50 protein-coding genes are annotated in these 51,131 nt (G+C 51.3%); 16 read left to right on the top strand and 34 right to left on the bottom strand.

Features of this window, described 5'->3' with window-relative positions:
- Positions 1-89: 89 nt before the first annotated feature.
- Complete coding sequence (locus tag ACN4EK_RS23345; RefSeq protein WP_431660715.1) at positions 90-422, bottom strand: arsenosugar biosynthesis-associated peroxidase-like protein; 333 nt, start codon at positions 420-422, stop codon at positions 90-92.
- Positions 423-544: 122 nt separating this feature from the next.
- On the opposite strand from ACN4EK_RS23345, the gene ACN4EK_RS23340 reads away from it, so the two are divergent.
- Together ACN4EK_RS23340 and ACN4EK_RS23335 are read left to right on the top strand one after the other, a co-directional pair.
- Positions 545-1,882: a glutamate-5-semialdehyde dehydrogenase gene (locus ACN4EK_RS23340; protein WP_431660714.1), complete on the top strand. Its 1,338-nt coding sequence runs from the start codon at positions 545-547 to the stop codon at positions 1,880-1,882.
- Between the two features lie 325 nt (positions 1,883-2,207).
- Positions 2,208-4,316 carry a PAS domain-containing sensor histidine kinase gene (locus ACN4EK_RS23335; RefSeq protein WP_431660713.1) on the top strand — a complete coding sequence of 703 codons (2,109 nt, stop codon included), beginning with the start codon at positions 2,208-2,210 and terminating at the stop codon, positions 4,314-4,316.
- A gap of 9 nt (positions 4,317-4,325) precedes the next feature.
- Here the strand turns inward: ACN4EK_RS23335 and ACN4EK_RS23330 are convergent, their stop codons facing one another.
- Together ACN4EK_RS23330 and ACN4EK_RS23325 are read right to left on the bottom strand one after the other, a co-directional pair.
- The gene (locus ACN4EK_RS23330; protein WP_431660712.1) at positions 4,326-5,132 is read right to left on the bottom strand and encodes a Uma2 family endonuclease; all 807 of its coding nucleotides are present in this window, start codon (positions 5,130-5,132) and stop codon (positions 4,326-4,328) included.
- A 38-nt stretch (positions 5,133-5,170) separates the two neighbouring features.
- Positions 5,171-6,457 (bottom strand): metallophosphoesterase family protein, encoded by a 1,287-nt coding sequence (locus ACN4EK_RS23325; protein ID WP_431660711.1) that lies wholly within the window; start codon positions 6,455-6,457, stop codon positions 5,171-5,173.
- Positions 6,458-6,528: 71 nt separating this feature from the next.
- Here ACN4EK_RS23325 and ACN4EK_RS23320 point away from each other — a divergent pair, with 71 nt between their 5' ends.
- Positions 6,529-6,828 (top strand): small RNA NsiR4-regulated ssr1528 family protein, encoded by a 300-nt coding sequence (locus tag ACN4EK_RS23320; RefSeq protein WP_431660710.1) that lies wholly within the window; start codon positions 6,529-6,531, stop codon positions 6,826-6,828.
- Here ACN4EK_RS23320 and ACN4EK_RS23315 read toward each other — a convergent pair whose 3' ends face one another.
- The 3 genes from ACN4EK_RS23315 to ACN4EK_RS23305 all read right to left on the bottom strand — a co-directional run bounded on the left by ACN4EK_RS23315 (position 6,829) and on the right by ACN4EK_RS23305 (position 10,543).
- Positions 6,829-8,436, bottom strand: a complete 1,608-nt coding sequence (locus tag ACN4EK_RS23315) for a DICT sensory domain-containing protein (protein ID WP_431660709.1) — start codon at positions 8,434-8,436, stop codon at positions 6,829-6,831.
- A gap of 168 nt (positions 8,437-8,604) precedes the next feature.
- Positions 8,605-10,107 (bottom strand): UDP-N-acetylmuramoyl-L-alanyl-D-glutamate--2,6-diaminopimelate ligase, encoded by a 1,503-nt coding sequence (locus ACN4EK_RS23310; protein WP_431660707.1) that lies wholly within the window; start codon positions 10,105-10,107, stop codon positions 8,605-8,607.
- A 25-nt stretch (positions 10,108-10,132) separates the two neighbouring features.
- Entirely contained in the window at positions 10,133-10,543 is a 411-nt protein-coding gene (locus ACN4EK_RS23305; protein ID WP_431660706.1) for a glutaredoxin family protein, read from the bottom strand.
- Here ACN4EK_RS23305 and cysH point away from each other — a divergent pair.
- Positions 10,542-11,273 (top strand): phosphoadenosine phosphosulfate reductase, encoded by a 732-nt coding sequence (gene cysH, locus ACN4EK_RS23300; RefSeq protein WP_431660705.1) that lies wholly within the window; start codon positions 10,542-10,544, stop codon positions 11,271-11,273. The two genes, ACN4EK_RS23305 and cysH, sit on opposite strands and share 2 nt — an antisense overlap.
- A 10-nt stretch (positions 11,274-11,283) precedes the next feature.
- The gene (gene sbcD, locus ACN4EK_RS23295; protein WP_431660704.1) at positions 11,284-12,585 is read left to right on the top strand and encodes an exonuclease subunit SbcD; all 1,302 of its coding nucleotides are present in this window, start codon (positions 11,284-11,286) and stop codon (positions 12,583-12,585) included.
- A gap of 4 nt (positions 12,586-12,589) precedes the next feature.
- On the opposite strand, the gene ACN4EK_RS23290 is transcribed toward sbcD, so the two are convergent.
- From ACN4EK_RS23290 to ACN4EK_RS23255, 8 genes are all read right to left on the bottom strand, one after another.
- Positions 12,590-12,793 carry a hypothetical protein gene (locus tag ACN4EK_RS23290; protein WP_431660703.1) on the bottom strand — a complete coding sequence of 68 codons (204 nt, stop codon included), beginning with the start codon at positions 12,791-12,793 and terminating at the stop codon, positions 12,590-12,592.
- A 184-nt stretch (positions 12,794-12,977) separates the two neighbouring features.
- A complete protein-coding gene (locus ACN4EK_RS23285; RefSeq protein WP_431660702.1) occupies positions 12,978-13,112 on the bottom strand; it encodes a DUF5615 family PIN-like protein in 135 nt (44 codons plus the stop codon).
- A 91-nt stretch (positions 13,113-13,203) separates the two neighbouring features.
- Positions 13,204-13,425: a DUF433 domain-containing protein gene (locus ACN4EK_RS23280; RefSeq protein ID WP_431660701.1), complete on the bottom strand. Its 222-nt coding sequence runs from the start codon at positions 13,423-13,425 to the stop codon at positions 13,204-13,206.
- Positions 13,426-13,556: 131 nt separating this feature from the next.
- The gene (locus tag ACN4EK_RS23275; protein ID WP_431660700.1) at positions 13,557-14,306 is read right to left on the bottom strand and encodes a phosphoadenylyl-sulfate reductase; all 750 of its coding nucleotides are present in this window, start codon (positions 14,304-14,306) and stop codon (positions 13,557-13,559) included.
- A gap of 126 nt (positions 14,307-14,432) precedes the next feature.
- Positions 14,433-15,155 carry an ABC transporter ATP-binding protein gene (locus tag ACN4EK_RS23270; protein ID WP_431660699.1) on the bottom strand — a complete coding sequence of 241 codons (723 nt, stop codon included), beginning with the start codon at positions 15,153-15,155 and terminating at the stop codon, positions 14,433-14,435.
- 29 nt (positions 15,156-15,184) lie between these two features.
- On the bottom strand, positions 15,185-16,402 hold the full coding sequence (locus tag ACN4EK_RS23265; RefSeq protein ID WP_431660698.1) for an ABC transporter permease: 1,218 nt from the start codon (positions 16,400-16,402) through the stop codon (positions 15,185-15,187).
- A gap of 49 nt (positions 16,403-16,451) precedes the next feature.
- Entirely contained in the window at positions 16,452-17,807 is a 1,356-nt protein-coding gene (locus ACN4EK_RS23260; protein ID WP_431660697.1) for an efflux RND transporter periplasmic adaptor subunit, read from the bottom strand.
- A 107-nt stretch (positions 17,808-17,914) separates the two neighbouring features.
- Positions 17,915-18,433, bottom strand: coding sequence for a GbsR/MarR family transcriptional regulator (locus ACN4EK_RS23255; protein ID WP_431660696.1), 519 nt, complete (start codon positions 18,431-18,433; stop codon positions 17,915-17,917).
- Positions 18,434-18,939: 506 nt separating this feature from the next.
- Between ACN4EK_RS23255 and ACN4EK_RS23250 the strand changes: the two genes are divergently transcribed.
- The gene (locus ACN4EK_RS23250; protein ID WP_431660695.1) at positions 18,940-20,133 is read left to right on the top strand and encodes a hypothetical protein; all 1,194 of its coding nucleotides are present in this window, start codon (positions 18,940-18,942) and stop codon (positions 20,131-20,133) included.
- Positions 20,134-20,214: 81 nt separating this feature from the next.
- Here ACN4EK_RS23250 and ACN4EK_RS23245 read toward each other — a convergent pair whose 3' ends face one another.
- Entirely contained in the window at positions 20,215-21,399 is a 1,185-nt protein-coding gene (locus ACN4EK_RS23245; RefSeq protein ID WP_431660694.1) for a homocysteine biosynthesis protein, read from the bottom strand.
- A 2-nt stretch (positions 21,400-21,401) separates the two neighbouring features.
- The gene (locus ACN4EK_RS23240; RefSeq protein WP_431660693.1) at positions 21,402-22,703 is read right to left on the bottom strand and encodes an FAD-dependent hydroxylase; all 1,302 of its coding nucleotides are present in this window, start codon (positions 22,701-22,703) and stop codon (positions 21,402-21,404) included.
- A 92-nt stretch (positions 22,704-22,795) separates the two neighbouring features.
- Here ACN4EK_RS23240 and pheT point away from each other — a divergent pair, with 92 nt between their 5' ends.
- Both pheT and ACN4EK_RS23230 read left to right on the top strand, forming a co-directional pair.
- Positions 22,796-25,243 (top strand): phenylalanine--tRNA ligase subunit beta, encoded by a 2,448-nt coding sequence (pheT, locus tag ACN4EK_RS23235; RefSeq protein ID WP_431660692.1) that lies wholly within the window; start codon positions 22,796-22,798, stop codon positions 25,241-25,243.
- 90 nt (positions 25,244-25,333) lie between these two features.
- Positions 25,334-25,603 carry a YciI family protein gene (locus ACN4EK_RS23230; protein ID WP_431660691.1) on the top strand — a complete coding sequence of 90 codons (270 nt, stop codon included), beginning with the start codon at positions 25,334-25,336 and terminating at the stop codon, positions 25,601-25,603.
- Between the two features lie 7 nt (positions 25,604-25,610).
- Here ACN4EK_RS23230 and ACN4EK_RS23225 read toward each other — a convergent pair whose 3' ends face one another.
- From ACN4EK_RS23225 to ACN4EK_RS23205, 5 genes are all read right to left on the bottom strand, one after another.
- Complete coding sequence (locus ACN4EK_RS23225) at positions 25,611-26,369, bottom strand: metallophosphoesterase family protein (protein ID WP_431660690.1); 759 nt, start codon at positions 26,367-26,369, stop codon at positions 25,611-25,613.
- Positions 26,370-26,600: 231 nt separating this feature from the next.
- Entirely contained in the window at positions 26,601-27,326 is a 726-nt protein-coding gene (locus ACN4EK_RS23220; protein ID WP_431660689.1) for a DUF1995 family protein, read from the bottom strand.
- A gap of 11 nt (positions 27,327-27,337) precedes the next feature.
- A complete protein-coding gene (locus tag ACN4EK_RS23215; protein ID WP_431660688.1) occupies positions 27,338-28,621 on the bottom strand; it encodes a dihydrolipoamide acetyltransferase family protein in 1,284 nt (427 codons plus the stop codon).
- A gap of 312 nt (positions 28,622-28,933) precedes the next feature.
- The gene (locus ACN4EK_RS23210; RefSeq protein WP_431660687.1) at positions 28,934-29,413 is read right to left on the bottom strand and encodes a YlqD family protein; all 480 of its coding nucleotides are present in this window, start codon (positions 29,411-29,413) and stop codon (positions 28,934-28,936) included.
- A 188-nt stretch (positions 29,414-29,601) separates the two neighbouring features.
- Positions 29,602-31,533 carry an AMP-dependent synthetase/ligase gene (locus tag ACN4EK_RS23205; RefSeq protein ID WP_431660686.1) on the bottom strand — a complete coding sequence of 644 codons (1,932 nt, stop codon included), beginning with the start codon at positions 31,531-31,533 and terminating at the stop codon, positions 29,602-29,604.
- Between the two features lie 514 nt (positions 31,534-32,047).
- On the opposite strand from ACN4EK_RS23205, the gene ACN4EK_RS23200 reads away from it, so the two are divergent.
- Complete coding sequence (locus ACN4EK_RS23200; protein WP_431660685.1) at positions 32,048-32,332, top strand: DUF427 domain-containing protein; 285 nt, start codon at positions 32,048-32,050, stop codon at positions 32,330-32,332.
- 58 nt (positions 32,333-32,390) lie between these two features.
- On the opposite strand, the gene cimA is transcribed toward ACN4EK_RS23200, so the two are convergent.
- Positions 32,391-34,088, bottom strand: a complete 1,698-nt coding sequence (cimA, locus tag ACN4EK_RS23195; protein WP_431660684.1) for a citramalate synthase — start codon at positions 34,086-34,088, stop codon at positions 32,391-32,393.
- A 120-nt stretch (positions 34,089-34,208) separates the two neighbouring features.
- Here cimA and ACN4EK_RS23190 point away from each other — a divergent pair, with 120 nt between their 5' ends.
- The 4 genes from ACN4EK_RS23190 (at position 34,209) to ACN4EK_RS23175 (ending at position 37,001) form a co-directional block, all read left to right on the top strand.
- Positions 34,209-34,535 carry a 2Fe-2S iron-sulfur cluster-binding protein gene (locus tag ACN4EK_RS23190; RefSeq protein ID WP_431660683.1) on the top strand — a complete coding sequence of 109 codons (327 nt, stop codon included), beginning with the start codon at positions 34,209-34,211 and terminating at the stop codon, positions 34,533-34,535.
- 107 nt (positions 34,536-34,642) lie between these two features.
- On the top strand, positions 34,643-34,927 hold the full coding sequence (locus ACN4EK_RS23185; protein ID WP_431660682.1) for a hypothetical protein: 285 nt from the start codon (positions 34,643-34,645) through the stop codon (positions 34,925-34,927).
- Positions 34,928-34,942: 15 nt separating this feature from the next.
- Positions 34,943-36,067 carry a glycine oxidase ThiO gene (gene thiO, locus ACN4EK_RS23180; protein WP_431660681.1) on the top strand — a complete coding sequence of 375 codons (1,125 nt, stop codon included), beginning with the start codon at positions 34,943-34,945 and terminating at the stop codon, positions 36,065-36,067.
- Between the two features lie 388 nt (positions 36,068-36,455).
- Positions 36,456-37,001 (top strand): FHA domain-containing protein, encoded by a 546-nt coding sequence (locus ACN4EK_RS23175; protein WP_431660680.1) that lies wholly within the window; start codon positions 36,456-36,458, stop codon positions 36,999-37,001.
- Positions 37,002-37,150: 149 nt separating this feature from the next.
- Here ACN4EK_RS23175 and ACN4EK_RS23170 read toward each other — a convergent pair whose 3' ends face one another.
- The 7 genes from ACN4EK_RS23170 to ACN4EK_RS23140 all read right to left on the bottom strand — a co-directional run bounded on the left by ACN4EK_RS23170 (position 37,151) and on the right by ACN4EK_RS23140 (position 42,813).
- Complete coding sequence (locus ACN4EK_RS23170) at positions 37,151-37,489, bottom strand: thioredoxin family protein (RefSeq protein WP_431660679.1); 339 nt, start codon at positions 37,487-37,489, stop codon at positions 37,151-37,153.
- A 113-nt stretch (positions 37,490-37,602) separates the two neighbouring features.
- Positions 37,603-38,313 (bottom strand): NnrU family protein, encoded by a 711-nt coding sequence (locus ACN4EK_RS23165; protein WP_431660678.1) that lies wholly within the window; start codon positions 38,311-38,313, stop codon positions 37,603-37,605.
- 24 nt (positions 38,314-38,337) lie between these two features.
- Positions 38,338-40,341, bottom strand: a complete 2,004-nt coding sequence (locus ACN4EK_RS23160; RefSeq protein ID WP_431660677.1) for a serine/threonine-protein kinase — start codon at positions 40,339-40,341, stop codon at positions 38,338-38,340.
- A 191-nt stretch (positions 40,342-40,532) separates the two neighbouring features.
- Positions 40,533-41,189, bottom strand: coding sequence for a V4R domain-containing protein (locus ACN4EK_RS23155; RefSeq protein WP_431660676.1), 657 nt, complete (start codon positions 41,187-41,189; stop codon positions 40,533-40,535).
- 38 nt (positions 41,190-41,227) lie between these two features.
- On the bottom strand, positions 41,228-41,713 hold the full coding sequence (locus tag ACN4EK_RS23150) for a globin family protein (protein WP_431660675.1): 486 nt from the start codon (positions 41,711-41,713) through the stop codon (positions 41,228-41,230).
- 108 nt (positions 41,714-41,821) lie between these two features.
- Positions 41,822-42,133: a hypothetical protein gene (locus ACN4EK_RS23145; RefSeq protein WP_431660674.1), complete on the bottom strand. Its 312-nt coding sequence runs from the start codon at positions 42,131-42,133 to the stop codon at positions 41,822-41,824.
- Entirely contained in the window at positions 42,130-42,813 is a 684-nt protein-coding gene (locus ACN4EK_RS23140; protein WP_431660673.1) for a V4R domain-containing protein, read from the bottom strand. Before ACN4EK_RS23140 ends, ACN4EK_RS23145 begins: the two co-directional genes overlap by 4 nt.
- 298 nt (positions 42,814-43,111) lie before the next feature.
- On the opposite strand from ACN4EK_RS23140, the gene ACN4EK_RS23135 reads away from it, so the two are divergent.
- The 3 genes from ACN4EK_RS23135 (at position 43,112) to ACN4EK_RS23125 (ending at position 44,660) form a co-directional block, all read left to right on the top strand.
- Positions 43,112-43,504, top strand: a complete 393-nt coding sequence (locus tag ACN4EK_RS23135) for a calcium-binding protein (protein WP_431660672.1) — start codon at positions 43,112-43,114, stop codon at positions 43,502-43,504.
- A gap of 27 nt (positions 43,505-43,531) precedes the next feature.
- The gene (gene sixA / locus ACN4EK_RS23130; protein ID WP_431660671.1) at positions 43,532-44,035 is read left to right on the top strand and encodes a phosphohistidine phosphatase SixA; all 504 of its coding nucleotides are present in this window, start codon (positions 43,532-43,534) and stop codon (positions 44,033-44,035) included.
- Between the two features lie 157 nt (positions 44,036-44,192).
- Complete coding sequence (locus ACN4EK_RS23125) at positions 44,193-44,660, top strand: MarR family winged helix-turn-helix transcriptional regulator (RefSeq protein WP_431660670.1); 468 nt, start codon at positions 44,193-44,195, stop codon at positions 44,658-44,660.
- A gap of 180 nt (positions 44,661-44,840) precedes the next feature.
- Here the strand turns inward: ACN4EK_RS23125 and bchM are convergent, their stop codons facing one another.
- From bchM to ACN4EK_RS23100, 5 genes are all read right to left on the bottom strand, one after another.
- Positions 44,841-45,524 (bottom strand): magnesium protoporphyrin IX methyltransferase, encoded by a 684-nt coding sequence (gene bchM / locus ACN4EK_RS23120; protein ID WP_431660669.1) that lies wholly within the window; start codon positions 45,522-45,524, stop codon positions 44,841-44,843.
- 142 nt (positions 45,525-45,666) lie between these two features.
- On the bottom strand, positions 45,667-46,116 hold the full coding sequence (gene ndk, locus ACN4EK_RS23115) for a nucleoside-diphosphate kinase (RefSeq protein WP_431660668.1): 450 nt from the start codon (positions 46,114-46,116) through the stop codon (positions 45,667-45,669).
- 93 nt (positions 46,117-46,209) lie between these two features.
- Positions 46,210-47,217 carry a GDP-L-fucose synthase family protein gene (locus ACN4EK_RS23110; protein ID WP_431660667.1) on the bottom strand — a complete coding sequence of 336 codons (1,008 nt, stop codon included), beginning with the start codon at positions 47,215-47,217 and terminating at the stop codon, positions 46,210-46,212.
- Between the two features lie 202 nt (positions 47,218-47,419).
- Complete coding sequence (locus ACN4EK_RS23105) at positions 47,420-49,798, bottom strand: DUF7800 domain-containing protein (protein ID WP_431660666.1); 2,379 nt, start codon at positions 49,796-49,798, stop codon at positions 47,420-47,422.
- Between the two features lie 87 nt (positions 49,799-49,885).
- Positions 49,886-51,131, bottom strand: a 1,246-nt coding sequence (locus tag ACN4EK_RS23100) for an FAD-linked oxidase C-terminal domain-containing protein (RefSeq protein ID WP_431660665.1), incomplete at its 5' end; no start/stop codon positions are given.

Below are 51,131 nucleotides of genomic sequence, written 5' to 3'. Positions count from 1 at the left end.
AGATGTGTATAAGAGACAGGGGAGATGGGGCAGGTAGGGGATTGGGTCTGATCTGGACATTGCTGCTCCGGTTGGCTCCCCACGATTGCTTACATGGTGACTTGCTTGACGTGATCGAGCATTTGTAATCCGTGAATCAGGGAGGAACCACCCCGAATCGCGGTCGCCACATGAACGGCTTCGGTCATTTGTTCCAGGTCGGAGCCTTGTTGTAAACATTCCTTGCTATAGGCATCAATGCAGTAAGGACATTGCACAGTATGGGCAACCGCTAAGGCAATCAGAGCCTTTTCCCGGCTGGATAAAGCTCCTTCGGCAAATACAGCGCCATAATAAGCAAAGAATTTCTCAGCAAGTTCGGCATTCCCTTCCGCAATCTGCCCAAAATGCGGTAAGTGTTCAGGTTTGTAATAGGGTTCCATTGGAAAAAGCTCAACAGATGACTTTGTTATCTTCTATTCTTTATCGTTTCTCTTGCATCCTGGGTTCAATGCCTCCACTACACTAGGATTAGTGTCGCTATGATTTACGGCTATCACCTCCCATGACTGTTTCACCCATTGCGGCGACCGATCGCGCGGCTCATGTATCGCTAGTGGACATTGCCCAGCAAACTCGCATCCAGGCTCGGCATCTAGCCAGTCTACCGACTACGGCTAGAAATCAGGCGCTAGAAGCGATCGCTCAAGCGTTAGAAGCGGCGGCTCCAGAAATTTTGGCAGCCAATGCGGCAGATTGTCAGGCAGCGCAGGCAGATGGAATTTCGAGTGCGCTCTATGCTCGCCTGAAACTAGATGACAGCAAGCTAAAAGGGGCGATCGCGGGGGTGCGGGACGTAGCAAAATTAGCTGATCCAGTTGGTACGGTACAGATCGATCGGGAGCTAGATCAAGGCTTAGAGCTGAAGCGAATTACCTGTCCGCTGGGAGTATTAGGGGTAATCTTTGAAGCGCGACCGGATGCGGTGGTACAAATTTCCAGTCTGGCGATCAAGTCTGGCAATGGTGTGATCCTTAAGGGCGGCAAGGAAGCCATCCGTTCCTGTGAGGCATTGGTGCAAGCGATTCGGCAGGGCTTGGCGCAGGCAGGCATTGCTCCAGCCGTCGTGCAGCTATTAACCACCCGTGAGGAAACCCTGGAACTCTTGAAACTGGATCAATATGTGGATTTAATTATTCCGCGTGGGTCTAATGCCTTCGTCCGATTTGTGCAGGACAACACCCGGATTCCGGTCTTAGGTCATGCCGATGGCATTTGTCATCTGTATATTGACCGGGCTGCCCAGATGGAAACCGCCGTGACGATCGCCGTGGATGCCAAAACGCAGTATGCGGCGGCGTGTAATGCGATCGAAACCCTACTCGTGCATCAGGCGATCGCAGCAGACATCCTTCCTGCCATTGCTACGGCACTCCAGGCTGAGGGGGTAGAACTGCGGGGAGATGCCGCCACCCAAGCCATGCTCAATTCCCAGCAAATCAGCATTAATGAGGCAACCGAAGCGGACTGGTCAACGGAGTATAGCGATCTGGTTTTGGCGATCAAAATCGTTGATTCCCTAGAAGCGGCGATCGCCCATATCAATACCTACGGTTCTCGTCATACGGAAGCGATCGTCACGGAAGATCCCCAAACGGCGGCGATCTTTTTCGCTCAAGTGGATGCGGCGGGTGTATACCAGAATTGCTCTACCCGGTTCGCAGATGGCTTCCGGTATGGATTTGGGGCTGAAGTTGGCATTAGTACCCAAAAGATGTCACCCCGTGGGCCTGTGGGACTAGAAGGCTTAGTCACCTATAAATACCAACTCATTGGCAACGGTCATATTGCGGCAACCTATGCGGGTGACCATGCCAAACCCTTTACGCATCGCGATCGTTAAGCCATAAGCATGATCTTACAGCCGTTCTCAAATGAATGCACCACACTTGTCAATTCGGTCAGCCCCCTTTTCTAGTATGCCCGTAGGGCTTAAAGCCCTCAATTCTGGGGGACTTTGGCTTCTGTCCCCCCCAGAATTGGGGGGCTAGGGGGGCGAAAATTGCTGTAAACAAATGATTTTTGGAGTGGGGTAGATTGTCAGCCCCCACTGAACACCTCATTTCTCAATGTCATTTCTAAACGTCATTTAAGACCACTATCCCAGGCAGAACTAATTGTGGGAACTCTGGATGATATTAGTCACTCAATTTTCGGTCTGAGGCAACATGAGTTCCGAATCTATCGATGCTTCTCTACCGCCTGCGGCTTCTCCTCCACCTTGTCCCAGCGCCATTACAGCAGCATCCCAGCAACAGCAAGAACGCTTACGGTTACTAGAGTCAGTTGTCGTACATGCGAATGATTCGGTGATCATTACGGAAGCAGAGCCGATCAATAGCCCGGGCCCGCGGATTCTCTATGTCAACGATGCGTTTACCCGGGTGACCGGCTACCGAGCCGAAGAAGTGTTAGGCAAAACACCTCGGATGCTACATGGGCCCAAAACCGATCGCACGACACTCGCCAAAATTCGTTTTGCCCTGCAAAACTGGCAACCGATTCTTGTAGAACTGATTAACTACCGCAAAGACCGATCGGAGTTTTGGGTCGAACTCAGTATTGTGCCTGTAGCCGATAGCACTGGGTGGTATACTCACTGGGTAGCGATTCAACGAGATATTACTGAACGTAAACGAGCGGAAGCAGAATCCCATCGCCAATATCTGCGTCGTCAGGTGTTTGCCGATATTACGCTGAAAATTCGCCAATCGTTACAGCTAGAAGATATTCTGCAAACCACGGTTGACGAGATTCGGCAACTACTGAATGCCGATCGCGTGTTAATCCATAGCCTCCAACCCGACCATACTACCTGGATTATCACCGAATCCTTACAACCCGGCATTCCCAGTTTACTTGGGCAAAGCTTACCTCTGGAACTGTTTCCCTCGGAACAGCGATTGTTCTTCAACCAGGGACAAGTGCGGGTTGTTCCCGATCTGGCGACGGATGAAGCCCCCTCGCAGTTAAAAGAATTTTTGCAACAATTTCAAGTCAAGGCGCGGTTAGTTGTACCCATTCTGCAACGCGATCGGCTGTGGGGCTTACTGGCTGTACATCAATGTAGTCAGACGCATCAGTGGCTCCAAGCAGACATTGAATTATTACAGCAATTAGCTGACCAGGTGAGCATTGCCCTATCCCAAAGTCAGCTTTTAGCGGCTGCCCGCGAGAGTGAGCGACGGTTTCGGGTGATGGCTAATAGCGCTCCGGTGTTGCTGTGGATGGCAGATATTGACAGAGAATTAATTTTCTTTAACCAATCCTGGCTGAACTTCACGGGCAGAACCCTAGAGCAGGAAATGGGGCAAGGCTGGGCAGAGGGCGTTCATGCCGATGATTACCAATATTTCATTGACACTTATTTATCAGCATTCCAGGTAAGACATAGTTTTCAGATCGAATATCGATTACGGCGGGCGGATGGTAAGTATCGCTGGGTTCTCAACACTGGAACGCCTCGCTTTCATCCCGATGGCAGTTTTGCGGGCTACATTGGTTCTTGCGTAGATATCAGCGATCGCAAACAGGCAGAACTGAAGTTAATCCGGGCTTTTGAGCAGGAAAAGGAATTAAATGAGTTAAAGTCGCGGTTCATTTCCATGACTTCCCATGAATTTCGGACTCCCTTAAGCACAATCCTGGCATCTTCAGAATTACTGGAATATTACAGCCACTTGTGGTCAGACGCAGAAAAACAAGAGCATCTTAAAACCATCCAAACCGCTGTGCAGCACATGATCAAAATGCTAGATGAGGTGTTGATGCTGGGCAGCGCCGAGGCAGGGAAATTATCCTATCGTCCGACCTGGTTTGATCTGGAAGCCTTCTGTCACAGCCTAGTGACCCAGATGCAGTTCAGCACAACCAATCATCTGGTGAATCTGGCGTTCTACTGCCCAACCACCAAAGTGTATATGGATGAAAAGTTGTTACGGCATGTGCTGAATAATTTGCTCTCAAATGCAATCAAATACTCCCCTGTAGGAGGAGTAATTTTGATGGATGTGACCTGTGACGAGCAACAGATGATCTTTAGTGTTAAGGATCAAGGAATTGGCATTCCTCCGACCGATCAATGTCGCTTATTTGAAACCTTTCATCGGGCGGCGAATGTCGGGACGATTCCAGGTACGGGGCTGGGGTTAGCGATCGTTAAACAGTGCGTGGACGTGATGGGCGGACGGATCACTGTGGCTAGCGAGGTTAACGTAGGCACAGAGTTCCGGGTTACCTTACCCCTGATCAGCGGCAACTCATTCCACGGGATCTAAACACCCTGATCATAGAAGCCAGTGCTGGATCTGCTCTGGTGACACTTGGGTGAGTTGGGCAATTTGGGCGATCGGCATACCAGTTTGGTAGAGATTCCGTACAGTCTGCTGAAGTTGGGATTCCGCTTGCTCCGCTCGTTGGCGTTCTTGTTCAGCTCGTTGGCATTCCTGTTCGGCTCGTTGATGCTCTTGTAGCGCGATTTCTTCAGCCGTTAGTAGCAGTTCACCATTAAGAGTTGCCCACCGTAACCATGTGGTTTCAATTCCTTTATAAGCGCCCTGCCAGCGTACTAAGGCTAATTCCAGCGAGTGGGATACGAGTTGATTATGATCATTAACCGCGATCGGTTGGTAATTGCCCTGTTGCAGCGAGAATCCTGCCCAGTCATCGGGATTAAAGGGGTCAAACCAGAAATATTCTGGCACCCGCATCTGATTTTGGTAAACTTGTTTTTTCTCCTGCTTGTCTGCCTCAGCCGTACTTTCAGACAGCAGTTCAATCACGACATCCGGCGCTTTTCCTTCTTCCCAGACCACCCAACTGAGGCGTTCGCCCTTGGGGACATCCAGAACCACAAACACATCCGATCCCCGGAAATCCTGAGTTTTGACTTGCGCCAAACTGAAGTAGACAAACATATTGCCACCCACATAGCCCTGGGATCGCTCTGCCAGCCAGGAGGACAGTCCATCAATCAGCAGTTCCATTTGGGTTTTGTGGCGTTGGGTTTCTATGGGAAGACCATCATCACAGGGGAGATCTGCCTGGGTAGGCGGCAGTGCCACGCTAAATTGGGACGAAGATATGGGTGGCATGATCCAAGAAGGGCTAGGTGAACAGGAATTAGTTACCTCTATTGTGCTGGCTGAGTCAGTGACTCTGGCTCCTGGGTCAATAGAGTTTGCACAAATTCATACAGTTCCACCTCCGATCGTCCCTGGAGTTGCATGTCCTTCAAATCAATCAAACTGTGAGCCAAGCGATCGGCGTGTTTTTTGTAGGTATTATGAGCCGCGAGTAAATCCGTAAACACTTCCTGTTCAATCTGATGTTGGCTCGCCTCTTCGGCTAACGGCGAAGCAAACTCGACTGACCCCGCTTCAAACTTGAGCAAAAAAATCAAGGCATGGCTGAGATCCTTAAGCTGGTACTGAAGTTTGCGGACATCTAACTCGGAACGATCGAAGCCGACCTGACCTTCAATCCGCAGTTCCACCATGGGCGATGATTCGGGATCAAGTTTGCCCGATCGCATTGCCTGTTCTACTAGCTGCCGACAGCTTTGCTCCACGTCTTCCACACTTTCCTGACCTCGTGCCGTCAATCGCAATTGCACGAGCGATCGTTGGTAATAATCCCGCTTCAACTCGGCATGAATCCCCGCCTGATTCAACTCCACCAGGTACACCCCCCGCTCATAGCGGCTTTCTTCCATGCTGTTCGCTTCCACGGAACCAGGATTAAAGATCCAGCCTTCCACCGTGTAGTTTTTGTGGATATGTCCCAGCGCCAGATAATCAATGCCAGCATCCTTCAAAGGCAGCAGATCACTATAGCGTAAGGCTCCCTGATAACGGGCAATTTGACCTTCCAGACCATGATGAAACAACATGACGGAATGACCAGGCGCAGGAGGCAATTGTTGAATGGCAGCCGCAAGCTGACCGATCGCTCTGGGAGCCGATGATCCATACCAGTACGATCCCACAACCCGCACACCACAGTCTAAATCAATGTAACCGCCTCGTTTTTCCTCCGCATTCCAGGGAGTATATAACGCCTCTCCAGTAGCCGGATCACCAGGTTCTAACAAAATCAGCAAATCCCAACTTGCCAGGTAACTAAGCCAACTGGTTTTAGTGCCATAAGGACGGTTATCATGGTTGCCCTCGATCGCAATCACCGGAATGCCTGCCCGCTTTAAATCTTCCAAACAAAGTTGTGCCTGGTTCAAGACATTGGGCTGAATGGTGCGGTGTTCAAATAAGTCACCAACGATGATGACAAAATCGACTTGCTCCGCGATCGCATACCGCTCGATCGCATCGTGAAACGCCCGATAAAAATCTTTGGTGCGTTCTTTGCTGTCGTAGCGATCGAAGCCCAAGTGAATATCCGCTAAATGAAGAAACCGAGGCACAGTGATGTCTCCTACTTGGAATGGTTGCCTTCCTGATACAATGCCCTGTTGTTACCCGTTTGGTACTTGTAATGTCTGCTGAACCCAATTCTTCCAGTTCTTTAGGGGCTGATGCCGTTGATGACGCGATCGCCCGTGGGATTGATTTCGATGGTACACCGATACCACCCGCCAAACTAGATCTCTACACTCAAGTTATGGGGCTAGAAGCCGGACGGCAACGGAGTGGGGTGTCTAACACGATGCGTTCCCGAATTGTCCGAATTGGAGCCAAACATATTCCCCAGGCAGAATTGGATCAAATGCTGATAGCGGCAGATTTCGCCCCTTTAAAAGAGAAAGAAATCGCCTTCTACTATGGCGGTAAATAACTAAGGTAAAGTCATCGATTCGGATGGGGTTTTGTGAATTGGCAATAGCACATTAAACACAGACCCCTCCCCGATCCGGCTTTTGACGGAAATCGAGCCGCCGCAATGCAGCAAGAGTTGTTGCACGATCGTCAGACCCAATCCTGCCCCGCTACTGTCATCACCGGACTGGCGAACGCGATAGAAGCGATCGAAGATCTTGGGAATCTCGCTGGGAGAAATGCCAATCCCCGTATCCCGAAACTCAAGCTGGATATAGTCGCCCTGCTGCTTGGCGCGAACCCATACCTGCCCACCTCGGGGCGTGAATTTAATACTGTTGTGCAGTAGATTAATCACGATTTGCCGCAGCCAGTTATTCACACAGGAAACGGTTGGCAAATCCTCTGGCACTGTATAAGCCAGCATCACCCCTTTCTCTTCAGCCAGGGGTTGATAGGTACTGACCACCCCCGGCACCACATCGGCAATTTTCAAAGGTGGCAACGTGGTTTGATCCACCACCTGTTCGAGTTGGACTAAGTTCAGCAAACTGGTGATTAACGAACTTTGGCGATCGCATTCCTTAGCAATCAAATCCATATAACGCTGACGCTGGTTCGGCTTCAGGTTCGGCGAGTTCAGCAAACTCAATGCCGTTTTAATGGTAGTCAGGGGAGTGCGTAACTCCTGCCCCACATTGTTGAGAAACTCATCCTTTAAGCGTAGGGAATCCAGCAATTCTTCGTTTTGAATCCGCAGGGTTTCTGCCAGTTCGGCCTGTTTACGGTAGACGGTTCCCCGTTGCCAATTTTCTTCCTGATGCTGGAGTTGTTTACCAAACAGCCGCCCCAACCAGTCCAAATCAGCAGTGGTCGTCACCGGCATTTCGGTCAAAAGTTGTTGCCACTGCTCCACCAATCTGCTGCCATCCAAAGACTCAGCATTAGCAGGGGAAATCATTTCCTCTAAGGCTTGGGAAGCGGCGATCGCCTGCTCTAAGCCGCCTAGCATCTGGTTAACTAACCGTTGTTCAAAGGAACACACTGTTAATAACAGTTGCTTCCGCTCCGGTGCATCGTCCGCACTGGACACATGTCCTAGTTGTCCAGCCATTGCCACACTGTCGAGCAGGGCGATGGGAATTGTTTTGCTGGCCTGCATCGATCGCGGACGATGGGCTAGTAACACCCCCCGAAATTGTGCCGCCCAAATAATTAGAAAGTATTCTCGCCGCACCTGACTTTCGGGAGACAGTGGCACCGTCACGATCGTGGACTGGGTATGACCAAACATCATTGGTTTGTGCAGCCCCTCGTCACCACTCGCCGTCAGAGGTAAATTGACCGCCGCCGCCTCTTCTCCCTCCTCCCGTTGCGACTTGAACAGATAAATCGCTTTAGGCACACCCACTAAGGCAGCATAGCGATCTAACTCCAATTGCCAAACATCGCCTCGGGGCAGCTTTGCCCAAACGATCGCAGGCATTTCTTGCTCAATCAGCAATTGCAAGATCGAGTCAATAACAGACTTCAGCGTGGCAGGACTAACCTGAAGTACGGGGGGAGGAGGTTCCGTCGCTAAGGCTAGCTCATACAGTGAGACATCGGAGACTGACGGTGAATTCATGAACAGTGCAATGGGAAGGGCAACAAAAAGTGTCACCTGATGGCATGGCTACCAGACCAGGCGGGTTTTCCGGAGTTGGGGGTCAGTATGATTCAGTAGAATGCAATCCTCTATGCATCGTCATTTTACCAACTCTTTTTGATCTGGCAGTCGTTGATTCCACAGGTGTTAAGCCGACAATCGATCGCTTAAGGCGGCTCGTGCCTGTTCCCGGTCATCAAAGTGAATTTTTTCCGTTCCTAAAATTTGATAATCTTCATGACCTTTACCCGCAATTAATACCCCATCTCCCGGTTGTGCCTGCAAAATCGCAGTCCGAATCGCCACCGCCCGATCGCCGATCACGGTGGGATTTACCTCAACAGGGATGCCTGCCAAAATATCCTGCAAAATCCGCTCGGGGTCTTCCGTCCGAGGGTTATCTGAAGTCACAACAGCGACATCTGCCAGATCGGCGGCAATTCGACCCATTTGCGGACGCTTGGTACGATCGCGATCGCCGCCACAGCCAAACACACAAATCATTCGACCGGGAATAAACGGACGCACGGCTTTGAGTAAATTCTCCAAACTATCCGGAGTATGGGCATAATCCACAATCACGCTAATGTCTTGATGCGGACTGATCTGCACCTGCTCCATCCGCCCCGGTACACCACCGAATTGAGGTAAGGCAGCGGCGATCATTGGCAAATCTAATCCCAGATGCAGTGCTGCCCCCACGGCGGCTAACAGGTTAGCTAAATTAAACTGTCCAACCAGTGGTGAGTTGAAGGCAATTTCCCCGACTGGTGTATGTAATGTGCCGCTAACGCTAGTTGCTCCATAGGTTAAATCACTGGTCCACAGATCCGCCGTAGAGTCGGAGGTGCTGTAACTCCAAACTCGGGAGCGATCGAGCTGCGAGATTAACCGTTGTCCATAAGGATCATCCTGGTTAATAATGGCCCGTCCGGTCAGATAGTTGTCAGTAAACAACAGCGCCTTTGCCGAAAAGTAATCTTCCATATCTTGATGGAAGTCCAGATGATCTTGAGTCAGGTTGGTGAATACAGCCACCTCAAACCCACAGCCCAAGACCCGCCCCTGGGCTAACGCATGGGAACTCACTTCCATCACGCCATACTCACACCCTGCCGCTACCGCTTCGGCTAACTGTCGCTGCAAGTCCACCGCGAACGGTGTCGTATGGCTGGCGGTTTGCTGGAAGCCCTGCCACCGGGTGTAAAGCGTTCCCATTAGTGCCGTGGGCTTCTGGGTTTGATGCAGCAGAAATTCTATTAAGTGAGTCGTAGTAGTTTTACCATTCGTCCCTGTCACTCCCACCAATTTCAGCTTTTGGGTAGGATACCCATAAAATGCCGTTGCCAGTCGCGCACAGGCTGCCGACATATCCGTTGCCGAAATAATACAAGGATCATGGGCTTCGGGTTTACTCAGTGCCTTCGCTGCCGCTTGGGGAGACACCACTGCCGCGATCGCTCCTGCCGCGATCGCCCCCGACCAGAAATCTCCCCCATCTACACGGGTTCCCGGCATCCCAATAAATAAATCACCAGGTTCGCAAGCCAGGGAATTAGTGGATAGTCCCTTAACTTCTGTCTCTAAGGCTGGATGCTCCGTAGGGATATGAGCATCGGCAAGCACCGCTAACAACTCACGCAATTTCATGTCAGCAACTCCTCACAAATTGCTTCTATTGTGTAGGATGATTCTGCCAATATTTCTGTAACATCTGCTCCAACTGCTTCACGTTAGCACGCGGAGACGGGCGCGGAATTGGGTAGACAGTAGTTTCCCCACCGGAGGGTGCCGTTGCTTCCAGTAGCAACACCGGAATCTCAAATTGATAGGCTTGAAACCAATCGTCACGGCTGGTAATATCCCGCACTTCCAGGGTAAAATCCAGTCCTTGAATCTGCTCCAATTTTTCCTGCAACCCCTCACATAAATGGCATCCCGGCTTACTGTAAAGAATTAGTCGATGCGTCATCGTCCCAGCCCCCTCATCTCCCCTATCCTCCTCAACCCCCTCAGCTTTACCTTCCCTGAGCGTACCGTATTTGGGTATCGTAGAAAGGACGATCGGCAGCCGACAGCGCAACATGACTCAATCGACCAAACCTCTGATCCAACCTGTCAAACTTGACCTGAAGAAGCTAAACCAGAGGTTTGAGAAGGCGAATCCCAACGCCATTCTTGCCTGGTGTCTTGAGAACTTTCCAACGGGGTTAGTCCAGACCAGTGCCTTTAACGTCGATGACATGTTGATCACGGATTTGCTTTACCGAGAATTAAGACCTGCCGCCCCAGTTCCCGTCTTATTTCTCGATACCCTGCACCACTTTCCTGAAACGCTAGAACTGGTAGCGAGAGCGCAAGGATTGTACAACCTGAATTTACAAATTTACCGGATTCAGACTGTGAATTCCCGGGAAGCCTTCGCTAAAAAATATGGCAAAGCCTTATGGGAAAAGGATCTCAATAAGTTTCATCAGATCACCAAAGTAGAACCACTAGAGCGAGGATTGACAGAACTCAACACGATCGCCTGGATCACTGGCGATCGGCGTGATCAGTCAGATGCCCATGCCAATCTGCCCATTTTTGAGTTAGATTCGCAGCAGCGCCTGAAGGTGAATCCTCTCGCTACCTGGACTCGCAAGGAAACCTGGGCGTATGTATTTGAGCATGATGTCATTTACAATCCGCTACACGACCAGGGCTATGCCACGATCGATGACGAACCCATTACCACCGCGATCGCAGACGGGGAAGCCCCCAACGCTGGAGGCTGGCGAGACACCGACAAGCTAGAGTGCGGCATTCATTTCTGAGCAGGTTCCTATGATCAAAATCCTCCATCTGTCCGATATCCACATGGGAAGTGGGTTCTCGCATGGGCAAATTAACCCCGAAACCGGACTGAACACTCGCCTGGAGGATTTTGTCCAAACCTTAGCTTGCTGTATCGATCGCGCCATTGCGGAACCCGTTGATCTGGTGTTATTTGGCGGTGATGCCTTTCCCGATGCCACCCCCCCGCCCTATGTGCAGGAAGCCTTCGCCAGTCAATTTCGGCGGCTGGCAGATGCAGACATTCCAACCGTGTTATTGGTCGGCAATCATGACCAGCATACCCAGGGACAGGGCGGCGCCAGTTTATGCATTTACCGCACGTTAGGAGTTCCAGGGTTTGTCGTCGGCGACCGGCTGGAAACCCACCGGATTCAGACCCTAAATGGTCTTGTCCAGGTCATGACCCTCCCCTGGCTGACGCGATCGACCTTGCTGACCCGACCCGAAGCTGAAGGGCTGTCAATGGGAGAGGTGAATCAGGTGTTGGGCGATCGCTTGCGGGTGGCAATGGAAGGTGAAATTCGCCAACTCGATCCCAATTTACCAACGGTCTTGCTGGCACACTTGATGGTAGATACCGCCAGTTATGGTTCAGAGCGGTTTTTATCCGTTGGTAAGGGCTTTACTGTCCCGCTTCCCCTCCTTACCCGTCCCTGTTTCGATTATGTAGCGTTAGGGCATGTGCATCGCCATCAGGTGTTATCTGAACAGCCACCGGTAGTGTATCCCGGCAGTATTGAGCGGGTCGATTTCAGTGAGGAAAAGGAAGATAAAGGGTTTGTATTAGTCCACCTGAAGCGAGGTCAAACCCGATTTGAATTTTGTCCGGTCGCCGTCCGCTGTTTCCGGACGATCGAAGTCGATCTCTCTGCTGCCGAGAACCCAGAAGCCACGTTATTTGCTGCCCTTCAGCCAGAACTGATTCAGGATGCGGTCGTGCGGTTGATTTACTATTTGCGATCGGATCAACTCGATACCATTGATCAGCCCGCCTTACATCAAATGCTGAGTCCGGCTCACAGTTACACGATTCGCCCCGAGTTGGTGAGTCAGTTTAATCGATCGCGGGTACCCGAATTAGGCGCAGGCGGTAGCCTCGATCCCTTAGTCGCCCTGAAAACCTACCTGACCAATCGCGACGATTTACGCGAAATCGCCACTGAAATGATCGATGCGGCACAAGGATTATTGTCCGCCGAAGCCGCTACCTGGCTGAATCTCGCTGATGATTCCACACCAGATAGCGATCGAGCTTTAGCCCCTCAAGATACTCAACTGCGCTTGCTGTAGCAGGTTATAGCGGCAAATATTGCACCCGATTAGCAAATTCCTCCAAATTGCCCAGTTGAGCAATGATTTCTAGATCGCGAATACATTCACCAATTACTAACCGCTGATGATGAATGTAAATGATTCCGGCAAAATCAAGTTCCTGTTGCTGTCGTCGCTGAGCTTCAATTAGAAAATCTTCGTCCTGCGTGAAGACTAAACGCCCCAATTCTGTAGCGCGATCGAGTAAGTAGCCAGGTGAAATTAATTGGGAGATGCCAGCCTTTTGCCCTCACCCCCAGCCCCTCTCCCAAAACTGGGCGAGGGGAGCCAATCTTAGCCCCCTTCTCCCAAATTTGGGAGAAGGGGGTTGGGGGATGAGGGCAGTTTTAGCATCGTCAGTTTAATTACGCCTACCTACTTACCGCTAGATCAGGCATTCCAGCTAACCCGTCTTCCTGCACCGTCAAGACATCAATTGCTTTTAATCGCAAACCATTGGTAATCGATCGCGGCACATGCTCATCCATATACAAGGTCACGGTCATTGCTTCAGCAGCCCTTGTGCCCGTAATCTTGCCATAAATGGAGATTCTCCAGCCGCTTGCCGCAAGCTTTCGGCATACTGATAACGCTGTTCTATCTCGGCACCATCTCCGACTTGTGATCCCAGTAGTACGCTAGGGCAGAATGAATTTGACTCATACTCAGGTGAGGATACTGAAAATGCAATTCTTCAGGACTCCAGCCATGGGCAAATTGGGCAGTGATCAATTCCACCACCTTCATCGTGGTTCCAGTAATGATTGGGGTTCCTTGCTCGTTGAGTTGGATATACTTGTGTTCAGTCGTAGAAGACATAGCAACCCCCTTAATCACTGCTTGGCTTTGACCACCCTAGCATGATCGCAAAAGCAAACTTGAGCATTGAATTTCTGCTTGGGGCACACCTAATGTACCCCTGAAGCAAATTTTGAAGTGATTAAATTGCCCTAACTACCCTGAGTTTGGTTGATGGCGTGTAAGCCGCATTCTTTCTTGCCAGCGTCTTCCCACCACCAGCGACCTTCCCGCTCATGCTGGTTCGGTAATACAGCACGGGTACAAGGTTCGCAGCCAATGCTAACAAAGCCCTTTTCATGTAAGGGGTTGTAGGGCACTTCGTAAGCCCGAATGTAGAACCAGACTTCGGCAGAAGTCCAATTTGCCAGAGGATTGAATTTAATCAGTTGGCGATCGCCGGAGGAAAACGCCCCATCTACTTGCACAGTTGGCACAGTGGCACGAGTTGAGGGATTCTGATCCTTCCGTTGTCCGGTAATCCAGGCATCCAAAGTAGACAACTTGCGGCGTAGGGGAGCCACCTTGCGAATATCGCAGCACTCTTTGTGACCGTCTTCGTAGAAGCTGAAGAGTCCTTTTTCCCGCACTAATGCTTCGATTTGAGCCGCATCCGGGTACATGATATCGATCGTGATGCCGTAGTGCTTTCTCACACGATCGATAAACTGATAGGTTTCCGAGTGCAGCCGTCCGGTATCCAGACTAAAGACTTTGACATTGGGATTAATCCGGTGTGCCATGTCAATTAGCACAACATCTTCAGCCCCACTGAAGGAAATGGCAATATTGTCAAATAAGCCAAGCGCCCGTTCCAGAATTTTTTGCGGGGTTTGATTGGTCAGTTCGGTATCTAAACTGGGAATATCCAGTCCGATCGTTGGTTCGGTGGTCTGCGTCATGGTGAGTGTTCTCTTGCAAAAGATCGTCTGATTGCATCGCCCATTCTACCAAGTCCCATCCGTCTCCAGAGGTACGGACTTCCCTAGCTTCAAGGCGACTTCATGAACAGTGAGGTGATTGCAAACCTAAGCGGCAGCCATCAGATGAGACAGTTCATCGGGGGTGAGTTGCGGGTTCATCACGGTGCCGTCTTTGAACCAAATAATTCGGCGGGTTTGACGGGCTACATCCGGTTCGTGAGTCACCATGACCACCGTCATGCCACTGGCATTCAGATCGGTAAAAATCTCTAGAATTTCGATCGTCGTGCGAGAATCCAAGGCTCCCGTTGGTTCATCGGCCAGTAACACCACCGGACGGCTAACAATGGCGCGGGCAATAGCAACCCGTTGTTGTTGACCCCCGGAAAGCTGATTCGGACGATTGTTTAAGCGATGGGCTAACCCAACTTTGGTTAACGCTTCCGCCGCCCGCTCTTTGCGTTCCCGTTCGGGCACATTGGCATAGACCAACGGCAACATGACATTTTCGAGCGCGGTTAACTGGGGTAACAGGTGAAACTGCTGAAACACAAAGCCCAGTTTACGATTGCGGACGTGGGCGAGCGCCGTATCATCTAAGGTTGAGACATCCATGCCATCCAGGTAATAGCGTCCGGATGTTGGCTTATCCAGGCAACCAATGATGTTCATCATCGTCGATTTGCCGGAACCCGAAGCACCCATAATTGAGCAATATTCCCCCTGCTCAATCACGAGATCCACACCAGCCAACGCGCGGACTTCCGTTTCGCCAGTGCCATAGATTTTATAGATATCTTCCAGACGGACAATCACAGAGGTAGGCATAGGAGGTGTGAACAAGAGGTGAGCATGAATTAAGCACTGCGGAGAGCGACGATCGGATCAAGTTTCGCCGCTTGACGGGCAGGGACAACGCCAAAGAAGAGTCCAATGCCACCCGAGACACCAACGGCAACCGCGATCGCTCCTGTCGAAACCCCAGCTTGTAAGGGGGTAAACGCCCCGATCAGCAGAATTCCTCCAACACCGATCGCCGTTCCCATTAAGCCACCTGCCGCCGACAGAATCACCGCTTCAATCATGAACTGGATCAAAATGTCCTGCTGGGAAGCACCGATCGCCTTCCGCAGACCGATTTCCTGCGTCCGCTCAGTCACCGACACCAGCATGATATTCATAATGCCAATGCCACCGACTAACAGCGAGATTGCCGCGATCGCTGCCAGCATTGCCGTTAAGCCGCCCGTGATTGTGCCGACAATATTCAGAATGTCTTTCTGAGTTTGCACCGTAAAGTCATCTCGATCGGTGATCTTGTGGCGCAGTCGTAACAGGTTGGTAATCTGAAATTCAGCCGCACGAATACTGGCTTCGTTCTTGGCTGAAATCGAGATAAAGGTCAAATCCAGTCCATAGGGGGAAGTTTGTCCCGCTAAACGGTTTGCCTGGGTCGTAATCGGAATATAAACCGCATCATCCTGGTTGTTGCCCAGAAATGCGCCCTTCGATCGCAGTACGCCAATCACCTGAAAACTCAAGCCCCGGATGCGGATCTGTTCCCCGATCGGATCGCGGTTGCCAAAAAACCGGGTTGCCACATCCGATCCCAGTGCCACCACCTGAGTATTGCGCTCCACATCCTGATTGGAGATAAACCGCCCCCGCGCCATATCAAAGTTGCGGACAGAGAGGAATTCTGGCGTTGTCCCCACCACCAGGGAATTGGTATTCAGGTTGCGATACACCACAGGGAGTTGACTCTGCCGTTGTGCCGCCACTTCATTAATCGAGGGCACTTGAGCCGCGATCGCCTTCGCATCCTCCAAGACTAGCGTTCGTGGTAGATCAAAGGTACGGTTGCGGGCTTCCCGACTCCCTGGCGTAACAAACAACACATTCGGGCCCAGAGACTCAAACTGTTCGGATGCCAGCTTTTGCGCCCCCTGACCAATCCCAATCATGGCAATCACCGAGGCATTGCCAATAATGATGCCTAACATGGTCAATGTACTGCGGAGCTTATTAGCCGTCAGGGTTTTGACCGCCATTTTGCTGCTTTCAACTAAGTCCATATTTGCCCCTACGCAACCAACCTCAATTGGCTTCTCAATTGGCTTCTCACTACTGCTGTTGATTCATCCCTTTGGTAATGTCGTCCAGCCTTTGACCTTCCGGCAACTCGACAAACACCGCATCTCCGATCTGCACACCCTCTAACACCTGGGTTTCGTTACCAATGCTGGAGCCGATCGTCACAGGCTGGAACCTCGGTTTATTGTTACTACCAGGAACCAACACTCCGGTCTGTCCTCTATTGGTGACGATCGCCACACTAGGAACCATTAAGGCATCTTGCAAGCGATTCCCCAGGAACGCCACATCCGTCGTCATCCCCGATCGCAATTGATCCTTCCCGGAGGTGATCCGAATTCGCACTTCAAAGGTAATCACCCCTCGTTGCGTGGCATCTTCCTTCGCTTCCGGCGAAATCAAGCGCACAGATCCTTTAAAGGTTTGGTTAGGAAACGCATCGGTTTTGATTTCCACCGCCTGACCGGGCTTAATTTGACCAATGTCCACCTCTGGGACTTTCGCCAAAATTTCCAGGTCATTCGCCAGGGTGACGATCGACGTGGCGGCTGAGGTACTGGAGGCAAAGCTAGTCGGAGTTACATAATCCCCCACCACCGCATTCTTTTGGGTAATGATGCCCGCAAACGGAGCTTGGATCTCGGTATCCGCCAGTTGGGTGTCAATCCGTTGCAGATTAGCTCTCGCACTATTCACCTGGGCGATCGCCTGCTGAATCTCCTGAGTACGCGGTCCATTTTCCTGTTGATTCAACTGTTGCAGAGCATTATTCAACCGGGCTTTCGCCTGCTCTAGATTAGCTCGGGCACTCTGTTGTTCATTCAATACTTCATCTAAGCGATCGCGGGTAATCGCCCCTTCTGCCTGCAAACTTTGGTTCCGCGCCACTCGGGTACTGGCTAGATTTAACCGCACCTCCGCCGCGTTCACCTCTGCCCTCGCCTGATCTACCGTTGCCTGCGCTTGATTGATCACCTCCGGTCGCGTCCCCGCCTGTACCAGAGAAAGATTCGCCTGGGCACTTGCAACTTCCGCCGCCGCTTGACGACGTTGGGCTTCCAGTTCGCTGCTATCCATCCGGGCAATCAACTGTCCCTGACTCACGCGATCGCCCTGTTCCACATACAGAGCCGCCAACCGTCCCGCCTGCTTCGGATTCAGGTTAAGTTTCTGTACCGGAATCACATCTCCACTCGCCGTAATCCGGACGACTACATCTTTGGCTTGCACAGGCACAGTCAGATTACTCACCTGCGGTGGCGGTGAAAGTGCCGGACGCACAGCCAGATAGGTTGCCGCCGATGCACCTACCAGTCCAGCCGCAACGAAACCGACCATCCAGGGGGAGGTCTTTTTGGTGACTTGATTAATCAGCGGGAGTTGCATAATCGGGGAAAGTCAAGAATAAGAGAGAGTAGCGAAGGGCTGAAATTTGCTGGAAACTTCAGATAACAGTCGATTCACTTGTCGAACATCAGATAGCCGGACACACCCTACTGTGGTTTGAGCCGTTGTTGCTCCCAGCGATCGAGCATTAAGGGCAGTTCTCGTTCACAAAAGGCGTGCATATCCCGCATTTCCTCCAGGCGGCAGCGCAAATTCGGATCTTCTTCTTGAAGTAACTCCAAGCCGCGTTCCGCTAATTGCCGAAACGCAGTAATCTGTGCCATCCGTTGTTTGGTTAACTCAGACCAGGCATTTAACTTAATCCGAAAGTAGTCTCGACGTTGCCCAGGCAAACTGATCCGTTCAATTAACCCAATTTGCACGAGGAGCCGAGTCATAGTGCTGATCGAGCCTTTACTCGCCTGCAACACTGCCGCTAACTCACTGGGGGATTGATGCGGCGGATTTGAGATCAGCAACCAGCCAAACACCCGTCCTGCCATACGAGGCAAACCGACCATTTCAAACAGTAGACCCACCTCTTCAATAAAGTGTTTCTGTTCAAACTGCCGTTGCTCGTAACTGACACCGGTATTACTGGTACTAATTGGGTTGGCGACATCCATAGGTATAACTTAACATATCTTAATTTAATTAGTTTAGTGTTTATTGAACAGGCTAAACACTATGGTTGTCATAGACGACTAGCGGATGAGATGATAAATTCATCTTGTTCAGTAATTACTGAACATTCTAATCAAGGTGTAAACACTCTGTATTCCCCTAAGTGGGTGAATCGCCAAGGTCAGCCCCCCAGCAAAATTCCTGTTTTTCAGGATGACTGCCATTATTCCTACCAAATTGATTGTTGGGTTTTCGGTATGATGAGGGGTGGTAAGCTTGCTGTCTGGTGGCTGCAAATGCTAAGAAGGAGGTCTCTATCATGCACTGGATAGCTTCAGATCTCCTGATGCTGTCAGCCCCAACTCTGGATTAGCTCGAAGTTTCGGTGCTGCATCCACAGTCTTACTTGATAAAAATTGCACAAAGTTTGCGGATTCGTTCGCAGATTAGTTGCATTCAGTAGAATAAGCTGACTGATGCATGTGCAACCTGCCTGTAATAAGAGCCTATGAGTCCTTCGCCCGATCGCTCCTCCAAGTCCCCCAAATCTCCGTCACCTGAACCCACGGCTACCACACCTCCAGAAAGTTCACCCACGGAGTTGACCCCACCTGCTGCTCCGCATGTAGATTCTACAGAGGCTGACCCTGTAGATGCCGTGGCTGAACCAGCGGATGCGGCTCAAGCTGAAGCGAGTGCCCCGATTTTGCAGCGTCCACCGATGCGACCCGTCGCCCGCCCCCAGCCGCCAGCCCCACCCGTTAGCCCAGCCAAACCTGCTGCCCACAGTCCAACTTCCGCCAAGCCAGACGGTATCGCTTCACCCGCTAGCTCTGTTCCGGCTAGCGGCGCTCCAGCCCTCAATGATGCTGAACTGCAAGCCGCCCTGCGGCAGCAACCGATTCCGCCGCCCAGTGAGCCCAAGCAATATCGTGCGATCGGCTTAGTTCGTGGACGCTATACGCCATCTGAGGAAGAATTTACCTGTGGCACTGTGATGACTGCCGACAATACTGAACTGAAGGCTGTGCTACTGGGTCGAGTCATGAGTTTGGTGCGTAACCATTTAGATCTGGCTCAAGAACACCTGTGGGTGGTTTATCCGCGCACTCGGGAAGCTAGCCAGGAATTGCACGTCCAAATTATGGGGGTGTGGGAACCCGAAACTCTGAAGAAGGATGAGGCAGAGGAGACGGAGGCAAGCGAAACAGCACCAACTCCCAGCCCTGAACCCCTATTAGAAGATGGCTTTTTCTCCATTCGGGGTGAGGTCGTGTTCTTATCTCCGGAAGAAAACCATGTGGTGGTGAAAATTCAGCAGGCTCCCCGTAAGAGTTCGCAAAAAGCCAAAGCCTTTAAGCTGAATCTGCAAGGAAATTTACCGGGTACTCGTACCGTCGGCTACTTCTGGGATTTACAAGTTAAACGCCAGGATAATGCCCTTCTGATTGCCGATGGCACGTGTATTGGGCTAACTCCCCCTCGTAAGAAAACGCCCGGTGAAGAGTCAGACAGACGGGGCAGACCACCCAAAAAATTCTTTGGTGGGGGAGGTCGAGGTGGAGCCCCCGGACGGACTGGCGGCAGCCGCCCCCCCGTTGGATCGGGAGCCCCCGGTGGAGCAATCGGGAGCCCGATGCCGAAACGCCGCGATCCTGCGTCTAAGCCAGTTAAACGGACTGAACCGGGTAGCGAAGAATAACTTCACCCAGGCAACAGTCACTATTAATTCAGCAAGCATCAAGGCTCATGGGGTAGAAAAAATACCTTGTGAGCCTTGATGCTAATCGATCGCCAATTGAGAGCCACCCCAGACATTTTGCGGCAGAAAACTGCGATCGGCGGGAATGGGAGCCACGGCTTCCGTTAACTGGAATTCTCCCGCTGCGATCCACTGCTTCAGTTCTATAGCCACTTGCCGGGATAGATACAGGCTTGCCAGGGGAGCGACTCGCACAGGCTTCCCATCAATCACAATCCGGCGAGATTTCAGTTGGGCATAGCTGACTAAGCCAAAGGTGGGACGAACACGGCGGGGAATCGAGAAATCGACGATCGGCGCGACTAATTCATGATCCTGCACCGCACACCGCGCGACGACTTCCTCCTGCAAAACGGGTAACGGAATCCCCACCCCCAACATCAGGGAAGATCCATAACTGCGGAAGTGACAGCCCCGCACCCACCTGGGAGTCATTTGCTTGGCATCCCCAATTAATGCCAAAGTTGCCGCCGGACCGATCGGGGTATGGTTCGGCAACCGCTTTTGCAACGGAAAGTGTTGAGTGCCTTCCCAGGCGACATAGCCAATTCCACCCCCCAGAAAAATGCGGGTGCCAATCCCGACCAGTTGCAGATCGGGATCATTCAATAAAGGAGATAACGCCCCTGGATTGGAAAACACGGCATTGCCCAATCTCGGTTGCAAGGGCCCCAGGTAGGTAAATAAGGGTCGATCGCCACCATTCACGCCCACAATAAAATTCTGATAGACATTGCGAGGATTAAACAGATAAAACTGGTTGATCGTGTCGCGAGTAATCGTCGTTTCAAAAGAAGCCCGAGGATAGCAGTCGGTCACCTGCCCGATCGCCCGCAGATGCACCGGCTTACCAGCGATCAAATCCTCAATCACATCACCACCACCACGATCGCGGACTTCTTCCCCGTCTCCCGGTTCGCTGACCTGAGTTGCCCCTAAATACAGATCGACGGCTCCAAACCCGGAGTATGCCGGAACACCATCTAACCAACACTGGCGAATTTTGATCGGTGGATCGGTATGCCCCAGATTAATGATCGCCCCTGAGGATTCCATCGGCTCAAACGTTCCAGTGGTAATCACATCCACCTGTTTTGCAGCTTCCGTCACCCCAATTTCCGCCACCCGCGCCTTCAGTTCCTCCACGGTCCAGACGGTGACCGTTTGGCGGCTAATTTTGTCATTAATCTCAGCGATCGATCGCATAGTTATTGTTGAGCCAACTTTGGAGTGCGCCCGGTTAAGCCGACCATTAAGCGGAGAGCCAGTAACCGAATCGGGCGGATGGTGTTCAGCATGGCTAAGCCCAGACGACGTAGAACGACGATCGGCAGGAATGTGTTAGAAAACATTCGGTTCAATAGATCAGTAAAGCCAAGGATGATCCAGTTTTCTGATCGTCGCCAGCGATCGTATTGCCGCAATACCTTTAAACTACCGATGTCCTCACCCTCCTGGTGAGCTTGCTGTAATACCTCTGCTAGAGCCGCCGCATCTCGGAAACCCATATTTACCCCTTGTCCACCTACGGGATGACAACAATGAGCCGCATCGCCAATTAGCGCCAGTCGAGGTAAGGTATAGCGGCGACTTTGCATTAATTGGACGGGAAACACATAGCGATCGCCAACTAGCGATAGCTGACCCATTTGATCACCATACCGTTGTTGCAGCGCCGCTAGAAATTCAGCTTCTTCCAAGGCGACGATCGCTTCAGCTGCCGCTTTGGGAGCCGTCCAAACAATTCGGCAAATGTTATCGGGCAACGGCAGAATCGCAAAGGGGCCGTCGGGCTGAAACCGTTCGTAGGCAATATTTTGATGGGATTTTTCGGGCTTGATAAACGCCACGACACAGGATTGCCAGTATTGCCAGCCATCTGTGGTAATGCCAGCCTGTTGCCGAATCGGCGATCGCGCTCCATCTGCCGCCACTAATAACCGCGATTGAACTTGCCGTTGTTCACCAGCAATATTGAGGGCTAAGTCAACGCGATCGGGGTGATACTCAACTTGAGTGAGTTCGGCTGGACAGAGATAGGTGACATTCGGACACTGTTGGACAAACTCTCGGAGGGCATCCAGTAACACCCGATGTTCCGCCACATAACCCAACTCATCTGTGGCTAGATCCTTGACAAAGAACTGCACGACATTGGGATAGTTGGCATCCGAGAGCCGAATTTGCTCGATCGGGTTGACTAAAGGACGAATCCGATCCCAAACTCCCATACCTTGAAAAATCCGGCTTGCCAGCAGATTAATGTGGTAGGCCTGCCCTCGCGCCACGGCTGCCGAATCTGGTTTAGCTTCTATCACCAACACCCGTAAATCCGACGGCTTCAGGGCACAGGCTAAGGCTAATCCGACTAAGCCACCCCCGACGATCGCGAGATCGTAGTCCAGAGAACGTTGGGTATTCTCAGAGGCTTGCGGAACTGGAATCGTGGCGTGTTGCTCTACTCGCATCGACAGATTGAGAAATGTAACAAACAAGCTGGCTGTTTCCATTGTGACGCGAACTGCCAGTGCTATCAACCATGACGGACAGACGCAGCAAACCGTTACAATAGTCTGGCGTAAGTTAGGGCAAAAGGCGATCCATGCGTATTTCTTTAAACTGGTTGCGAGAACTGGTTGATATCACCATGCAGCCAGAAGCGTTGGCTGACATGCTAACGATGGCAGGGTTTGAAGTCGAGGAGATTGAAGATCGACGCACCTGGGCAGATGGGGTCGTGATCGGCAAGGTGCTGGACTGCCAACCTCACCCCAACGCCGATAAATTGCGAGTCTGTCAGGTCGATATTGGCGCAGAAAATCCGTCTCAAATTGTCTGTGGTGCCGCTAATGTCAAGGCTGGCTTGTATGTGCCCGTAGCCACACTAGGCACAGTCCTACCAAGAGTGCAGCCGAATGGCTTGAAAATTAAACCGGCTAAACTGCGGGGCGTAGCGTCTGAAGGGATGATCTGTTCCCTGGCAGAACTGGGACTAGCCAAAGAGTCGGCAGGGATTCATAGCTTTGAGGGCGCAGACCTGAAGCCAGGAACCGATGTGCGTTCTCTGTTGGGCTTAGATGATGTCATTCTAGATTTAACTTCGACCGCTAACCGAGCCGATGCCCTCAGTATGGTCGGGATTGCGCGGGAAGTGACAGCCCTGACGGGAGCGGCGTTAAAATTACCCCAACCTCCTGATCTCTCGACGAAATCAGACACCAACCTGTTATCCCTCAAGATCTCCGAGCCGCAAGCTTGCCCTGCCTATTTTGGCACCGTGATTGAGCAGGTGACGATCGCGCCCTCGCCCCTCTGGTTACAACAACGGTTACAGTCAGCAGGCATTCGTCCGATCAATAATGTCGTTGATGTCACCAACTATGTGTTGCTGGAATGGGGGCAACCGCTCCATGCCTTCGATCGCGATCGCCTCACTACCGTTAATCCCTCTGCTCAACCTTTACAGATTGGGGTGCGGTTTGCCGAAGCCGGAGAAAAGCTGAAAACTCTCGATGGGCAAGAACGGACGCTGAGTGAACAGGCTTTACTGATTACTGCGAACAACCAAGCCGTTGCCCTGGCAGGCATTATGGGCGGTGAGGATACTGAAGTCCATGAGGGTAGCCAGAATTTGATGCTAGAAGCGGCTTTGTTTGATGCTGCCGCCATTCGTCGCTCTGCCCGATCGCAGGGCCTCCGTACTGAAGCCTCTGCTCGATTTGAACGGGGCATTAACCAAGCCGAACTGGAACTAGCCTGTCGTCGTGCCGTCCAACTGATTACGGAGTTAGCTGGCGGTGTGGTTCAGGCACAGGCAGTTGCCGATAACCGTAGCACCCATTTGAGTACAACGCGATCGATCGAACTGCGCCTAGAACGGGTAAATCAGATTCTTGGTCCCGTCAATGTCGGTGAGGATGTGGGTGAACTGCAAGCCGCTGATGTCGAACGGACGCTGAAAGCATTGGGCTGTGAAGTCACACCCACTACAGAGGGCGGCTGGACGGTCACGGTGCCACCCTACCGTTACCGGGATTTGGAACGGGAGATTGACCTGATCGAAGAAATTGCGCGGCTGTATGGCTATAACAATTTCTGTGAAACCTTACCCGACAAAACCGAACCGGGCTACCTCTCGCCGGAACAAGCCCTGACTCGCAAACTGCGGGAAATCTTCCGAGCGGCAGGATTAACCGAAGTCCTCCACTATTCGTTGGTCAAACCAGGATTACCAAGACAGGTAGTGTTAAGTAATCCCTTATTCCCCGATTACTCCGCTCTCCGTACCGATTTACTAGCCGGACTAATTGATGCTTTTCAATACAATTTGGAACAGGGTAACGGTGGCTTAAACGGCTTTGAAATTGGTCGCGTATTCTGGTCGGAAGAAGACGGGCTGCGGGAAGCTGACGCGATCGCCGGTATTTTCGGTGGCGACCCAACTCAAGGTAAATGGACTCAGGCGGGACGCGAACAACCCATATCCTGGTTTGAAGCCAAAGGGCTACTAGAAAGCGTCTTCTGTCGATTAGGCTTAACCGTGGAATATCAACCCGATCGTCGCGATGAGCGGTTACATCCCGGTCGCACCGCCTCTTTGTGGTTAGGGGGCGATCGCCTGGGCACCTTTGGTCAACTCCATCCCCAACTGCGGCAAGAACGCGGCTTACCCGATCAGGTCTATGCCTTTGAGCTAGATCTGGATATTTTGCTGGTGAATTTAGATCAGGACGAGCGGCGCGTTCCCGTGTTTAAACCCTTCTCGACCTATCCCGCCTCCGATCGCGATATTGCATTCTTTGTCAGCACTGAGGTTTCCGTTACCGAAATTCAACGACTAATTACCAAAACGGGTAAACAACTGCTGGAATCCGTGGAATTGTTTGATGAATACCGGGGCGATAATGTCCCCACCGGACAACGGAGCCTTGCCTTCCGGTTAATTTATCGCGCCAGCGATCGCACCTTAACCGAAGCGGACATTGAACCGGTGCATCAAAAAGTCCGGGAAGCCCTGGTGGAAAAATTCCGGGTCGATCTGAGAAGTTAATCCTGTGGAGAACCGCGATCGTTCGACTGGGCGATCGCGGCTCTGACGATTCCCTCAATGAAATTTTTATTAATTACAAACGATTGCGCTATGACCAAATATGTCCTCTGGGGAAGCTATTGCGAGAATGTCCTGGAAAAGCGAGCGCCCTATCGCCAAGCCCATTTAGACGGGTTAGCTCAACAAAAAGAATCTGGAGTTTTGCTCACGATCGGACCGACCAAAGACCTGACGAAAGTGTTTGGCATCTATGAAGCCGAAGACGAGGCAACGGTGCGGCAATTAATCGAATCCGATCCCTATTGGCAAAACGGGATTTGGACAGACTACGAAGTCCGAGAGTGGATTCAAGCCATTTAGCCATCCCTTACAGGCGGAGCGCTTGGCGATGAGCCATAACTTGAGACGGTTCAATCTGCGTCACTGCCTCATCTAAAGGCAGCACTCGGATAAGTTGGTTAAACACATTTACCTGATACACTTTCCGGTTGGTGATATCCAAACCCGTGAGCCAGCCACTCTTGGGATGATACGCGCCGGTATCAATATCGAGCCAGCCACAGCCCCGAGCCAGTTCTCCAGGCGCAACCTTGGGGAAGGTAAAGGTAATCGTATGTCCGGTAATGATTAACTTATCGGCAAAGTACGGTTCAGAGATGCTGTGAAATTCTTCGCGAATCCAGCAAAAGTCTTGAGTCGTTTGATCGGCGATCGGCAGGAGGGGATGCAGTCCAGCGTGAACTAACCAAACATCTCCTAAATCCAGGTAGGCGGGCAAAGTTTTAAACCAATCTAAATGTTCTAGCAGAATACCCGCATCCCCATAGCTAGCCACCGTAGCGCGTCCGCCGCTATATAACCAGGCTTGTAGGGTGGGGGTAAATGGGTTGCCTTTGGGAAACGCATCGAGCATTAATTGTTCATGATTCCCCAGTAGACAGGTATAGCCACTTTGTTGCACAAAACTGACGACTTGCGCACTATGAGGACCGCGATCGATCAAGTCTCCTAAAAAGTACACCTGATCCGACTGACCCGGAGCAATCTCCTCCAGCAGCGCCATTAAACCATCGTAATGACCATGCACATCACCGATAATAATGCGCCGATGGGAAGAGTCACTCATGCGATCGCCTTTTACATCCTCTAGACAAGTCACTATTGCTGCCCGCCTTGTTCAAATCGTCGGCAGTATCTCTGCTGGTTGCAGTGATTACACTCACTAAATTCATTATGCCCTGATTTTTTCTGGACTCTAACCAGGGGTACTAAAGATCACATTCCCACCCAAAAAGTTTACTAAGACTTTATCGGGGAACAGCAATGGTGAAGTTGTCAAGAGGTAGGCGACTTTCTGCTATTGAGTCAGCGCTCTCAAGAAGCGTTGCATCTCTGCAATCAACCCCCGTCGCGGTGGTTTATCTCCACCCAGAGCTTTGGCAAAAATTGCATCCAATGTTTCTACGGAGGGCTTCATCAATTCTTCAGCAATCAGGGTATACCCGTCCTCCTGCTCTAGCCACACTTGCCAGGGGGAAGGATAGCAGCGCAAAATTGCCGCGCCATCCAGGGGACGGAGATAGTAACAGGGTTCGATCGTCGCTAAAAAGCGTTCCCGCACCTTGCGTGCCGAGTAGCCCAAACCGACTGTACCGATATCCTCCAACTGGGGATTGAATAACACCACTGGGCGTTCTCCAGCCGCATCACAGACCTGTTCGACTGGAGCCACTTCCACCGAGGTCGGCGCTACGATCAAAAAGGCTTGATCCTCCGGCGCTACCAGTTCCGTCACCGTACTCGTCTGCCGAGAACCCGCCACATCCAAACTACTCAGGCAATACGGGACATCGCCCCAATCCCGCCGCGCCAACGCCGCCGCTCCTGCATCTGAGAAGAAAATTTTCAGCCCCGAACCTAGTTCTGCAAAGATCGACAGAAACTGATGGGCAGGCTCTAAGGGCTTCAACTCGGGAATCAGGATTTCGATCTGAACTCGCGTGTAGCCAGCCGCCAGGGCTGCCTGAGTTGCCGTCCGAGCCTGATCGATCGCGGCATCGAGGGATTGGGGAAAGTCCGTCATAGTTAACCGTTCTAGAGGGTTAAGGATTGGGGATTGGTTTCAATTAAGGCAGCAAGATCCTTGAGGAAGGCGGCGGCATGGGCACCGTAAATCACCCGATGGTCACAGGTAATATTCACCTGCATTTGCCGTTTCACCCCCATCATGCCATCAGCGGTCGCCACCACCGTTGGTAGAGAAGCCCCGATCGCCAGAATCGACCCCATCCCGGGAGGCAGAATCGCATCAAACCGATCGACCCCAAACATCCCTAAGTTTGATATGGCAAACGTGCCACTGTTGTATTCTTCCGGTTGCAGTTGCTTTGCCCGAGCGCGATCGACCAGATCCTTCCAGGCGCGGGATAGGGAGTAAATATCCATCTGATCGGCACTCCGCAGCACTGGGGTAATCAATCCCCCGTCATCCATTGCCACGGCTACAGCAATATTGATCGAGGCAGGATAATTAATGCTGTTATCGACAAAGCTCGCGTTCAGTAACGGATGTTTTTGTAGCGTCACGGCAACCGCTTTAGCCAATAGCGCCGTCATTGTCACCCCTTTGGACTTAATTTGCTTATAGAGCTTGTCCAGGGCATCGGTCGTGATCGTGTAGCCCACATGGTAAGTGGGAACGTCCAGACTGACCAGCATGTTGCGAACTACCGCATTTTGCAGAGTGGTCAACGGGAGTTTTTGCCCCGCCACAGCCGGCATCACTGGAGCGGCAACGGCAGGTTTAGGGGCTACAACCGTAGGAGCCGGAGTTGCCACTGGAGTTGCGGGTTTCGCCCGACCAGCCGCCGCTTCCACATCCTCAGCCACAATTCGACCGTGGGGCCCTGACCCCTTGAGTGTATTCAGATCAACATTAAATTCTTTCGCTAACTTGCGGGCGCGGGGAGAAGCCACAATCCGCCCATTCCGAGCGCTACCATTCGTTGGGGGGGGAGCCGTCGCTACTGGAGCCGGACTCGCTGCCGCCGCTTGAGGTTGTTCGGTTGGTGCCGGAGCACTGGCAGGTGCCGATGGGGTGGAGCCAGCCGCTCGTTGTTTCGCTTCGGCAATTTCGGCTTCCGTTTCTGCAATCAGGGCGATCGCCGCACCAACTGGGGCACTGTCTCCCGCTGGCACCACGATCGTTGCCAGAAAGCCTTCATAGAAGGATTCCACATCCATGTCTGCCTTGTCCGACTCAACCACCACAATGGTTTCGCCTTTTTCAACTTTGTCACCGGGCGACTTGACCCAGGACACAATTTTTCCCTCAGTCATCGTGGAGCTGAGAGCAGGCATAAAGACTTCGTTGATCATGGAGCGGATTTCCCAATGAGAACTAGTACAACAATGTGGTTGATCGGGTCAAAGTTAGCGGGCGATCGCCGCCCTAATCCTTGTTCCCCATAATTTGCCAGATCAAATTTTACTAGGATTAGTCCCCAGAAAACCTGACTCGATCAGCAAACAATGAACAAGTTAAGCAGGCTTTAGGAAAACTTCCCGGCAGCGATCGCAAAAATCCTGATGATTGAGAGTTCTGGTACGACTCGATACGTCAGGAGTTGGATTGAGTTGATAGTCTAGTTTTAGAATCTGACAGTCCAGGCTTTGAGCTGAAGCAAGGGGTTATACTGAACCGCGAATTGCCTCAACGACACCATCGCGCAGCAGCACTTCTACCTGCATTTTCTCGATCAAATTATCACCAACTTCCACCCGAAATACACTATCAATTTGTCCCTGGTTGACCTCTTGATCCAGTTCCAGCATTTGCACTTGCTGAAGCTGTTGTAAGACCTGATTTTTTTGCTCTAAAAACTCACTCTTTTTCTGATTCACCTGTATCTGAATACTTTCAATTTGCTGCATGGTTTCAGGCCCAGGGGGCTTGAGGCTTTGCTTTTGGATCTCGGAGATCATCCGCTGTGCCTGCATTTCCAACTGCTGAAGTTGATTGTCAATCTGATTAATTTGGGCTTGCAGTTGTTGCTGTGCTTCTTCTTTCCAACGAGGTGTGACAATCGCTTTTACGTTGACCGATCGCTTTAGGAGCAGATGAGATGGGGAGACATCCATAAACGCTTGATTAGAGTGTGTTAAGGTCAAGGTCACAGTTCCGTCAGCAGAATTCTGACAGAGATTTACCGATACAACCGAGTTGCGTGTCGTCTTGAGCGAAAAGCTAATGCCTGCTTAGACTACTTGCTGGGAGGCTAGTGCCCCATCGACGACCCCTATCGGCAACTCAAGATTTAATCATTGCAAGTAGCCTGGTCGCACAAACGACCGCCGCATTAAGCAAACATGTCGTTAATCATACCCTGGTAGCGCTCCATCACGACATTTCGACGAATTTTTAGCGTTTGGGTCAGCAAGCCATTTTCGATCGTAAAGGGTTCTTGCAACAAGCGGAACGCTCCAATGCGATCGTCCAATCGGTAGCCCGGACGGCTCTGGTTTTCGCGGTTCAGTTCTTGCCGTATTAAGTCCTGAAGGGGTTTGTTGTCCACAATAGTTTCTGGGGAAAGCGTCAACCCTTGGGTCGCCGCCCACTGCTCTAATGCTTCGACATTAGGCACAATCAAGGCTCCCAGCATTTTTTCATCCTGTCCCACCAACATGATCTGGTCAATATAGGGACTGCGGAGACAAGCATCCTCGATCGGCTGGGGTTCAATATTTTCACCGTTCGTCAGGACGATCGTATCCTTTTCCCGTCCTGTGATCACCAGGTCATTTTCAGGAGTCAGCCAACCCAGGTCGCCACTATCAAACCACCCAGCCGGATCGATCGCCTTGCGAGTTGCCTCCGGATTGTTGTAATAGCCCTGCATGATTTGTGGACCCCGCAGCAGGATCAGCCCTTTTTTTCCTTGCGGTAGGGGTTGGCGGGTTTCAGGATCAACAATCTGGACTTCAGTGCCAGGAATCGGTTGTCCGGCAGACCCACGCAGATTATGCCAGGGACGACGCGCATTCGTCACCGGCGACGTTTCGGTTAGTCCATACCCTACCAGCAAATCAACCCCGATAATTTCAAAGAATTCATCAATATGTTTTGCCAGGGAACCACCCCCACTGATGGCATAACAAAACTCTCCCCCCGTGACGGCAGTTCGGACTTTCCGATAGACCAGCCGATCGCCGAGGGCATGAAAGGGAGCCAGGAGCATGGCTTTGATAGATGCCAGTAGCCGCTCGATCGGGGTGGGCTGCAAATTCAGCAGATCCATGCCCTGCGATAAGCGGCGGGCTTGCACATAGGGCTGGCTTTTGCCTAAAAAGAAGTGAATTAATTTCTGACGGCTGGCGGGCTGTTCCCGGAATTGCTTCTGGATCGATTCATACACCGATTCCCAAATCCGGGGCACACTCACCATGTAGTGGGGTTTGAAGTCTTTTAGATCTTTCTTGATCGTGCGAATACTGGTGTAAATTTGGGTGCAACCCTGGGATAACAAAAAATATTCCGCTGCCCGTTCATAGCTGTGCCAGGTCGGCAGAATACTCAGGATACGATCGCCCTGGCGCGGTTGCACAACGCTTCCTAAGGTAGTCACTTGATGCAGCAAATTACCGTGACTTAACATCACCCCTTTCGGTTTACCCGTTGTCCCAGAGGTATAAATTAACGTTGCCAGATCCGTTAATTGCAACTGCACCGGTTGCAAAGACTGATGCGCTCCTATATTCATCAATTGGGAGAAATTCAGCACCTTAAGTTCCGCATCTTCTGCCGGAGTTTCATCACTTAATAGCACCGCAAATTGCACCGGGAAATTATTCAGCCGTGAGCGAATTTTTGTCAGCGTCGCCAGATCTTCTACCACCAGCGAGATCGCGCCACTATTTTCGAGCAAGAACCATAATTCATCTCGATCAGCCTGGGAACTCCGCACTGCGTTCACGGCTCCAGCCGTCATAATGCCCTGATCGGCAACCAACCAGCGAGGACTATTATCGGCAAACAAGGCAACGCGATCGCCCGGTTTAATGCCTAATGCCTGTAATCCCGCCGCAAATTGACACATTTGGTCATAAAGCTGGCTGTAGGTCAGTTGCACAGGCGGTTTTAAGTGAGGAGCATGGAGCGCTACAACTGAACTGAAGCGTTGAGCCGCAATCGCCCACACTTCTGGAATTGACTGAGCATCGCTATAGTCCACTAAGGATTGGAGATAACGACGTTCTCGATCGGTCATGGGATAGTCAGTGGCGCGGCTCATACCTTCTCTCCTAAAACCTGAAGAATTATCCGGACGGCTAAAGATGGGTCTGTTGTTCCAACCCTAGTCGAGCAATTGGCAGTTAATAGCGATAATTCAGACACAAATTAATTTGTCTATTCAATCGCTACGATAGATTAAACTCAATCGTTTAAGTGGGATACAGCTTTCTCAAGCCATTCTAAGATAGTGGGAAAACGTCACCGTCAATCATCCCTGAAATGGCGGTGCGATCGTCATCAGCTAATTTCTGCTCTCAATTCTGACGTTTGTTCTAGCTTAACTCTGAATATCAGAACTCATTCTGATTGTGCTTTTACACACCCAAATGTATACACCCAAATCCTGCAATTGATTGACTTCCAGCAAAGATGTCAATTAGTGGGAATGGGATCGATTTCTACATAGTTTTTCAAATTTTTTCATAATTAATCCCAACCCAGGCTTGCATCAAAACCGGGGGGTTCGTTAAGCTGCAAGCAATCCCGATTCATCCATAGCGAGACAACCGTTTATGCCCAAAGCCATTTGGAATGGTGCCGTCCTGGCAGAAAGTAATCAGTGTGAAGTGGTAGAAGGAAATCAATACTTTCCACCCGACTCGATTCATCAAGAGTATTTCAAAGACAGCAATACCCATACCACCTGTGGCTGGAAAGGAGTCGCCAGCTATTACAGCATTGAAGTCGATGGCCAGGTCAACAAAGACGCTGCCTGGTACTATCCCGACCCCAAAGAGGCAGCTAAAAACATCAAAGGTTACATTGCCTTCTGGAAAGGCGTAAAAGTTGAAGCGTAGTTCGTAGAACCAACCCACCTGGCGTTAACCCCTAGTCTGGGTTGGTTGGTCAACTCGTTTAATTAAACGGTTGCAGTTCAGGAGCTGTCTGATCCATCGATCGTGGTTGCAGTAACAAACCATATTCCAGACCTTCGACAACCGCATGGTAAGAGGCTTCCAGAATATTGCCGGAGACTCCTACCGTCGTCCATCGGTGGGAACCATTGCTGGATTCTACCAACACCCGGGTTTGGGCAGAGGTACCAGCAGCACCATCGAGAATCCGCACTTTATAGTCTGTGAGATAAAAGGTTTCAATTTCAGGATAGAAATTAATCAACGCCTTGCGTAACGCCGCATCTAACGCCGATACCGGACCGTTCCCTTCCGCCGCTTCCAGAATATCTTTGCCGCCAACGTTCACTTTTACAGTCGCCAGGGAATGGGCTTGCTCCTGATCGCGATCGGGAACCATATCATAATGAACCTGGAAGCCTTTGATTTGAAACGGAGAGGGGCGTTGTCCTAACACTTCTCGCATCAACAATTCAAAACTGGCTTCTGCCGCTTCAAACTGGTAGCCTTCACTTTCTAAATGCTTCAAGCGCTGAAGTAACTGCCGACAAATCGGATCCTGTTTTTCCAGTTCAATCCCAAACGTTCGAGCTTTTGCCAGGATATTACTCAGACCCGACTGATCGGAGATCACAATTCGCCGCCGATTGCCGATCGTCTCCGGTTGAATATGTTCGTAAGTCAACGGATTTCGTTCTACCGCACTGACATGAATCCCACCCTTATGGGCAAAGGCAGATAAGCCAACAAAAGGGGCATGATCATCCGGCGCAAGATTCACCACTTCACTAATGAACCGACTGGTTTCGGTTAACTGGGCTAATTGATGCTCCGCAATACAGGTAAATCCGAGCTTTAATTGCAGATTAGGAATCAGCGAACACAGGTTGGCATTACCACATCGCTCTCCATAACCATTAATCGTGCCCTGTACCATCGCGACTCCCTGCATCACCGCCGCTAAGGCATTGGCAACGGCAGTATCGGAGTCGTTGTGGGTGTGGATACCAAATTGGGGCAGGGGGGAGGGGGGGAGATGGGGAGATAGGGAGGTCGGGTCTGTGGGAGCGGATTGCAGCGATTCTGGGGCGATCGCCTGAATCACCTCTTGCACCATTTGACTAATTTCATGGGGGAGTGTCCCGCCGTTGGTGTCACAGAAGACCAACCATTCCGCCCCCGCTGCCATTGCCGTCTTCAGGGTTTCCAGCGCATAGGTGGGATTCTGTTTGTAGCCATCAAACCAGTGTTCAGCGTCATAGATCACCCGCCGACCATTGGCTTTGAGAAACGCGATCGTATCCTGAATCATTGCCAGGTTTTCGGCTAAGGTCGTCTGCAAGCCCTCGGTCACATGCAGATCCCAGGACTTACCAAAAATTGTCACCCAGCGAGTTCCGGCGGCTAGAATCGGTTGCAACATCGGATCATCAGCCGCTGCCATCCCCGGTCGGCGTGTGGAGCAAAAGGCAACCAGTTCAGCCTGGGTCAAGGGTTCCTCTTGCAAATGCCAGAAAAACTGCACATCCTTCGGATTGGCTCCGGGCCAGCCGCCTTCAATAAACGGAATCCCCAGGCGATCGAGGCGGCGCACAATCCGCAATTTATCTTCTAGAGACAGCGATAGTCCTTCACGTTGGGCACCATCTCGGAGCGTGGTGTCATAAATCCAAATGGGACGAGAGGTAGCGGAGGTCATAGAAGCTAGGAATTGAGGAATTGAGGAGAACAGTAAACCAGCGACAACAATCGTAGAAACCGGATTGAATTAATTGCTGAATAATAAATACTGTAGTGCGAATCCATGCGGAGGTGCAGGATGCCAACCATTCGAGCCCAGGGTAAGACATTTGAGTGTGACACTGGAGCAAACCTGCGGCAGGTTTTGTTACAAAATGGCATTGATGTTTACAACGGAAAAGCTACTGTAATTAACTGTCACGGTTTCGGTACCTGTGGCACTTGTGCAGTGGAAGTTGAGGGTAATGTGTCAGACCCCAGTTGGCGAGAAACCACCCGGTTATCCCTGCCACCCCACAGCGCTGGTAAACAACGGCGGCTTTCCTGTCAAACCCAGGTGCTAGGAGATGTCACGGTGACTAAATATGATGGCTTTTGGGGACAGGGCGATCGCGCCGTTTGGTAATTAGCGATAGTGGCTCAGTGCCGGATTGTTTCCTTTAACTTCCTGATGCTACCCACCCAATTGCGACTAGGATCAGGAAGTAACGGTGGTCAGCGATCGAGGCAGACATGAGCCGATTGTTCTTAGCAGGGTTGATTGTCATTGGCTTACTACTCGGCTGGCAGGTGGTACGATCGTCCTCCTGGCAGCTCAATGCTGTGAGTCAGCCCCAAAACACGCCCCAACCTCGTAGTACAGGATTTAGCGTGGCAATTCCGATCGCCGCTACGACCAGCGATCCCGCCGCTGTGCCCCAATCCCGACCCAACACCACGACACCCATGCCACCCAGCCAAATCCGACCCACCACTAAACCCGCGTTGCCGAACCGTCCGATTTCTGGTGGCTGGTAACAAGGGGAATGAGCTATGTCAATGAGTGATGTCTTAATTATTGGTGGCGGCACTATGGGTCTGGCGATCGCCTTAGAACTGCGATGGCGAGGCTTATCGGTGACTGTCCTCAGCCGTAGTTTTGCTGAAGCTGCCCTGCATGCTGCCGCCGGAATGCTGGCTCCCCAGGCAGAACAACTCCCTCCTGGGCCAATGCTCGATCTCTGTTTGCAAAGTCGAGCCATGTATCCCGACTGGACTCGTAAGCTGGAAGAGTTTACCGGCTTAGATGCGGGCTATTGGGCGTGTGGCATTTTAGCGCCAATGTATGCGGAGGAGAGGGGGAGTGAGGCAGATAGGGAAGATAAGGCAGATGGGAAGTGGGAAGCGCAGTGGCTCGATCGCGAAGCAATTCATCAGCATCAACCTGGGCTAAGTCCAGAGGTGATCGGTGGCTGGTGGTATCCCCAGGATGGACAGGTCGATAATCGGGCGTTGGCAACGGCGTTGAGAGTAGCCGTCCAGGAAGCGGGAGTCCAACTTCAGGAGGGAGTCACCGTTCACCAAATTGGCTGCCAGGACGAGCAAGTGATCGGGCTACAGACCTCGCAGGGCATGATGCAAGCGGGACATTATATTCTGGCGACAGGAGCGTGGGCACAGGAGTTATTGCCAATTCCAGTTCACCCGAAGAAAGGTCAAATGCTATCTCTCCGGCTGAATGCCGCCGATCGTCAGTCGCTATCGTTACAACAGGTGTTATTTGGTACAGGCATTTATGTTGTGCCCCGGCGGAACGGCAGGATTGTGCTGGGGGCAACCAGTGAAGCCGTTGGCTTTGCTCCCAACAACACCCCGGCTGGCATTCAAACCTTATTGGGCAATGCCACCCGCTTAGTCCCACAACTCAATCAAGTCACGATCGAGGAATTTTGGTGGGGATTTCGTCCCACAACTCCGGATGAGCTGCCCATTTTAGGGAATAGTGCTTATAGCAACCTGACCCTAGCCACAGGACATTACCGCAATGGCATTCTCCTGGCTCCCATTACCGCTCAGTTGATCGCAAACCAGGTGATTGATCCGGCGATTGCTTCCCAACTCGTCCCCTTCCACTGGTCACGCTTCCAAACCAGCACCACTGCTGCCTCTGCTGATTAAATAGCTACTAGCAGTTTATCAACTGGGCTACTTTCATCCATCTCAGGGAAAATACTATTGTTTTCCTCCGAAAAGCGAATATATTACTAAATAGATCTGGTGATTGGCTGCAATATCCTACAACGGATCAGATCAACAGAATTTCAACAAAGATTTGCTAATATTAGCCATTATGTAAAGCTCTGAATAAGTTGTACTGAGAGCATTGATATAGTTGTGACAACTGGTGTTTAGTCTACGTAATCACACCGAATCACTCCAACGGGGGATGCGGCGGTTTGGCTGTGCTGACTGCTCTATATGTTTCGGTAGATGCATCAGGGTTTAGAGGTTCCCAGTTAATGCTTATCTGGTTATTGCATAGAGAAATTTTTCCGGACAGCGACTCATGTTGAATCTGAAGCCTTCCAGTCACTCTGACCAGCGTACTCTAGGTTTCTTAAACCAGAATCCAGCGATTTCCCAATCTCTCTTAGCTGACCTAGGACATAACCTGAGCCAGGTCGCTACCATCATTGAGCCAGTTTTGAATGCCCCCAACCGTTGCGGTATCAGTGATTACTATATTCAAGCCGTCACCACAGGACGAACTGCCTTTTTAGTCACTAATTTGATGGATGAGCATGCCCATTGTGTCACGAACATTTCTACCAGTTGGTTAGTGGGACGCAATGACTCCTGCGCGATCACGCTGCCCCAAGGGACAATATCCCGTTGTCATGCGGTGATTGGTCACTCGGCTAGCCGAGGTGGGTTTTACATCATGGACTTAGGCAGTAGCAATGGCACATTCATCAATCGACGGCGGTTGCCTTCCCTGGAAAAACACCCGTTAAAGGATGGCGATCTGGTTGAGTTCAGCAAGATCCGAGTTGAATTTTTTCTATCCTGCTGGCAGCACCAACTCGTCGTCACTCAAGATACTCACTTCTAAACCGATTGATTGAACCGCGATCGGCGATCGTTGATGGGCATAGGTCATCCTCCTCAGCAACGATCGCCGATTTTGATTACAAAAAAAGATTGGCTGATGCCCCTTAGAGGATCACCAGCCAACCTGAGCAGACTCAAGCACGTTTCTCACTAACTTTTGAGCGATTGAGCCGGAACCAACTCCGAAACCAAATTGCCCAATTCCGTCCACAAAATGTCCCGTTTATACAATCCGTCTAAGCGGTGCAATAACTTGCCTCCCTTGAACACAAGGATTGTCGGTAATGTGGTAATTCGGTAATAACTGGCTAATTTAAGATTTTCATCAGCATTGATCCCCACTAGCTTTAATGGCTGTTTCCATTCCGATTGGAACCGTGTGAGCAAGGGTTCAATCATGCGACACGGCCCACACCAGGGTGCGCCAAAATGCACCAAAACGGGAGTCGAGGACTGTAAAACCTCTTTTTCAAATATTGGTTCAATCATTGAAAGCCTGCTTTTCCCCAGTACCATGCTGTTTTTAACATCATGTTTGGGATCACTCTAACAGATAAGCGGTAACTTCAGTTCAGAACCAGGCAACAAATCTACCTTCTCGTTTACCACGGCACATTTGCGGTGGCTTGAATCAATAACGGATGTGCCCACCATAAAAGTAGAATGAATCCCGCAACCCCAACATAAGCCGGACGTAGAAACTCAGTCAATTTCAAGGTTTGATGACCTTGCAGGATCGCGACAAACGGAATGACCGAAGTCCGAGCTTTAACTACCTCAAAGGCAGCCCCATAGCGATCGCTTAAACGGCGATCCCCATGCCATACCCCAAATAAGTGGTGCAGGATCAGTCCGATCGAAGTCACGACCATAAACGAGGTGCCTAACCACAAACTATGGGCAATACACCAGATGATCTGTCCCACCATTTGAGGGTGACGAGTGATGCGAATGATCCCGGTTTCATACAAATGCACCTGGGGCTTCTGTACCGCCGCAATTTCCAGCAGATTAAACGTGGCTGGGTATAGAAATAGAAACGAGATCGCTGACAACCACCAGACGATCGACTCGATCCCCGGTACTGCTTGCAGATGCCAAAGTTGCCGCCCATCATACCGATGGTTAAAGAAGTAAATAATCAACCCTGTGGCTAAGGGCAAACTCACTAGGGCAAACACCACACGATAGAGTCTGGCACCAATTCGCTGCTCACCCCAGGGCCGCAGGGCCGCTAACCCACTATGGGCGATCGCAAAGCTCAACAGTAGCCCTAGCATGATGAAGTGGCTAGGGGTTAACCAATCCGGCATGATTCCTTCACTTAATAAGCTGACTTAGAACAGAATATCTAATTCCAACTGCCGTAGATCGACGGTATAGAGATTCCCCTGCCCCTGATGCCAGGTAGCGATCACCAGTCCATAGGGTGGCAGCAGCGCGATCGCGGTGGGATGGGGCGGCCCGTCTACCTGCCCAATCATTTGACCATATCGATTCAGCAACACAATGCGACCCGTTTCTGCCATGAATATATACCCCCACGTTGCCACCGTGATCAATTTTGGGGGAATAGTCACGCCCAAGCGCTGAATTCTCAATGGTTTGAAGTCTACTAACACTACCGACGTTAGCGCACCCGGCTCTATGGCTAATACCTGGTAAGGAGTTGTCGTTGGCGTTAATTGATGCAGCGGCATCGGAATACTTAAGCTACCGATCGAGTGACCGCGCCGAGTAAATCCTTGCAGTAATAGTCCATCCAGACTGTCAGCACTGCGATGCTTCAAATGTGCCAGCATTGCCAGATGCCGATGATCCAGTGCCATTAATTGAAACGGTGGGGTTGCCTGCCGCCGCACCTCCGAAGGAATTGGACAGTGCTTGATCGGAGTCAGCGACTGGAGAGAGTGCAGATTCCACAGCGACAGCGACCGATCGACCGACTCCGGCGCTAACGTTGTCGTTGCCATCCAGCATCCGGTGGGATCGATCGCCGTTAAAAAGGGGGTAGTAAAGTCACAGATGGATTGCGGCATGGCGGCATCCGGACGGGCTGGCGGTAACTGCCCTTGTCCATGCTGATCAGGTTCCGATTGCCAGAATGCCGGGGATAGCCAATAGATCGATCGAGCCGTAATCGCAAAACCACCCTGGGGTCGGATGATCAACTCCTGAATCGGGTCAGGTAGGGTAACGGTGACGATCGCCGGTAACTCTGGATTGCCCCGTCCGGCAATGCCATGAGACAACAAAATTCTGTCAGCATAACAATGACATCCAACCTGTTGTTCCGATACCCAGTAAATCCGTTCTGTTTGCCTGCCCTCTACCTGGCCATTGCCAGTTACATTCACTACCGTCAGGGCATGGGGAGGAAAGCTACCGCCCCCTGTCGTTGAGCCTGTTAGCAACTGCTGCACAGGGGTTTGCAGAGATTCCTGCCGCAAGGATTGAAATGCACACACAGGGCTGGTGGTAGTGGGACGCAGCAGGGTAGCCGTCGGCCAGTCTTGACTGAGATACAGTTCCACACTTTCCAGAGCCGCCGTTTGGAGAGCCGTTAGCATTTCAGCCGCCGATCGAAACCGTCGTCCTGGGAGCTTTTGCAACGCTTTGGCAATCACCGCCTGAAGGGCTACCGGAATACTGGGGGGAATTTTCAGGGGTTGATTCAGGTGGGCAGACATTAAATCGGCTGGTGCCCCAGAAAACGGACGATAGCCAGCCAGCAGTTCAAACAAAAGAATCCCCACTGCATAGATATCCGAAGCGGGGGAATATTGCCCATAGAACCGCTCTGGAGCCATATACGCTGGTGATCCCGTATTATTTGCGCCCTCCGATCGCAATTCTTGACTGAGGCGAGCAATGCCAAAATCCGAGATCCGGGCAACCCAGCCCCCTCGCTGCACTGCCAGGAGAATATTTTCCGGTTTAATATCACAGTGAACAATGCCCCGACTATGGGCATGATCCAGCCCTGCCAGCACATCGGCAACCAGTTTTAGACTTTGTTGGGGATGGAGGCTAATCTCTTCGTCCACCAGGCTGCGTAATGTTCCCCCTTCACAGTAGTCCATCACCAGATACCGACCCGTCGCCGTATGCTCTAATGCCTGACAGGTGACGATGTTGGGATGTTGCAAACTTAGCAAAAACCGTAGTTCCCGCAAAAACTTATGGGTAGGGAACCGTTGGCGATCGAGATCCTTCAGCGCCACTAAACGCCCGGTTTTTCGGTGAATCGCACAATACACCTTACCGAATTGTCCCTGCCCAACCAAGCCAAGTAGTCGGTACTTGGAACGTTTTAGTTCTCTAGCCAGGAGGTTGGACACACGATCGTTAAAAGTAAGGAGTTGTGCTCAGGAGAAATGTCAAGGAGGTTTCCAGAATAGAAATGACTGGACAACGGGCGAGGTTTGGTAGGGGAGAACAACCGTATAGCCTGACGGCATCGCGGCGCTAACATCCGGACAAAGGTAAAAACTTGCCTAGAACTCTCCCAAATCCACAAACACTGAAACCGCTATGCACATAGCTTTTGCATAATGGCATCATGTTCAGCTTGGCGTTCTACCATTACCTCGGCAGGGGCAATCCGAGCGGCAACACCCACCACAAAGCGGTTACAGTCCGAATCCAGTGATTCACAGGTGGTCTGAATGCAATGGAGATCTTTCCCCGTCAGTTGGCTAAAGAATGCACTCAAGATACCAGCTTCTAGATGACAAACCGGACGATTTCCCTTAGGAGCTTGGCTGGCAAAGGGAGAATGCCAAACTTTGATCACTAAGAATCCTCGGTGCTGGTGGGTTTGATCCAGGTCAATCTTGCCCCAACCATGGGCAATCCAACATTGCTTTAAGCACTGAAGGAATTCTGCCATTGCCATGTCGGCAAGAGGAGTACCGTAATAGTCGCTCAACTCCTCCCGGAAGCGGGTATAGAAGTTTTTGCCCCACCACCGACCGCAGTTGAATAACACCAACCGAGCCGCCTGCCCAGTCTCCTTATCCAAACCTGAGTAGATTGCCTGGATTAAGGTTTCTGGCAAGGCTAACAGGCGATCGCCCTGGCGGTTTTCCAGCAAACCCATTTCCAAATCACTTCGCACATAGGCATCCGGAGCAAAGTAATTACCAGGAACGCGATTGTTTGTTAGTAGATCGGCGACGGAAATCATAACTGTGGTGGAAGGTAAGGTGGGCGGGGCAGTGAAGTTTAGACAGTCACAGCTTGTTGCTGTTGCTGCTGTTGCAATAATCCCTGTGCCAGGTTCAGTTGGGGTTGCAACAGACTGAGGTGCTTTGGATCTAATGAGGTCGTGAGTTGTTGATTCAATAGGTGGTACAACAGGGTATCGATCTCCTGGGTGTTAAACGCCACCACAGAATTACTGACCCATCCGACAAACCGATCTTTGACAAACGATGGGTCGTGTAGCAACATGCCCATCGCACAATAGCGCAACATCAACATGGCATTTTTAATACAGCGTTCTAGTTGCTCCACTTTTTCCTGGGGCATCGCCGCCTGAAGTTGATCGGCAACCTGTTGCATAATTGCCAGTTCTTGATCGCGGATTGCCCGATACGCTTCTAGACGAGCCGGTAATGAAGTAACGTACTGACTGATCAGATTGAGCTCCTCAGGTTTGAGGTAGCGGTTTTCAGCTTCGTCGAATAGGACTTCAATCTGTGGATGCATAGCAGTGAGAGAGAGTAAGGATAAAGGATAAAAGCCGGAGCGAGGATAATGTAACCAGGTCAAAGAGCAATCTGTTGAACGATTCGCTTTTAGCTTTTAACCTGGCAATCAAAACAGGTTAAAGAAGTCATCTAGCGTTAGATCATCGGGTTTTTGAGCCGGAGCCGCAGGTGAGGGAGCCGCTGCCGCGATCGCAGTTCCATCCCAGTTCACTGCCGCAAAAAATTGACTCACACTTAAGGTTAAACTGAGCGGCTCGGTACTGTGTAAAACTGCCGCCTGTTTCACCTCATGGACTTCAGGCGGATTGTCGTCCCAGTTAAAGCCACTAAAAAACGTTTGTACCGATGACTGAAGCCAAGCCTCAGACGCAGAGTAGGCACTGGAACCATTTCGATGGGGTAAGGTCATGGTCGTCATCGCAACATATCTCCTGTCCGCAACCGCTTCTCAATATCACGGGCAGTGGCACCTTCATTCAGCCAAAATGCCGCCGCATCAATCCGATCCTGGCTACCGAGCAGGAACTTACAGTAGGTTTCCCCCATCGAGTAACACTGGATTTCAATGCAACTCAGTTGCTTTTTCACCATTTCGGTAAAGAAGCCAGCAAACAGCCCAGCATACAGGAAGCAAACGGGCTTACCAACATCCCCCAGGGTACGGGCAACCGCCGAGTCAAAAATGTTGATGAACATAAACCCCTGTTTACGATCGCCCATATCCACTTCCCAGCGTCCCCATCCCTGGGAGGTAAAGGGCCACCACCAGGTTTCCAGCAAAAACAGCAGGTTCGTTTGACGAATATTGCGATCGAATTCTTTTTCAAACCATTTCTCGAAGAAGAAGGCATCTTTCTGCCCCCACTCACACCCAATGGTATACATGGTGGCCGCCGAAGCATCACCAACTTCTTCTTCCAATCCTTCGACTAACCCAATAATGAAATCTTCCGTCGTCAGGATATTCAGGCTATTGTTCCAGTCCACGATCGTGCCAGTCTCGGGACGGAATTGAAAGAAATCCCGAAAACCGTAGTGGTTGTGCTTTTTCGGATTTTTAGCTTTGGCAGGATTTTGGTGGGTCGTCACTGTCGCCATGGGGTTCTCTTGGCAAATTCTAAGTAGTTTAGCAGTCGCGATCGGGCGGGGAGAGCCACGACTCCCAATCACGCTGGTTCAGGTCATGCAAGCCGGATTCAAACAAGAGAGTTGATCAAGGCAAGGCTCGTAGATCCCTATCACCCTGGAGAGCGAAAAGAAATGACTCTCTGAGTCCGTCCTTGACTTAATATTCCCTCTGTTTGCAAGATCTAACTCAAGCTGGAACCGTTGAATTAAGAGATTTGTAAACTCAACTTAATATTTCGCAATCGCTAAAGCAACGAGGTATTGATTGATGCCAAAACCTACGCAGGATGACGATCGGGAACAACGCATTACTATGCAAGTTCTCGTCGATGTTTATGAGGACACCGAATCAGGATTGAGCTGGTATTATTACCTGGAAAATCGGCTGCAATTTCCATTTAAAGCACACTGGACAAAAAATCGTGATCAGAAGCCCATCACTGGGGAGATCGTCGAGGTGATCGGTTTGTCCCCCGAAGCTGACTGTGAACGTGAAATCTGCGTGAATATTCGCTACCGTGAAGGGGAACTAGAGGATGAGTTTGCTGTACCCTTAGCCGATCTTGTGCCGATCAACGTGGAGGCGGATACCCAGGAAGCGATCGGCGATTGGCACTACTGGATGGATATGGGCTACGGTTCGGGAGAAGCAGCCGTATGACTCGGCGTTATATCAACAGGGGGCAAAATGGCGATCGACCTATATTTAATTCGGCATGGTTTGGCAGGGGAGCATGGTAGTTATGCCAACGACAATGAACGTCCCCTCACCGATGAAGGCAAACAGAAAACTCGGTTAGTGGCAAAGCGGTTACGCCAGTTGGGCTTACAGTTTGACCAGATGTTAACCAGTCCCCTCGTCCGCGCCCGCCAAACAGCAGAAATTTTGCTAGAAGTCGGTTTAAGCCAACAGTTAGACACCAGCCCCAGCTTAGCCCCTGGCGGAGAACTATCGGCATGGTTGCAATGGCTCGCCGCCACGCCCCTGTCCGATCGCCCCTGTCTGGCATTAGTTGGTCATGAACCGGGCTTAAGTACCTGGGCAGAAACCCTCGTATGGGGCAGTGCCAAAGGTGCCCTGATCCTGAAGAAAGCTGGCGCGATCGGCTTAACCCTCCCTAATACGGGATCTCCGATCGGTCATAGTGAACTCTTCTGGCTCACGCCCCCCCGGTTACTATTAGAGCCGTAGCATTTAGCGTGAAGCGTAATTTTCCTGAGATTGGTGGATCGATCGGGAGTCAGGGGTTAATTGTTAAGAAGCAATTGATCATTAATCACTGACACCACTGATGCGGTCATGTATCCTGAATATACTAAGCGCACGAAATAATTAAAGGTAAGTGGTGATGGCAGCTCAATCAACGGATCAAAAGCTCGTCAGAGGTTGGCAGGCGGTACTCGCTCCCCACGGTATGGGCTATCGCATTAAGCTGTTGTCCCAATTGCTGGCCCGTCGCTTTCAAGAGCAACTCGATCCGTTTGGGCTCACGCCGTTTCATTGGGTTGTGCTGTGTTGCCTGTGGGAAGAAGATGGACTAGCCACTTCCAGCATTGCCGATAAATTGCAGCAGGTGGGTGGCACTCTAACTGGGGTGCTCGATCGCATGGAGGAACGGGGCGTGATTCGGCGAGAGCGGGATCAACAGGATCGACGGATCTGGCGGATCTGGCTGACGGATGCCGGACGGAAATTAGAGGATATTCTGCCTCCGATCGCCGTGGAGTTGCGGGAACAAGCCATGCAGGGCATTCCTTTAGCCGAACGGGAACGCTTGTCAGAGTTAGTCGATCTGATCATTGCCAATCTGGCTTAAGCCCAGATGGTTGTATAAAAAATTAGGGCAGGTTACCTATGGATAATCTTACGTAGGGGCGTGACAGTTGGTAAACAGTCCTTGCCGGTGACCTAACAATCTCTGCCAAATGCCGCGCCCGTACCAAAAGATGCGGAGTTATTTAATTCCCATTCCTAAGTTTGATTGAATGCGCGATCGTTAGCGAGTGGCTTCCAACAACCGCGAGAAATAAAAGCGAGTTTTGGTCATGGCGTGGCGTTGCATTTTCCACCCCAGATCTTCCAGAATTTTGACGACATCGGATTCTTTATGCAGGTAAGCACGTGTCGCTTTACTCGGCCCAGGGAAGAAATCACCAATCCGCTTCAGCAAGGTATAGCAGGGAGTTTTCGGCGCAAAGCTGAGGATTAACCGCGATTCAGCTAACGAACTGAGATGAGAGATCATTTCCGCCGCTTTGTCCTGGGGGTAATGGATCAATACATCCAGACAAACGACCGTGTGATAGCGTCCCGTTAGGGATTCCAGATCATGGACTTCAAATACAGGATTCTGGCTTTGCCCCAATTCCTCCGTCGCTCGGGTTTTGGCTTCTTCGATCATCTTTTCTGAGATGTCGCTGGCGAATACCTGTGCCCCCGCTTCTGCCAGGGGGATGCTGAGGCTACCCACCCCACAACCGGCATCACAAATCGATAATGCTGGGAGATTACCATCTGCCCGTAACCATTCCAACAACGTATCGACCGTTTTTTGGTGTCCCGTCCGAATATCTAATTGAACTTTATTGACTTCACCATCGCCATAAATTCGCCGCCAGCGATCGAATCCCGTGGCATTGAAATAATCCCGAACGATCGTCTTATCATCGAGTGCCGTCATGCGAACCTATTTCCCTGTGGGTTTGTGAACAATTAATTATTATCAGGGGCGAGGGGAGCCAATTCAATGAGTCAGCCCATCAACAGTCAGATCGGTAGGGATGTTGAACGATGCATCCCTACGATCGCTGACCAACCAACAATTAGTCGTAAATCCAGGACAATAGGGTGGGTTGCCAACTGACGAGTTCTTCTTCTTTGAACCAGAGGCTAATTTCAGTTTGCGCGGTTTCGATCGCATCGGAGCCGTGGATGATATTGCGACCAATATTGGCACCATAATCGCCGCGAATGGTACCGGGTTCGGCAGTCAGGGGATTGGTCGCACCGATGACTTTTCTCGCCGCCGCCACAACTCCATCACCTTCCCAAACCATTGCGACAACGGGACCAGAGGTAATGAAGTTGACCAATCCAGCAAAGAAAGGTTTTTCCTTGTGCACCCCGTAATGAGACTCTGCCAATTCGCGGCTGACTTGCATCAGCTTTAAGCCCACTAATGTAAAGCCTTTGGCTTCAAACCGTCGAATAATTTCGCCAATTAATTTCCGCTGTACCCCATCCGGCTTGATTGCCAAAAATGTCCGTTCCACGAGTGACTCCTCAAAAAAAATTGCTCAACTTGTCCAACCAACAGATTAGCTCATTGCGCTTCACAAAACGCAACGCAGACTAATTCGGCTGACTCAAGTGGCATGGTGACGATACCAGGCGATCGTCTGCTGTAAGCCTTCTCGTAAACCAATCTCAGCCGTAAATCCAAAGGTGGCTTGAGCGCGAGAGGTATCCAGGCAACGGCGAGGTTGTCCATTCGGTTGCTCGGTTTGCCAGAGGATCTCACCATCAAACTGCATCAATTCACAAATCAACAGCACCAGGTCTTTAATCGAGATTTCTGTGCCCGTACCCAGGTTGACAGGTTCGGCATCACTGTAATGTTGAGTGCCCATGACAATCCCGCGTGCCGCATCCTGGGAATAGAGGAATTCCCGCGTTGGACTGCCATCGCCCCACACCGCAAGCTGGCGATCGCCCCGTTGCTGTGCCTCATGCACTTTGCGAATTAACGCCGGAATCACATGGGAACTGCGGGGATCAAAGTTATCTTCTGGGCCATACAGATTCACGGGTAGCAGATAAATGCCATCAAACCCATATTGCTGGCGATAGGCTTGCAGTTGCACCAGCAGGGCTTTTTTGGCAATGCCATAGGGCGCATTGGTTTCCTCGGGATAGCCATTCCATAAATCGTCTTCTTGAAACGGGACGGGCGTGAATTTGGGATAGGCGCAGATGGTGCCAATACAAACCAACTTCTGGACTCCCGCCTGGTAAGCGGCATGAATTAACTGCGTTCCCATGATCAAGTTGTCGTAAAACAACTCAGCCGGTTTTTCCCGGTTTAAGCCAATGCCACCCACATGCGCCGCCAGATGAATCACAATATCTTGCTGCTCAACCACACGCTGACAGTTTTCCCAAACCCGCAGGTCACACTCCTGCGATCGCGGGACGGTAATCTTGCGGCGATCGGCTCCCGCCTGTTGCAATTGGGCAATCACCTGTCGTCCCAGAAAGCCCGCTCCACCTGTAACCAAAATCCGTTTATCAGTTAAATCTAATCCGGCTGAAACCATTGATGGCGCTCCCTTGGGTATCTGTTGGCGATCGCTGCTGCCTTTCAGAGTACCCACTGAGCGATGGATTATCTTATTTGAACTGTGAAATGCATTTACACTAATCTTTGTTGTCCGTCTAGATGAACGAACAGATAATGGTTTTATTCTGACTAGAAATATTTTCTAGAAATAGAGATAGAGATAGATCGAAATGGTCTTTGGAGGTTTTTGTAATAGCCACTGAATTTTAGGTAATGACCAGGGCAGAACTCAAAGCTTATCTACCTCCAGCAATTTCGGGCGATCGCGGCTCTAAATCCAGTGGGGTCTGAAACCGACTACCGACCACCTGCCGGGAATTCCAGGTGGGATACCAGAATAAGTCCTGAACGACGATCGTCGAGCCACGGGTGAGTGACGGCTGGAAACTCACTAGACCAATGTTATTTAAGCCGACCACTTCCCGTCCTTCCTGCCACCAGCGATTGCGCCAGAGCCAGGATATCCAACGATATAGGCGACCCAACCACCCCGATCGTCGCTGCGAGGACAACCGCCAGTCCCCGGCATTGCTCCAAAGTAGGGGTTGCGCTGCCTGACGGTTCATCCAGGTAATTGAGTAGCCCCAATCCGGCGGAGCTTGCTCCTGCGTCAAGCCTTTGCGGGATTGCAGGTAAGGGGTGAGCGATCGCACCTCCCGCAGTTCATGGGGCTGATGCCAAGCAATCCAACTGCGGTTCCGTTCTGGCAAGAGGGATTTAACCTTTGTATGAATGACCCGCGTTTTCCATTCCGAGTTTTTCAGGGCACTGGAAGTCAGTTGGGCTAACACATGGGGTCGGGGTTGGGGCTGAAGTGTCCAGTAATCCAGGCGCACCATTGCTCCATAGTGGATATCACCCGACAGAATCACCACGCGATCGCGGCGTTCAAATAACGTCGATAGCAATTCTGCCAACGCCGCTTTATGGACATTCCAGGCATCTCCGACATCATGTTTAAACACATTTCGCTGCTCTAACTGCCAGTGCTGCACCCAGTCAATTACCTGCAAACTGACTAAATTGGTGGGGGCAATCACCAGGGTCAGTTGAATCGTAGATTGCCCCGTTTGGCTCAGGCGATCGGTGGTTTGAAGCGGTTCCCGAATCTGGCGCTCAAATGCCGTAGGACTGAGGAGCATCGGGGGGGCAACGGTAGCCGCATCGCCCGCCGGATAGCCCCGCCAGGTCCGGGTATCAAGGACAATCACCTCATAACAGGCAGTCCGAATCGTGTAATGCCAATTGAGCGATCGGGCATCATGCTCCAGGATCAGCACATCCTCATCCAGTTGCATCTGGGGCAACCCCGTTAACGGATCGGTTGGTGGTAATCCTAAACACCGGGCGATCGTGTGGTTGGCAGTGGTATCCGTCCCCGCCGAGGCAGACCAATCCACTGCCGCTTGTAACAGGGTTGCCCCTACCTGCCCCGGTTGAAATTGCGCCGGAGTATTGCCCCAGGCTTGAAACAGCGCATAGGCAAGTAAGCCATTTTGCACTACTCGTTGCCCAAACGGTTTGCCTAATACCTGCAAACACCAGGCTTGGTTTAAGTACCAATCATCACTGATATCATGGTCATCAAAAATCATGTAGGTAGGGACATTAGCTAATAGCCGCCGCACTTTCCCCACCGTTTGACTAAAGCGCATCAGTTCTGCTGCCTCTTGATCCCATGCCTGCGCCTGTTTCGGCGTTTTGCTAAACTCTAGCCCTAACGGTAACGGATCGCTCCACAGGGTTTGTGACCAGGAGAACAGGTAAATGGCAAGATATTCCCCCAAACTAAACAGATGACTTTTGGCATTCTCGGCTTGATCGGGTAAGCCAGCTGTGAAGCCCGCCTTTTGCTCCGCGATCGTACTGCGTTGTCCCGGCAATAACTCTTGTGCCTGAAGGGTCGTCACCGGAGTAACTGGTAACGCTTCTTGCCAACCCAATAAACTATCTCCAGCTTCAGTCAACAGCCAGAGCAGGGGATCGGCAACATCATCGCCATAAATTTGATCGCCCGTAAAAAACAGGTGATGTAAGCGATCGTTCGGCTCAGAGGCATGGGCTTGAATCCAGTCATCCAAAATTGGCAGGGTATCCTGACCTTTGCCATGCAATTTGCGGCAGGAACCATGCGCGATCCGCACCTGATTGAGATCAACGGGGGGTAAGGCAAAGGTCGGGAGTTGATGCGCGAAATAACTGACTGTCACCTGCGGTAGTAAGGCTGAGGTCAGGGCAGATTGCAGCGAAACTTCTTTTTCCTTAGAATGAGAAAATTCTCGGTTAGGATGAGCAGCATCCTCAATCACAAGCTGTAAATTGTAGGCATACAGGCAACCGGGCTGCAAAGTTGTTGCCCCAATGGGTTCGGCGGTCACCGCCACTAGATGTAAGAATTGGCCGATCGCCACCGTCGATCGCGTCCCCTGAAACAAATGTTGGGTAATCCGAGAACCATGCTCCTCCGTGGCATACACATCCAGCGTCACCTGACAGGGCTGTTGGCAAGCGACCCAAACCGTGACCGTATGCGGGTCAGTATGGCGCAACATCGGACCAGCCAAAATCAACGGTAGCTGACTCAGGCGATCGCGCAAAGGAACCCAGGATTTCATGCGGCAGTGCCTATTCAGAGCAAGGAATCACCAATTTCCTAGTGTACGCTACTGCTAGAGATTCGTCTGGGTCGTCTGGCGATGCCATTAGAACCGATCCACGGCTGGAAATTGTTGGGCGGCGGCGGCTCTCGCTGCTTCTCCACAGGTGCGGGGAGTTGGAAAGATCTTGCCCGGATTGGCGATCGCCGTGGGGTCAAAGGCTTGCCGGATCCATTGCATCGTTTCCAGATCGGTAGGAGAGAACATTTCCGGCATATAGCAGCGTTTGTCTGCCCCAATCCCATGTTCACCAGAAATACTGCCGCCAACCCGCACACAGAGTTTGAGAATTTCTCCCCCTAACTCCTCAACCTGCTCCAATGCCCCCGGCACAGAGTTATCGTATAGAATCAACGGATGCAAATTGCCATCGCCAGCATGAAACACATTGGCAACGTGATACCCGTGTTTTTCTCCTAGCGCCTCGATTTCCTTCAATACATACTCCAGGGTCGTGCGGGGAATCACCCCATCCTGCACATAGTAATCGGGAGCCATTTTACCCATCGCCGCGAAGGCAGCTTTCCGCCCTTTCCAGAGCGTCAGGCGTTCCTCTAAATCGGCAGCTATCCGGACATGACGCGCCCCATTCTGGTAGCAAATCGTTTCAATCCGGCGGCTATTCTCCTCAGCTTCTACTGCTAAACCATCCACTTCCACCAGCAAAATCGCTGCCGCATCACGGGGATAACAGCCCGTTGCCACTACATTCTCAACGGCATTAATGCTCATGTTATCCATCATTTCCATGCCACCAGGAATGATGCCTGCCCCAATAATGTCCGATACGGTCGCCCCCGCCGCTTCTACACTGGGAAAATCTGCTAGGAGAACCCGAATCGATTCTGGAGCTTTCAAAATTCTCAGCGTAATTTCGGTAGCAATGCCTAATGTCCCTTCCGAGCCGACAAAGATCCCCGTCAGGTCATACCCCGGCATTTCTGGAATACTGCCGCCCAAATCCACGATCGCGCCATCCGGTAACACCACCTTCAAGCCCAAGACATGGTTCGTCGTCACCCCATATTTGAGGCAATGCACTCCCCCTGAGTTTTCTGCCACATTGCCCCCGATCGAGCAAATGATTTGACTGGAGGGATCCGGCGCATAGTAGAATCCGGCTCCACTGACCGCCTGAGTTACCCAATTGTTAATCACCCCCGGTTGTACCACCACCCGCTGATTCTCCAGATCCACTTCGAGAATCTGTTTCATCAAGGCGGTGACAATTAACACACAGTTCTCGATCGGCAGAGCGCCCCCCGATAGCCCCTGTCTCTTATACACATCT

It is taken from the genome of Pantanalinema rosaneae CENA516 (genome assembly GCF_050753385.1).
Taxonomy (GTDB): domain Bacteria; phylum Cyanobacteriota; class Cyanobacteriia; order Leptolyngbyales; family Leptolyngbyaceae; genus Pantanalinema; species Pantanalinema rosaneae.
This window is presented reverse-complemented; position numbering and strand designations above follow the sequence as displayed.

Excerpts from the sequence above, each read along its gene's own strand:
- ACN4EK_RS23345 (WP_431660715.1), bottom strand. The coding sequence starts at position 422 with ATGGAACCCTATTACAAACCTGAACACTTACCGCATTTTGGGCAGATT.
- ACN4EK_RS23340 (WP_431660714.1), top strand. The coding sequence starts at position 545 with ATGACTGTTTCACCCATTGCGGCGACCGATCGCGCGGCTCATGTATCG.
- ACN4EK_RS23335 (WP_431660713.1), top strand. The coding sequence starts at position 2,208 with ATGAGTTCCGAATCTATCGATGCTTCTCTACCGCCTGCGGCTTCTCCT.
- ACN4EK_RS23330 (WP_431660712.1), bottom strand. The coding sequence starts at position 5,132 with ATGCCACCCATATCTTCGTCCCAATTTAGCGTGGCACTGCCGCCTACC.
- ACN4EK_RS23320 (WP_431660710.1), top strand. The coding sequence starts at position 6,529 with ATGTCTGCTGAACCCAATTCTTCCAGTTCTTTAGGGGCTGATGCCGTT.
- ACN4EK_RS23315 (WP_431660709.1), bottom strand. The coding sequence starts at position 8,436 with ATGAATTCACCGTCAGTCTCCGATGTCTCACTGTATGAGCTAGCCTTA.
- ACN4EK_RS23310 (WP_431660707.1), bottom strand. The coding sequence starts at position 10,107 with ATGAAATTGCGTGAGTTGTTAGCGGTGCTTGCCGATGCTCATATCCCT.
- cysH (WP_431660705.1), top strand. The coding sequence starts at position 10,542 with ATGACTCAATCGACCAAACCTCTGATCCAACCTGTCAAACTTGACCTG.
- ACN4EK_RS23305 (WP_431660706.1), bottom strand. The coding sequence starts at position 10,543 with ATGTTGCGCTGTCGGCTGCCGATCGTCCTTTCTACGATACCCAAATAC.
- sbcD (WP_431660704.1), top strand. The coding sequence starts at position 11,284 with ATGATCAAAATCCTCCATCTGTCCGATATCCACATGGGAAGTGGGTTC.
- ACN4EK_RS23285 (WP_431660702.1), bottom strand. The coding sequence starts at position 13,112 with ATGACCGTGACCTTGTATATGGATGAGCATGTGCCGCGATCGATTACC.
- ACN4EK_RS23280 (WP_431660701.1), bottom strand. The coding sequence starts at position 13,425 with ATGTCTTCTACGACTGAACACAAGTATATCCAACTCAACGAGCAAGGA.
- ACN4EK_RS23275 (WP_431660700.1), bottom strand. The coding sequence starts at position 14,306 with ATGACGCAGACCACCGAACCAACGATCGGACTGGATATTCCCAGTTTA.
- ACN4EK_RS23270 (WP_431660699.1), bottom strand. The coding sequence starts at position 15,155 with ATGCCTACCTCTGTGATTGTCCGTCTGGAAGATATCTATAAAATCTAT.
- ACN4EK_RS23265 (WP_431660698.1), bottom strand. The coding sequence starts at position 16,402 with ATGGACTTAGTTGAAAGCAGCAAAATGGCGGTCAAAACCCTGACGGCT.
- ACN4EK_RS23260 (WP_431660697.1), bottom strand. The coding sequence starts at position 17,807 with ATGCAACTCCCGCTGATTAATCAAGTCACCAAAAAGACCTCCCCCTGG.
- ACN4EK_RS23255 (WP_431660696.1), bottom strand. The coding sequence starts at position 18,433 with ATGGATGTCGCCAACCCAATTAGTACCAGTAATACCGGTGTCAGTTAC.
- ACN4EK_RS23250 (WP_431660695.1), top strand. The coding sequence starts at position 18,940 with ATGAGTCCTTCGCCCGATCGCTCCTCCAAGTCCCCCAAATCTCCGTCA.
- ACN4EK_RS23245 (WP_431660694.1), bottom strand. The coding sequence starts at position 21,399 with ATGCGATCGATCGCTGAGATTAATGACAAAATTAGCCGCCAAACGGTC.
- ACN4EK_RS23240 (WP_431660693.1), bottom strand. The coding sequence starts at position 22,703 with ATGGAAACAGCCAGCTTGTTTGTTACATTTCTCAATCTGTCGATGCGA.
- pheT (WP_431660692.1), top strand. The coding sequence starts at position 22,796 with ATGCGTATTTCTTTAAACTGGTTGCGAGAACTGGTTGATATCACCATG.
- ACN4EK_RS23230 (WP_431660691.1), top strand. The coding sequence starts at position 25,334 with ATGACCAAATATGTCCTCTGGGGAAGCTATTGCGAGAATGTCCTGGAA.
- ACN4EK_RS23225 (WP_431660690.1), bottom strand. The coding sequence starts at position 26,369 with ATGAGTGACTCTTCCCATCGGCGCATTATTATCGGTGATGTGCATGGT.
- ACN4EK_RS23220 (WP_431660689.1), bottom strand. The coding sequence starts at position 27,326 with ATGACGGACTTTCCCCAATCCCTCGATGCCGCGATCGATCAGGCTCGG.
- ACN4EK_RS23215 (WP_431660688.1), bottom strand. The coding sequence starts at position 28,621 with ATGATCAACGAAGTCTTTATGCCTGCTCTCAGCTCCACGATGACTGAG.
- ACN4EK_RS23205 (WP_431660686.1), bottom strand. The coding sequence starts at position 31,533 with ATGAGCCGCGCCACTGACTATCCCATGACCGATCGAGAACGTCGTTAT.
- ACN4EK_RS23200 (WP_431660685.1), top strand. The coding sequence starts at position 32,048 with ATGCCCAAAGCCATTTGGAATGGTGCCGTCCTGGCAGAAAGTAATCAG.
- cimA (WP_431660684.1), bottom strand. The coding sequence starts at position 34,088 with ATGACCTCCGCTACCTCTCGTCCCATTTGGATTTATGACACCACGCTC.
- ACN4EK_RS23190 (WP_431660683.1), top strand. The coding sequence starts at position 34,209 with ATGCCAACCATTCGAGCCCAGGGTAAGACATTTGAGTGTGACACTGGA.
- ACN4EK_RS23185 (WP_431660682.1), top strand. The coding sequence starts at position 34,643 with ATGAGCCGATTGTTCTTAGCAGGGTTGATTGTCATTGGCTTACTACTC.
- thiO (WP_431660681.1), top strand. The coding sequence starts at position 34,943 with ATGTCAATGAGTGATGTCTTAATTATTGGTGGCGGCACTATGGGTCTG.
- ACN4EK_RS23175 (WP_431660680.1), top strand. The coding sequence starts at position 36,456 with ATGTTGAATCTGAAGCCTTCCAGTCACTCTGACCAGCGTACTCTAGGT.
- ACN4EK_RS23170 (WP_431660679.1), bottom strand. The coding sequence starts at position 37,489 with ATGATTGAACCAATATTTGAAAAAGAGGTTTTACAGTCCTCGACTCCC.
- ACN4EK_RS23165 (WP_431660678.1), bottom strand. The coding sequence starts at position 38,313 with ATGCCGGATTGGTTAACCCCTAGCCACTTCATCATGCTAGGGCTACTG.
- ACN4EK_RS23155 (WP_431660676.1), bottom strand. The coding sequence starts at position 41,189 with ATGATTTCCGTCGCCGATCTACTAACAAACAATCGCGTTCCTGGTAAT.
- ACN4EK_RS23150 (WP_431660675.1), bottom strand. The coding sequence starts at position 41,713 with ATGCATCCACAGATTGAAGTCCTATTCGACGAAGCTGAAAACCGCTAC.
- ACN4EK_RS23145 (WP_431660674.1), bottom strand. The coding sequence starts at position 42,133 with ATGACGACCATGACCTTACCCCATCGAAATGGTTCCAGTGCCTACTCT.
- ACN4EK_RS23140 (WP_431660673.1), bottom strand. The coding sequence starts at position 42,813 with ATGGCGACAGTGACGACCCACCAAAATCCTGCCAAAGCTAAAAATCCG.
- ACN4EK_RS23135 (WP_431660672.1), top strand. The coding sequence starts at position 43,112 with ATGCCAAAACCTACGCAGGATGACGATCGGGAACAACGCATTACTATG.
- sixA (WP_431660671.1), top strand. The coding sequence starts at position 43,532 with ATGGCGATCGACCTATATTTAATTCGGCATGGTTTGGCAGGGGAGCAT.
- ACN4EK_RS23125 (WP_431660670.1), top strand. The coding sequence starts at position 44,193 with ATGGCAGCTCAATCAACGGATCAAAAGCTCGTCAGAGGTTGGCAGGCG.
- bchM (WP_431660669.1), bottom strand. The coding sequence starts at position 45,524 with ATGACGGCACTCGATGATAAGACGATCGTTCGGGATTATTTCAATGCC.
- ACN4EK_RS23105 (WP_431660666.1), bottom strand. The coding sequence starts at position 49,798 with ATGAAATCCTGGGTTCCTTTGCGCGATCGCCTGAGTCAGCTACCGTTG.